Consider the following 57,671-nt stretch of genomic DNA (forward strand, 5'->3'; position numbering starts at 1 on the left):
GGATATTGTCGGTGTAGCGCAGCAACGATGGGTGCTGGGCAGACCACGCCAAAGCCGCGTATTGCACCATAAATTCAATATCGACGATACCTCCGGCGTCCTGCTTGAGGTCGAACACGGCCGCGGCGTCGAAGGCATTGGCGCCGGTACCGGCTGTGGTGGCCTTGGTGCCCAGGTTGTCACGCATCTTGGTGCGCATCTCGCTGACCTCCTGGCGCAGTTTCGCCAGATCCCGCTCACGCCCCAACACTTTAGCCCGTACCTGCTCGAACGCACGGCCCACATCCTGACTGCCAACCAGCACCCGCGCGCGGATCAGGGCCTGATGCTCCCAGGTCCACGCTTCATTTTGTTGATAGCGATCAAATGCACCCAGCGAACTGACCAGCAAACCGGACGCACCGGAAGGTCGCAGGCGCATATCCACTTCGTACAACTGACCGGAGTTGGTCTGGGTGGTCAGCAGGTGAATGATGCGCTGGCCAAGGCGCGTGAAGAACTGCGCGCCGTCAATCGGCTTGGCGCCATCGGTTTCGGCCTGCGGATCGCCATCATGGATAAACACCAGATCCAGGTCCGAACCATGCCCCAGTTCGATCCCGCCGACTTTCCCATAACCGACAATAATGAACCCAGGATCGCACAGGGTGCCGTCCAGCCGCTGCGGCGAGCCGTGGCGCGCCACGGTCTGGCGCCAGGCCAGGGCCAGCACTTGTTCGAGGATGGCTTCGGCGAGCCAGGTCAGGTAGTCGCTGACTTTCATCAACGGCAGGCTGCCGGCGATTTCCGAAGCGGCCACGCGTAGGCGGTGGGCGAGCTTGAAGTGACGCAGCGCTTCCATCTGCTGCTCAAGGTCGTCCTCGGGGATACGCGTGAGGCGCTCGCGCAATTCGGCGGCCAACTCCGGCGCCAGCGGCGGCTTGAACAGGCGGCCTTCGTTGAGCAACTCGTCCAGCAACAGCGGGAAACGGGTGATCTGCTCAGCAATCCACGGGCTGGCGGCGCACAGGGTCAACAGGCGGCGCAGGGCGTCGGGGTTTTCCGTGAGCAGCACCAGGTAAGCGGAGCGACGGGCGACGGCCTCCACCAGCGGCAGCACGCGCTCCAACACCAGGTCCGGGTTGGCGTGTTCGACCGCCTGGGCCAACAGGCGCGGGATAAACGCATCCAGCCGTTCGCGACCGAGGCGTTGCATCGCACGTAACTGCGGGCTGCCGCGCAAACCAGCCAGGGCCTTGAGCGCCCTGGGCGCGTCAGTGAAGCCGCCTTCGGTCAATTGGCGGCAGGCGGCGTCTTCATCCTGGGACTCTTCCCAGAGCGGCAACCACTCACCGCCCACTACCAACTCGCTTTCTTCGCCCTCTTCTTCATCGGGGTCGGCAATCACTTGGCGGAAGTGCCAGTCCACCCGACCACGCCAGTGCATCAGGCGCTCATGGAATGCGGCCCAGTCGGCAAAGCCCAGCATAAAGGCAATGCGCGCCTGATCTTCCGGAGTGCTCGGAAGCATTTGGGTCTGGCGGTCAGCTATTGCCTGGATGGCATGCTCGGTGTAGCGCAGGAACTCGTAGCCATTGCGCAACTCCGCGATCACCGCCGGCGGCAGGTAACCCTGGCCCTCCAGGGTACCGAGCACTTTGAGCAGCGGGCGTTGTTGCAGGCTGAGGTCGCGACCGCCGTGAATCAGCTGGAAGGCCTGAGCGATGAATTCCACCTCGCGGATACCGCCCGAGCCGAGCTTGATATTGTCGGCCATGCCTTTGCGCCGCACTTCCTGCTGGATCAACTGCTTCATGGTGCGCAGCGCTTCGATGGCGGAGAAGTCCAGGTAGCGGCGGTACACAAACGGTCGCAGCATATCGAGCAATTGCGCACCGGCCACCTGGTCGCCTGCCACTACGCGCGCCTTGATCATGGCGTAGCGTTCCCAGTCGCGGCCCTGATCCTGGTAGTACTGCTCCAGCGCATTGAAGCTGAGCACCAGCGCTCCGGCCGAACCGTAGGGACGCAGGCGCATATCAACGCGGAACACAAAACCGTCGACGGTCATGGGGTCGAGGGCCTTGATCAGTTTTTGACCAAGGCGAATGAAGAACTCCTGGTTATCCAGTGAACGCTTCACGCCCACTGTTTCGCCGCCTTCGGGGTAGGCGAAGATCAGGTCGATATCCGACGAGAGGTTCAGCTCCACCGCGCCGAGCTTGCCCATGCCAAGGATGACCATGTGCTGCGGCTCGCCGCTGCGCCGGCCGGTGGGCGTGCCGAACTGCACGCAGTGGCGTTGGTACAGCCATTGGTAGGCTTGGTCGATGCAGGCGTCAGCCATGTCGGACAGATCACGACAGGTCTGCACCAGATCAGCCTGACGGGTCAGGTCGCGCCAAATAATCCGTACTTGCTGGCGCGTGCGCTGGCGACGCAATACGCGGCCCAGTTCGTCTTCGGTTTCAGCCTGTTGCACAGCGCCTGCAATTTGCCCGCACAGCTCGCCCGGCGCAAAGCCGCGGTCCAGCTCACCCCAGGCCACCAGCTCCAGCAACATCAAAGGGTCACGAACACTCTGTTCAATGACGAAATCACTGGCGGCGCACACCCGGGTGAAGTCGGCCCAGCGTTGCGGCGTCCACGTACAAAGTCCATGATCGTCGTCCAGCGCGGCCACTGCGTCACGAAATGACTGCTCGGCCCGCTGGGCAATTGGGAGGAGAATGGCCGGCAATTCGGCCAGCATTGGAAGGCTCATGGTCTATCCTTGATCGGCGCGTAATGGGCTTGTTGCTGCGAACGCAAGAAGCACGCTCGATGAAGGACTGTCGAACAAAGGTTATAAATAGCTGAAAATTTATAGTTTTTGGCAGACAACATTAAACTTCTACCTTTTCTTGTTCGCAAAAGATCAACAATAACGATTATGCTCACCAGCCAGACCGAGCCATACGCTCGGTCTTGTGTAGTTTTACTACTCGTATATACATTCGAAAGGCTGAAATGGCCGACGATTTGTAGTAAAACTACAGGACGCCGAAGCAACCTTCGGCCATCCAAGAATTTATGTCGTCTGCCCACAAGGCCAGTCGCAAACTTCAGGCAACCGATTCTGGTAGCCTTTCCGCCCTGGAGCAAGCCATGCAAGACCTCGATCCCGTCGAAACCCAGGAATGGCTGGACGCCCTGGAATCGGTTCTCGACAAAGAAGGCGAAGACCGTGCTCACTACCTGATGACCCGTATGGGCGAACTCGCGACCCGCAGCGGCTCGCAACTGCCCTACGCCATCACCACGCCATACCGCAACACCATCCCCGTTACCCACGAAGCACGCATGCCTGGCGACCTGTTCATGGAACGCCGCATTCGCTCGCTGGTACGTTGGAACGCCATGGCGATGGTAATGCGCACGAACTTGAAAGATTCGGACCTGGGCGGTCACATCTCCAGCTTCGCTTCCAGCGCAACCCTGTATGACATCGGCTTCAACTACTTCTTCCAGGCCCCGACCGACGAACACGGCGGCGACCTGATCTACTTCCAGGGTCACACCTCGCCAGGCGTTTATGCCCGCGCGTTCATGGAAGGTCGCATCACCGAAGACCAGATGAACAACTTCCGCCAGGAAGTCGACGGTGGCGGCTTGTCGTCCTACCCGCACCCTTGGCTGATGCCTGACTTCTGGCAGTTCCCGACCGTTTCCATGGGTCTGGGTCCAATTCAAGCGATCTACCAGGCACGTTTCATGAAGTACCTGGAAGCCCGTGGCTTCATCCCTGAAGGCAAGCAGAAAGTCTGGTGCTTCCTGGGCGACGGCGAGTGCGACGAGCCGGAATCCCTGGGCGCCATCTCCCTGGCCGGCCGCGAGAAGCTGGACAACCTGATCTTCGTCATCAACTGCAACCTGCAGCGCCTCGACGGCCCGGTTCGCGGCAACGGCAAGATAATCCAGGAACTCGAAGGCGTGTTCCGCGGTGCTCAGTGGAACGTGACCAAAGTCATCTGGGGCCGTTTCTGGGACCCACTGCTGGCCAAGGACGTTGACGGTATCCTGCAACGTCGCATGGACGAAGTCATCGACGGCGAGTACCAGAACTACAAAGCCAAAGACGGCGCGTTCGTACGTGAACACTTCTTCAACACGCCTGAACTCAAGGCAATGGTTGCAGACCTGTCCGACGACGAGATCTGGAAACTCAACCGTGGCGGCCACGACCCGTACAAGGTCTACGCGGCGTACCACGAAGCGGTCAACCACAAAGAACAACCAACCGTCATCCTGGCCAAGACCATCAAGGGTTATGGCACCGGTGCTGGCGAAGCGAAGAACACTGCGCACAACACCAAGAAAGTCGACGTCGACAGCCTGAAGTTGTTCCGCGACCGCTTCGACATCCCGGTCAAGGACGAAGAGCTGGAAAACCTGCCGTTCTTCAAGCCAGAGCCAAACAGCGCCGAAGCCCGCTACCTGAGCGAGCGCCGCACTGCACTGGGCGGTTTCGTACCACAGCGCCGCGCCAACAGTTTCTCCGTACCGACCCCGGACCTGAGCACCCTCAAGGCCATCCTGGACGGTTCGGGCGACCGTGAAATTTCCACCACCATGGCCTTCGTGCGGATCCTCGCGCAGTTGGTCAAGGACAAGGAAATCGGTCCACGCATCGTTCCGATTATCCCGGACGAAGCCCGTACCTTCGGTATGGAAGGCATGTTCCGTCAGTTGGGCATCTACTCCTCCGTCGGCCAGCTCTATGAGCCAGTCGATAAAGACCAGGTGATGTTCTACAAGGAAGACAAGAAGGGCCAGATCCTCGAAGAAGGCATCAACGAAGCGGGCGCCATGAGCTCCTTCATCGCTGCCGGTACTTCGTACTCCAGCCACAACCAGCCGATGCTGCCGTTCTACATCTTCTACTCGATGTTCGGCTTCCAGCGTATCGGCGACCTGGCTTGGGCAGCAGGCGACAGCCGTACCCGTGGCTTCCTGATCGGCGGCACCGCCGGCCGGACCACGCTGAACGGCGAAGGCCTGCAACACGAAGACGGTCACAGCCACATCCTGGCTGCCACCATCCCGAACTGCCGCACCTTTGATCCAACCTACGGCTATGAGCTGGCGGTGATCATCCAGGACGGCATGAAGAAAATGACCGAAGAGCAGCAGGACGTTTTCTACTACATCACCGTGATGAACGAGTCCTACCAGCAGCCAGCCATGCCGGCCGGTGTCGAGGAAGGCATCATCAAGGGCATGTACCTGCTCGAAGAAGACACCAAGGAAGCAGCGCACCACGTACAGCTGATGGGCTCCGGCACCATCCTGCGTGAAGTGCGTGAAGCAGCGAAGATCCTGCGTGACGAATTCAACGTCGGCGCCGACGTGTGGAGCGTTACCAGCTTCAACGAACTGCGTCGCGACGGCCTGGCCGTAGAGCGCAGCAACCGCCTGCATCCTGGTCAGAAACCCGCGAAGAGCTACGTCGAAGAGTGCCTGGCCGGCCGTAAAGGTCCAGTCATTGCCTCTACCGACTACATGAAGCTGTTCGCTGAACAAATTCGCCAGTGGGTCCCGTCCAAGGAATTCAAAGTCCTGGGTACCGACGGTTTCGGCCGCAGTGACAGCCGTAAGAAGCTGCGTCACTTCTTCGAAGTCGACCGTCACTTCGTGGTGTTGGCAGCCCTGGAAGCCTTGGCTGACCGTGGTGAGATCGAACCTAAGGTGGTGGCTGACGCTATCGTCAAGTTCGGGATCAACCCGGAAAAACGCAACCCACTGGACTGCTGAGGAGATTTTTTGTGAGCGAACTCATTCGCGTACCTGACATCGGCAGCGGTGAAGGTGAAGTAATCGAGCTGTTTGTGAAGGTCGGCGACAAAGTCGAAGCCGACCAGAGCATCCTGACCCTGGAGTCGGACAAGGCGAGCATGGAAATCCCTGCTCCCAAGGCCGGCGTGGTCAAGAGCCTGAAAGTGAAGCTGGGCGACCGCCTGAAAGAAGGCGACGAACTGCTGGAGCTGGAAATCGAAGGTGCCGCTGATGCTGCACCTGCGGCGGCTCCTGCTGCCGCTGCTGCACCAGCGCCTGCCGCTGAAAAGCCTGCCGCTGCAGCCGAGGCCCCTGCGGCCCCGGCTGCTGCACCGGCCGCCGCCTCTGTTCAGGACATTCATGTTCCGGACATCGGTTCGTCGGGCAAGGCCAAGATCATCGAGCTGTTGGTCAAGGTTGGCGACACCGTCGAAGCCGACCAATCGCTGATCACCCTGGAATCCGACAAGGCTTCCATGGAAATTCCTTCGCCGGCTGCCGGCGTGGTGGAAAGCATCGCAGTCAAGCTGGAAGACGAAGTCGGCACCGGTGACTTCATCCTCAAGCTGAAAGTACAAGGCGCCGCACCGGCTGCCGCTCCAGCCCCCGCCGCCGCCGCTCCGGCTGCTGCCAAAGCTGAAGCTGCACCGGCCGATGCACCCGCACCTGCTGCAAAAGCCGAGGCCGCACCGGCTCCAGCTGCTGCTGCACCTGCGCCAAGCGGTGCCAAGGTTCACGCTGGCCCGGCGGTACGCCAACTGGCCCGTGAATTCGGCGTCGAGCTGAACGCTGTGTCGGCCACTGGCCCACATGGCCGCGTGCTGAAGGAAGATGTGCAGGTTTACGTCAAAGCCATGATGCAGAAAGCCAAGGAAGCTCCGGCTGCCGGCGCTGCTACCGGCGGCTCAGGCATTCCACCGATCCCGGTCGTGGACTTCAGCCGCTTCGGCGAGACCGAAGAAGTGCCAATGACTCGCCTGATGCAAATCGGCGCGTCGAGCCTGCACCGCAGCTGGCTGAACATTCCGCACGTTACCCAGTTCGACCAGGCCGACATCACCGACCTGGAAGCTTTCCGCGTTGCGCAGAAAGCCGTGGCCGAAAAGGCTGGCGTGAAACTGACCGTGCTGCCACTGCTGCTCAAGGCGTGTGCACACCTGCTCAAGGAGCTGCCGGACTTCAACAGCTCACTGGCGCCAAGCGGCAAAGCGATCATTCGCAAGAAATACGTCAACGTGGGCTTCGCTGTAGACACCCCTGACGGCCTGCTGGTACCGGTCATCAAGAACGTCGACCAGAAGAGCCTGCTGCAACTCGCTGCAGAAGCGGCTGCGTTGGCTGCCAAGGCCCGCGACAAGAAGCTGACCGCAGACGACATGCAAGGCGCCTGCTTCACGATCTCCAGCCTCGGTCACATTGGCGGCACTGGCTTCACGCCAATCGTCAACGCGCCGGAAGTGGCGATCCTGGGTGTTTCCAAGGCAACCATCCAGCCGGTCTGGGACGGTAAAGCGTTCCAGCCGAAGCTGATGCTGCCACTGTCGCTGTCCTACGATCACCGTGTGATCAACGGCGCGGCCGCTGCACGCTTTACCCAGCGTCTGAGCCAGCTGCTGAACGACATCCGCACCATCTTGCTGTAAGCCAGATCAGGTCTCCCCTTCACCGGGGAGACTTGGTTGCACCGATTTCCGAGCGCCACGCTCGTACCTCAACCCCGTCAATTTGGCGGGGCTTTTTTTGCTTTTCGATACAGACAGAACAGGTTTGTACACCTTCTGTCATCTCGATTGAAGAAATCCCTCGCCCGGCCGATAACCCCCTTATAGCACTTAGCCTTCATCCTCTCTTGTCAGTCTGTGCCGCATGATGCAACCTTGCCACAGGCAACAAAAAAAGAGGGCGTGAGCCCTGCGCCGTGCGCGTTTTTTGAAGTGAGTCTCCCCATGAAAAGCCAACCCGATGTCGCCCGTATGGCGGCCGAGGTAGTGACGCAGTTACCGGTGCCTTCGCGCCTCGGTATGCTGCGTTTCGAGCGGCTTAATGAGGCAAGCTGGGCTCTCCTGTACCTTGACCCCAATTGCGAGCGCCAATTCGGCCTGCCTGCGGTCGAGTTGTGTGCCCTGCTCGGCACGCCCTACGCCAGCCTGATGGAACCCCAGGCCCGCTATCAACTGCACGACATCATCCAGCAGCAATTGACCCAGAGCCCTCATTACCTGGTGCGCTACACCCTGCACACCAGTGACGGCCCCCTGAGCCTGCTGGAAATGGGCGAAGCCTACAAACAACACAATCGCCATCTGCTGCGCGGCTACCTGATGGTGGTCGATGGTCTGTTCAGCGAGCTTCCCTTACCCGTCCCGACCGAGGATCTGGAAAGCCAGAACAGCCGCCTGCAAATCGCCCTGGAGCTGAACCAGCGCGCCCAGCAGGAGCAATTGCAGCACCTGGAACGAGTGCGCGCCCAGCAGGAACTGATCCTGTTGCTGGCCCGCCAGCGCTACACCGCCAACAATTCGCTTCAGGAAGCCGCCGAGCTGATCACGCGCAGCGCCTGCGATATCTACCAGATCGACTGCGCCAGCATCTGGAACCTCGAAGACCAGCGCCTGGTGCCAATCTCGGCTTACCACCGCGACAACCAACAGCACCATCTGCCCGAACCCATCGATGCCAGCCGCTTCCCGGATTATCTGGAAGCCTTGCAAAGCAGCCGCGCTATCGACGCCACCAACGCCATGCGCGATCCGCGCACCCGCGAAATGGCCGAGAATCTGCGCAACAGAGACATCCACGCCATGCTCGATGCGAGCATCCGCGTCGACGGCCAAGTGGTCGGCGTATTGTGCCTGGAGCAGTGCGGCAGCCCGCGTGACTGGCAGGCTGACGAGATCGCCTTCGCCGGCGAGCTCGCGGACCAGTTCGCGCAAGTGATCAACAACCACAACCGCCGTACTGCCACCAGCGCCCTGCATTTGTTCCAGCGTGCGGTGGAGCAAAGCGCCAACGCCTTTCTGCTGGTCAATTGCGACGGCGTGGTGGAGTACGTCAACCCAAGCTTCACCGCGATCACCCAGTACAGCGCCGAAGAAGTCCACGGCCACCGCCTGGCGCAATTGCCCGCCCTGGAAAACCTCAGCGAATTGCTGTTCGACGCCCCATCGAGCCTGGCCAAGAGCAACAGCTGGCAGGGCGAGTTCAAGAGCCGGCGCAAGAACCTCGAACCCTACTGGGGCCAGTTGTCGATTTCCAAGGTGTATGGCGACAACCGTGAGCTGACGCACTACATCGGCATCTACGAAGACATCACCCAGACCAAGCTCGCCCAGCAGCGCATCGAGCGTCTGGCGTATACCGACAACCTGACCAACCTGGGCAACCGCCCGGCGTTTATCCGCAACCTCGATGAACGCTTTGCACGCGACAGCGATAGCCCGATCAGCCTGTTGCTGGTAGACATCGACAACTTCAAACGCATCAACGACAGCCTTGGCCACCAGACCGGCGACAAGCTGCTGATCAGCCTGGCCCGCCGCCTGCGCAACAGCCTGAGTGCCAGCGGCAGCCTGGCGCGCTTTGCCAGTAACGAGTTTGCGGTGTTGCTGGACGACACCGACCTGGAAAGCGGCCAGCAGGTCGCCAGCCAATTGCTGGCGACGCTCGACAAACCGATGTTCGTCGACAACCAATTGATCAGCGTCACCGGTTCCGTGGGCCTGGCCTGCGCGCCGCTGCACGGGCGCGACCCGCAGACCCTGATGCGCAACGCCGGCCTGGCCCTGCACAAGGCCAAGGCCAACGGCAAACACCAGGTTCAGGTGTTTACAGAGGCGCTGAACGCCGAGGCCAGCTACAAGCTGTTCGTGGAAAACAACCTGCGGCGCGCCCTGACCCAGAACGAACTGGACGTGTTCTACCAGCCCAAGCTGTGCCTGCGCAGCGGCCGGTTGCTGGGTATGGAAGCGCTGCTGCGCTGGAATCACCCGGAAAAGGGCATGATCCGTCCCGATCAGTTCATCAGCGTGGCCGAAGAGACGGGGCTGATTATCCCAATCGGCAAATGGATCGCCCGCCAGGCCTGCCGCATGAGCAAGCAACTGAGCGCCGCCGGCATGGGCAACCTGCAGGTGGCGATCAACCTGTCACCCAAGCAGTTCTCCGACCCGGACCTGGTGGCCTCGATTGCCACAATCCTCAAGGAAGAAGAGCTGCCGGCCAACCTGCTGGAGCTGGAGCTGACCGAAGGCCTGCTGCTGGAAGCCACTGAAGACACGCGCCTGCAACTGGATCAGTTGAAGAGTTTTGGCCTGACCCTGGCCATGGACGACTTCGGTACTGGTTACTCGTCGCTGAGCTACCTGAAAAAATTCCCCATCGACATCATTAAGATCGATCGCAGCTTTATCCATGAAATTCCGGACAACCAGGACGACATGGAAATCACCTCGGCCGTGATCGCCATGGCTCACAACCTCAAGCTCAAGGTCGTGGCCGAAGGCATCGAGACCGCCGAGCAACTGGCGTTCCTGCGTCGGCATCGCTGCGACGTGGGCCAGGGCTACCTGTTCGACCGGCCAATCCCCGGCGCAGAGCTGCTTGAGAAGCTCAAACGCTACCCGCGCGGGCCAATCGCCTGACAGCGCGGTAACACTCGGGCACACTGGCTGTCTGAATTCTTACCTTACTCAATCTGACTGAGAGGACTGATCATGGTCTTGCGCTCGGAAATTCTGGTGAACAAAAACGTGTTGCCTACTCAAGAACAAGCGTTGCCTGGTCGTGAAACCCCGATGAATCTGCCGGAGACGCACTTCGTCAACGGCAACCCACTGCTCGGCCCGTTCGTCGATGACGTGGGTTTTGCCATCTTCGGCCTGGGCTGCTTTTGGGGTGCGGAGCGCAGGTTCTGGCAGCGCGAGGGCGTGGTCAGCACCGTGGTCGGCTACGCGGGCGGCTACACGCCGAACCCGACTTACGAAGAAGTTTGCTCCGGCCTGACCGGTCACAGTGAAGTGGTGCTGGTGGTTTATGACCAGGCCAAAGTGAAATACGAAGACCTGTTGAAGATGTTCTGGGAATTGCACAACCCAACTCAGGGCATGCGCCAGGGCAACGATATCGGCAGCCAGTACCGTTCGGTGGTCTATGCGACCACGCCTGAGCAATTGGCGGCGGCGAAGGCCAGTGCCGAGACTTATCAGCAAGAGCTGACCAAATCCGGCCTGGGTGCTATCACCACGGAAATCGAAGAAGCCCCAACGGTGTACTTCGCCGAGGCGTATCACCAGCAATACTTGGCGAAGAACCCGCAGGGCTACTGTGGGATCGGCGGGACCGGCGTGACCTGCCCGATCTAAAGCCGACGTAGATCAAAATGTGGGAGGGGGCTTGCCCCCGATAGCTGAATGTCAGTCAGTACATCTGTAGCTGACCCACCGCTATCGGAGGCAAGCCCCCTCCCACACTTGATCAGCGCCGAGGATTATTCGGCGATAAGCCAATCCATCTGCCACCCACCCTGGGTCTGGCCAAGCTTCTTGGACAGCCACGGCAGCAGTTCACGCAATTCCTCTTCCAGACCCCAAGGCGGGTTGGCAATCGCCAGGCCCGAGCCCGTCAAGGTGTTGGGCGTGTCCAGCGGATGCACCAGCAATTCCACACGCAGCAACTTCGGCGCACCGGTGCCGGCCAGGTCCTGGTAGAAGCGACGCAGCATGCGTTGATCCTTCACCGGGTACCAGATCGCCGCGACGGTTTGGCGCATGCGGCTGACGGCTTCCTTGAGGGAGGCGGCGCAGCGTTGCATCTCGTCGAGCTTTTCAAACGGCGGGTCGATCAGCATCAGCGCGCGTTTTTCCGGCACAGGCAGCAAGGCACGCGGCACATGCCAGCCTTCGCCCAAGTGCACTTTGACGCGGCGATCACCCTTCATATTGTCTTTGAGCAGCACGCCGTCCTCCGGGTGCTTTTCATTGAGCAACACGCGGTCCTGTGGGCGCGTGAGACGCCGCGCCAGTTCCGGCGAGCCAGGGTAGTAGCGTAACTGACCGTCAGGATTCATCTCGTGCAGCACGCGCATGTAATCGGCAGTCAGCGGCGGCAGGTCGCTTTCGCCCCATAGGCGCGCGATGCCTTCCAGATACTCACCCGTGCGATTGGCCTGGTCGCCTTGCAGGTCGTACAGACCAATCCCTGCGTGGGTGTCGAGGTAGGCGAACGGCTGCTCCTTGCGCGACATCAGGGCGATGAGGCGGGTCAAGGTCAGGTGTTTGAAGACATCGGCGTGGTTGCCGGCGTGAAAGGCGTGACGATAATTCATGGTTGCTCCTGCGCAGGGGGCGAAGTTTACCTTCTACGGGCGCAAAGGTGCAGGGCTGCATGCCAGGCGGTGCTTATGTCGTAAAAGCAGGACGGGGACTGAAAAAAATCTAAATGCTGGCGCCAAGGCGGATTTATTGTGGCCATCCACCATCCAGGGAGGTCAATAACAATCATGAAAGACGCCACCATCGCACTGCACCACGCCTTCAAGTCGGACCCGACCACCAAGGCCGTGGCCGTGCCGATCTACCAGAACGTCGCTTTCGAATTCGATAACGCCCAGCACGGTGCCGACCTGTTCAACCTCGACGTGCCCGGCAATATCTACACGCGCATCATGAACCCCACCAATGATGTGTTGGAGCAACGCATCGCCGCCCTCGAAGGCGGTATTGCGGCACTGGCCGTGTCGGCCGGCAGCGCGGCCATTCACTATGCGATCCAGACCCTCACTCGCGCCGGCGACAATATCGTCACCACGCCACAGCTCTACGGCGGCACCTACACCCTGTTCGCCCACTTGCTGCCCAGCTTTGGCGTCGACGTACGCTTCGCCCGCGACGACAGCGCCGCGGCCATTGCCGAACTGATCGACGACAACACCAAGCTGGTGTATTGCGAAAGCATCGGCAACCCGGCGGGCAATATCATCGACATCGAAGCCCTGGCAGAGGTCGCCCATGCCCGCGGCGTGCCGCTGATGGTGGATAACACCGTGGCCACACCGATCCTGTGCAAGCCGATCCAGTTCGGCGCCGACATTGTGGTGCACTCGCTGACCAAATACATCGGCGGCCATGGCAACTCCCTGGGCGGTGCGATCGTCGACAGCGGCACCTTCCCCTGGACCCAATACCCGGAAAAATTCCCCGGCCTCAACCAGCCCGAGCCGGCTTACCACGGCGTGGTCTACACCGAAAGGTTCGGCCCCGCCGCCTTCATCGCCCGCGCGCGCACCGTCCCGTTGCGTAACACCGGCGCAGCACTGGCGCCCATGAACGCCTTCCTGCTGCTCCAGGGCCTGGAAACCCTGGCCCTGCGCATGGAGCGCCATACGGAAAATGCCCTCAAGGTCGCGCAATTCCTCCAAGGCCATGCCGATGTGGAATGGGTCAGCTATGCGGGGCTGCCGGATCACCCCCATCACGCATTGGCGCAGAAATACCTGCAAGGCAAACCCTCGGCGATCCTTTCATTCGGCCTGAAGGGCGGGTACGCGGCAGGTGTGCGCTTCTACGACGCCCTGCAAATCTTCAAACGCTTGGTGAATATCGGCGACGCCAAGTCCCTGGCCTGCCACCCCGCGTCCACCACCCATCGACAAATGAACGAACAGGAACAGGCCAAGGCCGGCGTGAAGCCGGAGATGATTCGCCTGTCGGTAGGCATCGAGGCGATTGAAGATTTGATCGAGGACCTGCAACAGGCGCTGGGCTCAACTCAACTCTAAGGCCAGATATTCGGCCAACGCCCCATGGGTGACATCCGGCCGACGAGCGAAATAAGCGACCTTGTGCTGCAAGGTCGCCAACGTGAAGGCGGTGTACAGGTCGGGCCGCTGCTCTTGCAGCCACTGCAAGAGGTTGTCGATCAAGGTTTGCGGTGCTTGCTCTGCCAGGTGTGCCAAGAGCGATGCGGGGACTCGCCACCAAGGGCTGGTGTTGGCCTCGGTCGCAGGCCCCGTCGCGACCGTCAGCGGCTGGCCGTTGATCAAGTAGCGCTGGAACACCGGCAATACTTTTGCCGCCTCATCGCCTAGCCCCTGCAACATCGGCAGACACTGGGTGCCATCCCAGAATCGCAAAAACACTTCCTGGCCATCCGGCAGATAGACCTTGGTCAAACTTTGGAGGTGCGCGATGACGACGTCTAACGGACTGGAAGATACCGCCAGCCACCCCCAATCCATTGTTTCAGTGGTTGCAGCCCATTCAAGAAAGGCGCTGTCAGGTTCGACGATGCCCAAGTAAGGCATGACCTCCTCCCATTCGGCGTAAGCCGTGCCTGTCCAAATTGATTGGGGCAGCGATGCGGCTGAGGTGGCTCGCCAGGCAGCAAGCGGATTGGCGTCGCTGGCAGCGCCCAACACCACGAAGAGCTGCTCATTGGGAAGCAGAGGGAATTGTGTAAGCCAAGCGCTGGGGATCAACCGTTCAGACATGGGGATAACTTCCTTTTAAGGCTGAGCTGAATGAGCGATATCGCACTGCCCTCTCTTGCAGCGCTCACACTCTTCGCAAAAGGGAGCGCTACGCTTGAGGCTAGCCACCTGCACCAGGCTCAGGGGCGCGGGGATAACCGCCAACAGCTTCTCCTTCACTCCAGGCATCAACGGCGCTGCCACAGGAGCAGGACCACTTCCCAACTGAATCGGCACACTGCTGAAAATACCGCCCGCAGACAACGTGATCGACTGCCCTCCCGCCTGGATCGTCACGATGGCCCCCGCATCAATAACAACGCTTTGGCCTGCACCGATCTGAATGGTCAGCCCAGCCTTTACCTGCTGCGAGCCGCCGATCACCAGGTGATCATCCTGCTTGAGTTCGGTGAGCCGATTGCCGTGAGTGATGCGCAGCTCTTCGCCTTGAAGCTCATGGTGCGACTCGCCCGCCACCCTGATACGACGTTGATTGTCGACCTCCACCCGCTGGTCATGCAGCACGTGCTGGGTCCAGTCTCGCTGGGCGCGCAGGTAAATTTCCTCGGAGCCCTTGCGGTCTTCGATGCGCAGTTCGTTGTAGCCACCTCCACCGGGGCTGCTCCGACTGCGCAAGATGCTGCGGGTTTTGTCGGCCGGCAGGTCGAGGGGCAGCGATGTCGCAGCGTTGGGCAGGCAACCCACCACCAGCGGCATGTCCATATCACCATTGACGAACCCCACCAGCACTTCCATACCCACTCGCGGAATAAGCACCGCACCATAGCGGTCATGGGCCCAACCGCTGGCGACACGCAGCCAGCAGCTGGAATGATCGTTGTGCTCCCCGGCTCGATCCCAGGCCAGTTGCACCTTGACCCGCCCGTATTCATCGCAGTGGATTTCACTGTCGGCGGGGCCAGTCACCACTGCGTTTTGATAACCCGCCAATGTCGGCCGCGGTTGCTCGGGCAAAGGCGGTCGGAAAATCACGTCCCACGGCGCAGCAACAAACTCGTTGCGATAACCCTGACGAAAATCGCCACCGGCGACCTCTGTCACCGCCTCCTCCAACACCTGGGGTTGCTTGCCTTCGTGAGTGACGTGAGTCACCAACCACAAGTCATTCCATGGATCACGCGGGTGACCGGTCAACGTAAGGAAATGGCCGCTGACCAATGCCGGCTCATCACCGCTGCCGCGGGCAATTCGATAGTCGCTACGGTGGCGCTCCAACCCCCGTTGCGCGAGGTACTTGCCATGGGACCGGTCGCAAAAGTGGCCGGGATAGCCCTGCGCCTCAAGACGTGGCAGCTGTTCGCTGGCCACGTCACTCTCCAGCACCAGGCTAGGTTTACGGAAATCGTAGTCACGCAGGTTGACCGCCGTGGTGCGGGTTTCCAGTTGCACGGCAAAGCGCTTGATCGCGGGTGTATCCGCCACCATCCCTGAGCCTGGCATGTAGGGCGTTGGCTGATTGGGTTGGGCGAATACTGTTTGATCATCGCCAAATACCAGCAAGTGTCGTTCAGGCGAGTGCTGGAAGTGATAGTGAATGCCCTCCTCGGCACACAGCCGCTGAATGAACGCCAAGTCGCTTTCAGCAAACTGCACGCAATACTCGCGCTCGGGGTAGACACCGCTCAGGTGAAATTCGAATTGATCGGCAGGGACCCCCTGCTCTACCAGCACCTGCGCAACAATCTGCGGCACTGTTTGATGCTGGAAAATACGCTGGTGACTGCTGTGGGCCAGGTAGGCCAATTGCGGCACGAGCTTGATCTGATAACGCGTCAGGCGCCGCCCGGAGTCGCCCTGCGCCACCCGATAGACCAGGCCGTGGACGCCATGGCCGAGCTCATCGAAACGCAGATAAACCTGGCGATGCAGCAAACTTTCCAGGTCGAGGTCAGGCTGCTCACTGACCAGTTCAAGGTCAAAAAAATACGGCTGGCTGATGGCTTCCGCACCGTGAAACTCAAAGACGTTGAGTTCACTGGGCTCCCCGTCGAGGGTCAGGGTAAAAGCACTTTGATTGGCAGGAGCGAACATCCGGTGTTTCTCTGCGAGGAGTAGGCGGTGGATTCTGCACCACTGTTTTGCACGGCAGAGCGCACGCCCGATAAATCAGCAACTCCCTACACACACGCGCAAAAAAAGGCCCGCCATCCGTAGGACGCGGGCCTTTTTTCAATTCGTAGAGCGCTTAACGCCCGGCGAATTACTTGTTGAGGTTGTAGTCTTTTTCCGCCGCATCAAAGCGCTCGACCATACCGGCGGTCGGGGCGCCCATCTTGCTCACGAAGAAGATCGCGAGGCTGGCGAAGATGAAGCCTGGGATGATTTCGTACAGGCCCAGCAGTTCGAAGTGCTTCCACACGATCACGGTGATCGCGCCGACCAGGATGCCGGCCAGTGCGCCGTTGCGGGTCATGTTTTTCCAGATCACCGAGATCAGTACCACAGGACCAAACGCCGCGCCGAAACCGGCCCAGGCGTAGCTGACCAGGCCAAGGACGCGGTTGTTTGGATTGGCAGCCATGGCGATGGCGATCAGCGCCACCAGCAGCACCATCAGACGGCCGACCCAGACCAGTTCAACCTGGGAGGCGGTCTTGCGCAGGAAGGTTTTGTAGAAGTCTTCGGTCAGGGCGCTGGAGCACACCAGCAGTTGGCAGCTCAGGGTACTCATCACGGCCGCGAGGATGGCCGACAGCAGTACGCCCGCGATCCATGGGTTGAACAGCAGCTTGGCCAGTTCGATGAACACACGTTCGTGGTTCTCGTTGACCGGGCCAGCCACTTCCGGGTGCGCCGAGAAGTAAGCGATACCGAAGAAGCCCACGGCCACAGTGCCGCCCAGGCACAGGATCATCCAGGTCATGGAGATACGGCGTGCGTTGGCAATCGACTTCACCGAATCCGCCGCCATGAAACGCGCGAGGATGTGCGGCTGGCCGAAGTAGCCCAGGCCCCAGCCCATCAACGAAATGATGCCGATGAAGGTGGTGTTTTTCAGCATGTTGAAGTTGTCAGGGTTCTTCGCTTCGATCGCCAGGAAGGTCGTATCGACACCACCGGTGGCCAGCAGCACGATGATCGGCGTGAGGATCAGCGCGAAGATCATCAGCGTGGCTTGTACGGTGTCAGTCCAGCTCACTGCCAGGAAACCACCGACGAAGGTGTAGGCAATTGTCGCCGCAGCGCCGGCCCACAGCGCGGTCTCGTAGGACATGCCGAAGGTGCTTTCGAACAGACGGGCACCGGCCACAATGCCGGAGGCGCAGTAGATGGTGAAGAACACCAGGATGACCACGGCGGAGATGATCCGCAGCAGGCCGCTTTTATCTTCGAAACGGCTGGAGAAGTAATCCGGCAGCGTCAGGGCGTCGCCGTTGTGTTCGGTCTGTACCCGCAGGCGACCGGCCACGAACAGCCAGTTGAGGTAGGCACCGACGATCAGGCCAATGGCGATCCAGCTTTCCGACAGACCGGACATGTAGATTGCGCCCGGCAGGCCCATCAACAACCAGCCGCTCATATCGGAAGCACCGGCGGACAACGCTGTCACCACGCTACCGAGGCTGCGACCGCCAAGGATGTAATCGGAAAGGTTGTTGGTGGAGCGATAGGCCATGAAGCCGATCAGCACCATTGCTGCGATGTAGATCACGAATGTGATCAGAGTTGGATTACTTACGCTCATTTGAGTGACGCCCTGGCTTTGTTTTTATGTAGCGGCGGTCTGTCAGACGGCCACCCACTGGTCAGTGGGTAAACGTAGCTGCATGCCGCGCATTTATGACTGACGTTTCCCCAGGAAAGCCGTCAGCCGATGAACCCCGGTTTACGGATGGTTGCACCTTGGCCGCGAATGCTATTCAACAAAGCAAATAAGGTGCAACCAGTTTCTGGGGAATAAGTTGCACCTGAGTACAAAATCCGCAAAACACCCTGTTTTTGCTCCCTTTCGGAGCAAGAACAGCCGATCTAAGAAGTAAAAGCACCAAGACAAAGCGCATTCTGCTGGCGTCAAAATTAATTCGGATGAAGCGTCGAAAATTTCATGGATAAAAAGGGTTGCACCCGGTTGCACCTCTGCATGCGCAAAGCTAATCTTGCCGCCAGCTAATGCCACTCGGTAGTGGCACCCATGAGGATAAGAAAATGGCGACGACCACCCTTGGGGTCAAACTTGACGACCCGACCCGCGAACGCCTGAAGGCAGCCGCGACCTCCATTGATCGCACGCCGCACTGGCTGATCAAGCAGGCGATTTTCAATTACCTGGAGAAACTGGAGGGTGGTGCAACCCTGACCGAACTCAACGGTTTGAGCAGCAAGGATGCCGATGACGCGGGTGAGGTCCAGGCCGACCATGCGCACCAGTGCTTCCTTGAATTCGCCGAGAGCATCCTGCCGCAGTCCGTACTGCGCGCGTCCATCACTGCCGCTTACCGTCGCCCAGAGCCGGAAGTGGTGCCGATGCTGATCGAGCAGGCGCGTCTGCCGGCTCCAATGGCTGAAGCCACCAACAAGCTCGCCGCCTCGATTGCCGAAAAACTGCGCAATCAGAAAAGTGCTGGCGGTCGTGCCGGCATTGTTCAGGGCCTGCTGCAGGAATTTTCCCTGTCATCCCAGGAAGGCGTGGCCCTGATGTGCCTGGCCGAGGCGCTGCTGCGCATCCCGGACAAGGGCACCCGTGACGCGCTGATCCGCGACAAGATCAGCACCGGCAACTGGCATCCGCACCTGGGCAACAGCCCGTCGCTGTTCGTCAACGCTGCCACCTGGGGTCTGCTGCTGACCGGTAAACTGGTCGCCACCCATAATGAGGCCGGCTTGACCTCGTCCCTGAGCCGCATCATCGGCAAAAGCGGCGAGCCGATGATCCGCAAGGGCGTCGACATGGCCATGCGCCTGATGGGCGAGCAGTTCGTCACCGGCGAAACCATCGCCGAAGCCTTGGCCAACGCCAGCAAGTTCGAAGCCAAAGGTTTCCGCTATTCCTACGATATGCTCGGTGAAGCCGCACTCACCGAACACGATGCCCAGAAATACCTGGCGTCGTACGAACAAGCCATTCATTCCATCGGCAAAGCGTCTCACGGCCGTGGGATTTATGAAGGCCCGGGCATTTCCATCAAGCTGTCGGCACTTCACCCGCGTTACAGCCGTGCGCAGTACGAGCGCGTGATGGACGAGCTGTACCCGCGCCTGCTGTCCCTGACCTTGCTGGCCAAGCAATACGACATCGGCCTGAACATCGACGCCGAAGAGGCCGACCGCCTGGAGCTGTCCCTCGACCTGCTGGAGCGCCTGTGCTTCGAGCCGCAACTGACCGGCTGGAACGGCATCGGTTTCGTGATCCAGGCCTACCAGAAGCGTTGCCCCTATGTAATCGACTACGTCATCGACCTGGCGCGCCGCAGCCGCCATCGCCTGATGATCCGCCTGGTAAAAGGCGCGTACTGGGACAGCGAGATCAAACGCGCCCAAGTCGAAGGCCTGGAAGGCTACCCTGTGTATACCCGCAAGGTGTACACCGACGTTTCCTACATTGCCTGTGCACGCAAGCTGCTGTCGGTGCCGGAAGTCATCTACCCGCAGTTCGCCACGCACAACGCCCACACCCTGTCCGCCATTTACCATATCGCCGGTCAGAACTATTACCCCGGCCAGTACGAGTTCCAATGCCTGCACGGCATGGGTGAGCCGCTGTACGAGCAGGTCGTAGGCAAGGTTTCCGACGGCAAACTGAACCGTCCGTGCCGCGTGTACGCACCGGTCGGCACCCACGAAACGTTACTGGCTTACCTGGTGCGTCGCCTGCTGGAAAACGGCGCCAACACCTCGTTCGTTAACCGCATCGCCGACCAGTCCATCTCCATTCAGGAGCTGGTGGCTGATCCAGTGGCCAGCATCGAGCAAATGGCCACGCAGGAAGGCGGCTTCGGCTTGCCGCACCCGCGTATTCCATTGCCGCGCGACCTGTACGGCAGCGACCGCGCCAACTCGGCCGGTATCGACTTGGCCAACGAACACCGCCTGGCGTCGCTGTCCTGCGCCTTGCTGGCAACCGCACACAACAACTGGAAAGCCGCGCCGATGCTGGGTTGCGCCACCAGTGATCAACCGGCTGCGCCAGTACTGAACCCGTCTGACCTGCGTGATGTGGTTGGTCAGGTTCAAGAAGCTACCGTCGAAGACGTCGACAACGCGATTCAATGCGCCATCAACGCTGGCCCGATCTGGCAGGCCACCCCGCCCGCCGAGCGTGCCGCGATTCTGGAGCGTGCCGCCGACCTGATGGAAGGCGAGATCCAACCGCTGATGGGACTGCTGGCTCGCGAAGCCGGCAAAACCTTCGCGAACGCCATCGCCGAAGTGCGTGAAGCCGTGGACTTCCTGCGTTACTACGCCGTACAGGCCCGTAACGACTTCACCAATGATGCACACCGTCCGCTGGGCCCAGTGGTCTGCATCAGCCCTTGGAACTTCCCGCTGGCGATTTTCAGTGGTCAAGTCGCAGCCGCATTGGCCGCCGGCAACCCGGTATTGGCCAAACCTGCCGAGCAAACCCCGCTGGTGGCTGCACAAGCCGTGCGCATCCTGCTGGAAGCCGGTATTCCGGAAGGCGTGCTGCAACTGCTGCCGGGCCAGGGCGAAAGCGTGGGTGCCCGCCTGGTCGGTGATGATCGCGTCAAAGGCGTGATGTTCACCGGTTCCACCGAAGTCGCGCGCCTGCTGCAACGCAATGTCGCCGGCCGCCTGGATGCCCAGGGCCGTCCGATCCCGCTGATCGCCGAAACCGGTGGCCAGAACGCGATGATCGTGGATTCTTCGGCACTGACCGAACAAGTGGTCATCGACGTGGTGTCCTCGGCCTTCGACAGCGCCGGCCAGCGTTGCTCGGCCCTGCGGGTACTGTGCCTGCAGGAAGATTCGGCAGACCGCGTCATCGAAATGCTTAAGGGCGCCATGGCTGAATGCCGCCTTGGCAACCCGGAGCGCCTGTCGGTAGACATCGGCCCGGTGATCGACGCCGAAGCCAAGGCCGGCATCGAGAAACACATCCAGGCCATGCGCGACAAAGGCCGCAATGTGTACCAGGTGGCAATTGCCGACGGTGAAGAAATCAAGCGCGGCACCTTCGTGATGCCAACCCTGATCGAACTGGAAAGCTTTGACGAACTGCAACGCGAGATCTTCGGCCCGGTACTGCACGTGGTGCGCTACAAGCGCAAAGAGATCGACCAGCTCATCGGCCAGATCAACGCCTCCGGCTACGGCCTGACCCTGGGCGTGCACACCCGTATCGACGAGACCATCGCCAAGGTGATCGACAACGTCAATGCCGGTAACGTCTACGTGAACCGTAACATCGTGGGTGCCGTGGTCGGCGTGCAACCGTTCGGCGGCGAAGGCTTGTCGGGCACAGGCCCGAAAGCCGGTGGTCCGCTGTACCTGTACCGCTTGCTGTCGACCCGTCCTACCGATGCGATCGAGCAATCCTTCGTACGTGGCGACACGTTGACTGCACCGGATGTACGTCTGCGCGACGCCATGAGCCAACCGCTGACCGCCCTGAAAACCTGGGCCGACAGCAATTCGTTCAGCGAGCTGAGTGCTCTGTGCAGCCAGTTCGCCGCGCAATCCCAAAGCGGGATCACCCGTCAGTTGGCGGGTCCGACCGGCGAGCGCAACAGCTACGCCATCCTGCCCCGCGAGCACGTACTGTGCCTGGCGGAAGTGGAAGGCGATCTGTTGACTCAACTGGCGGCGGTATTGGCCGTCGGCGGTTCGGCGGTATGGCCGGAAACTGACCTGACCAAGGCCGTGTTCCTACGCTTGCCGAAGGAAATTCAAGCGAAGATCAAGCGCGTGGCGGATTGGACCAAGGACGAGGTGGTGTTTGACGCCGTCCTGCATCACGGTGATTCAGACCAACTGCGTGCGGTGTGCCAGCAAGTGGCGCAGCGCGGTGGGGCGATTGTCGGGGTGCATGGCTTGTCTCAGGGCGAAACATCCATTGCCTTGGAGCGCCTGGTGATCGAACGGGCGTTGAGCGTTAACACCGCTGCAGCGGGCGGTAACGCCAGCCTGATGACCATCGGCTAACTGACGAAACGCGGTAAACATGTGGGAAGGGGCTTGCCCCCGATTGTGGTGGATCAGTCAACTTATCTCTGGCTGACCCACCACTATCGGGGGCAAGCCCCCTCCCACATTTGATCGCACTTCAAATGATCATCTGTGTTTTGCCACTCCATCACTTAGATCAATCTTGCTGTTCACCCTTAATTCGCGCACTTAGACTCAGGCCAATTCCTCCAAAGGTAAGCCGCCATGTCCGAGATGCTGCTCAGTTCCCGCAATCTGGCTTTCGAGCTGTACGAAGTCCTCGATGCCGAGGGCCTGACCCAGCGCGAGCGGTTTGCCGAGCACAATCGCGAAACCTTCGATGCGGCCATCAGCACCGCGCGCTCCATCGCCGAAAAATATTTCGCGCCGCATAACCGCAAAAACGACGAGAACGAACCGCGCTACGAAGACGGCAAGGCGATCCTGATTCCGGAAGTCAAACCGGCCGTGGATGCGTTCCTGGAAGCCGGCTTCCTCAATGCCGCCCGCAGTTTCGAAGCCGGTGGCATGCAGTTGCCGACCTTGCTGTCCCAGGCCTGCTTTGCGCACTTCCAGTCCGCCAACGCGGCATCCACTTCCTACCCGTTCCTAACCATGGGCGCGGCCAACCTGATCGAAAGCTTCGGCACCGAGGAGCAAAAACAGCGCTTCCTGCAACCGATGATCGACGGGCGTTTCTTCGGCACCATGGCCCTGACAGAACCCCACGCGGGCTCATCGCTGTCGGATATTCGTACCCGCGCCGAACCTGCGGCTGACGGCAGCTATCGACTCAAGGGCAACAAGATCTTTATCTCCGGAGGCGACCACCCGCTGTCGGAAAACATCGTGCATATGGTGCTGGCCAAGCTGCCGGATGCACCGGCCGGGGTGAAGGGCATTTCGCTGTTCATCGTGCCCAAATTCCTGGTTAACGATGACGGCAGTCTCGGTGCACGCAACGACGTGCTGTTGGCCGGGCTGTTTCACAAGATGGGCTGGCGCGGCACCACGTCGACCGCGCTTAACTTCGGCGATAACGGCAACTGCGTCGGCTATTTGGTGGGTAAACCACACCAGGGCTTGAGCTGCATGTTTCAGATGATGAACGAGGCACGCATCGGCGTCGGCATGGGCGCGGTCATGCTCGGTTACGCCGGCTACCTGTATTCCCTGGAATACGCCCGCGAACGCCCGCAAGGTCGTCTGCCCGACAGCAAAGACCCAAGCACCGCGCCGGTCTCGATCATCCAGCACGCGGATATCAAGCGCATGCTGCTGACCCAAAAAGCTTACGTAGAAGGCGCGTTCGACCTGGGCCTGTACGCCGCGCGCCTGTTCGATGACACCACGACGCTGGAAACCGAGAGCGAACGCAAACAGGCCCACGAACTGCTGGACCTGCTCACGCCCATCGTTAAATCCTGGCCGTCGGAGTTTTGCCTCAAGGCCAACGAACTGGCGATCCAGATCCTCGGCGGCCACGGCTACACCCGTGAATACCCGGTGGAGCAGTACTACCGCGACAACCGCCTGAACCCGATCCATGAAGGCACCCATGGCATCCAGTCTCTGGATTTGCTGGGCCGCAAGCTGGCACAGAACGGCGGCGCGGGGCTCAAGCAACTGATCCGCCTGATCGCCGAAACCGGTGCCCGCGCCCAGGAATACTCATCACTCACCGCCTTGAGAGAACCTCTGGAACAACTGGTTGCGCGCCTGCAACACGTCACCCTGGGCCTGCTGACGGATCTCGCCCACGGCAAGGTCAACAGCAGCCTGGCGAACTCGGCGCTGTACCTGAAGGTATTCGGGCATACGGTAATTGGCTGGCGCTGGCTGGAACAGGCGATTCGCGCCGAAGAAGGGCTGGCCAAGGGCAATGCGGCGGATGCTGCCTTCTATAAAGGCAAGCTCCAGGCCGCCCGTTACTTCCTGACCTGGGAAGTACCGGGCTGCCATCATGAACTGGCGATTCTGGAGGCGCGGGATGATACGTGCCTGGGGATGCAGGATGCGTGGTTCTAAGGCTGGATCGCCTTGGAAATCACCTCGACCGTGGCGCTGACTTGCTCTTGGTAACGGTCGAGTTCCTGCTGATGAGCCTGCTGCAGTTCAATCTGCTCGGCGCACAGGTTCAGCGCCGCCAGCACCAGTAATTTGTCACCGATCAGGGTCGGGTACTTTTTCTTGGTGGTGGCCAGGGAGGCCTTGAGCATGGTCACGGCGTGCATCAGGGTCTTGTCTTCCCCGGCTGGCGCCTTGATCGAGTAATCCTCTCCGAGAATCGAAACGACCTTTATCCCTTCATTCATGCGCCGACAGGCCCTGCGCTCACACGCTCAACCAACGCCTGGATACGGGCAGCGGTGGCGCCGTGTTTTTCTTCCTGCTCCATCAAGCTCAGTTGCAGGCTGTCGTTCTCATCCTTGGCGTTGGCCAGTTCGGCCTTGAGGGATTCGTTGCTGCTCAGCAGGTCTTGATTCTGCTGTACGAGGTCGTTGACCAGTTGTTCCAATTGGCTGAGGGATGCTTCTAACATTTTGATTTCTCGGGCTTTTTCAAAGGGCGGTGACGATAAAGAAAATTCACCTCGGATGCCAGGGTTATCCCCGGCGCGCAGCCCGATTTTTAGGGGCCGGGCCGCACTTTCGAGCCTTAGTGACTGCATTTACCCGATCTGGTTCCTGAATCGGCCAAACCCCTCGTCAGATGCGACAAAAACGCACACGCCCCTTTAGACTTTAGTCGTACGACCGATAGAGATGCACACCCCGTCTCACCCCTCGCACGGATCGCGCTTCTCCCCAGGATTCCCGCATGTCGCTTCGTAATATGAATATCGCTCCGAGGGCCTTCCTCGGTTTTGCGTTGATTGGTGCACTCATGCTGTTTCTCGGTGTATTCGCCCTCAACCAGATGAGCAAAATCCGTGCTGCCACCGAAGACATCACCTTGTCCAGCGTGCCAAGCATTCGTGCCCTTGATGAATTCACCCAACTGACCTTGCGCCTGCGAGTGCTGTCGTACCGCTTGCTGACCAACCGCGAGCCGGACGTGCAGCAAAAGACCCTGGAAGCCTTCGAACTGCGTAACCAGCAGATCCGCACAGCCCAGGGCATTTACGAAAAACTGATTGAAGGCAGCGAAGAGCGCGCCACCTACAACGAGTACGTGCGCTTGCTTGGCCAGTACCATCAAATTGAAGAACGCATGAAGAGCCTGTCACGGGCCAACCAGGTGGACGAGCTGCGCAGCCTGCTCAACACCGAATTGCTGAGCAACTCCGAGCAGGTCAACGCCGTGCTGACGCGCCTGCTGGACCTCAATAACAAGATGGCCCTGGCCACAAATCAGGAGGCCGAAGACCAATACAACTTGGCGTTCAATCTGGTCGTGGGCCTGCTGGTGATCGCCACGGCGCTGACGATGTTGTTCGCCTGGCTGCTGACCCGCAGCATCACCCTGCCGATTTCCCAAGCGCTCGAAGCGGCGGAAGAAGTCGCCGAAGGCAACCTGACCCGGCCGATCAAGGTCGACGGCAACGACGAAGCCGGACGCTTGCTGGCCGCCATGGCCAAGATGCAAGACAAGCTGCGCGACACCCTGCAACGCATCGCCGGCTCCGCCACCCAACTGGCCTCCGCCGCCGAGGAGCTGAATGCCGTCACCGACGAAAGCGCCCGTGGCCTGACCCAGCAGAACAACGAGATCGAGCAAGCCGCCACCGCCGTCAACGAGATGACCAGCGCCGTCGAAGAAGTCGCGCGCAATGCGGTGAGCACCTCCGAGGCCTCGCGCAACGCCACCACCTCAGCCGGTGACGGCCGTGACCTGGTGCAGGAAACTGTCAGCGCCATCGAGCGCATGAGCGGCGATGTACAAGCCACCGCCACCCTGATTGGCGACCTGGCCAATGAGTCGCGTGATATTGGCAAAGTGCTGGACGTGATTCGCGGCCTGGCTGACCAGACCAATCTGCTGGCCCTGAACGCGGCGATTGAAGCCGCGCGTGCCGGCGAAGCCGGGCGTGGTTTCGCGGTGGTCGCCGATGAAGTACGGGCGTTGGCCCATCGCACCCAGCAGTCCACCAGCGAGATCGAGCGGATGATCGGCAGTATCCAGGCCGGCACCGAGCACGCGGTGGATTCGATGCGCAACAGCACCGAACGCGCTGAGTCGACGCTGAACATCGCCAAAGGCGCAGGGATGTCGCTGGACACCATCAACACGGCGATTGTCGAGATCAACGAGCGCAACCTGGTGATCGCCAGCGCGGCGGAAGAGCAGGCGCAGGTGGCGCGGGAAGTGGACCGTAACCTGGTGAACATTCGTGACCTGTCGGTGCAGTCGGCGACCGGCGCCAGCCAGACCAGTGCGGCCAGCAGTGAGCTGTCGCGCCTGGCGGTGGATTTGAATGGGATGGTCGGCCGCTTTCGCCTCTAACTGCCTGCACTGGCTTGAAATGTGGGAGGGGGCTTGCCCCCCGATAGCGGTGGGTCAGTTACAGATAAGCTGACTGACATACCGCCATCGGGGGCAAGCCCCCTCCCACATTCAGATCTGCGCCCGGCGTTAAAAGCTTTTTGACAGCACAGCAATTCAACAGGTTAGAATCCCTGGCACGCAGACTGCATGGTCAGTTTGCGTCCCGTCTTATTTGCTCATGGAGTACTGCCTTTGAATGCGACGACCATCAACAGCCTGTTCTTGATCGGCGCGTTGCTGGTGAGTGCGAGCATTCTGGTGAGTTCTCTTTCGTCGCGCCTGGGCATCCCGATCCTGGTGATCATCCTGGCCGTGGGCATGGTCGCCGGCGTCGATGGCGGCGGCATCATTTTCGATAACTACCCAACCGCCTACCTGGTGGGCAACCTCGCACTGGCCGTAATCCTGCTTGACGGCGGGTTGCGCACGCGGGTGGCGAGTTTCCGAGTGGCGCTATGGCCAGCACTGTCCCTGGCCACGGTGGGGGTGTTGATTACCACCGGCCTCACCGGCATGGCGGCGGCCTGGCTGTTTGACCTCAATATTATTCAAGGCCTGCTGATCGGTGCGATTGTCGGCTCAACCGACGCCGCAGCCGTATTCTCGCTGCTCGGCGGCAAGGGCCTGAACGAACGGGTCACCGCCACTCTGGAAATCGAATCCGGCAGCAACGACCCAATGGCGGTGTTCCTCACCGTCACCCTGATTGACATGCTCGCCAGCGGTCAGACTGGCCTGCACTGGAGCCTGCTGACTCATCTGGTACGCGAATTTGGCATCGGCGGCATCGTCGGCCTGGGCGGCGGTTGGCTGATGCTGCAGATGGTCAACCGTATCAATTTGGCGACCGGCCTTTATCCGATCCTGGTGATCGCCGGCGGCCTGTTCGTCTTCGCCCTGACCAACGCCTTGCACGGCAGCGGCTTCCTTGCCGTGTACCTGTGCGGCCTGGTAATCGGCAACCGCCCGGTGCGCAGTCGGCATGGCATTTTGCACATGCTCGACGGCATGGCCTGGCTCGCACAAATCGGCATGTTCCTGGTGCTTGGCCTGCTGGTCACGCCCCATGATTTGCTGCCAATCGCTCTGCCGGCCCTGGGCCTGGCGCTGTGGATGATCCTGTTTGCGCGTCCCCTGTCGGTGATCGTCGGCCTGCTGCCGTTCAAAGCGTTCCACGGTCGCGAAAAAGGCTTTATCGCCTGGGTCGGTCTGCGCGGCGCAGTCCCGATCATTCTCGCGGTATTCCCGCTGATGGCCGGACTGCCCCACGCACAGCTGTACTTCAACCTGGCGTTCTTTATCGTGCTGGTCTCGCTGCTGGTGCAGGGCACGAGCCTTCCGTGGGTGGCCAAGTTGCTGAAAGTGACCGTACCGCCGGACCCCGCTCCGATCTCTCGCGCCGCCCTGGAAGTACACGTCACCAGCGAGTGGGAGCTTTTCGTCTACCGCCTGGGCGCCGAAAAATGGTGCATCGGGGCAGCGCTGCGCGAACTGAAAATGCCTGAAGGCACGCGGATTGCTGCGCTGTTCCGGGGCCAGCAACTGCTCCATCCGTCGGGTAGTACGGTGCTGGAAGTCGACGATCTGCTCTGTGTGATCGGCCATGAACACAACCTGCCAGCCCTCGGCAAACTGTTCAGCCAGGCACCACAACGCGGCCTCGATCTGCGCTTCTTCGGCGACTTCGTGCTGGAAGGCGACGCCCAACTGGGCGCGGTTTCGGCCCTTTACGGCCTGAAGCTGGAAGGTATCGACCCGGACATGCCACTGAGCAGCTTCATCAACCAGAAAGTCGGCGGCGCCCCTATCGTCGGCGACCAGGTGGAGTGGAACAACACCATCTGGACCGTCGCGGTCATGGACGGGAACAAGATCGGCAAAGTGGGCGTCAGATTCCCCGAAGGAAGTCGCCCGGGCCCCGGACTCTTCCTCTAAACTGCGGAGCGACAGCACGCTCCCGATTCTTCACCTTGCAAGACCGGTCTCTATGCCAACCCTGCGCACTTTTCTCGCCACTGCCCTGCTGGGCCTGACCCTTTGTGTCGGCAGCGTCTACGCCGTCGAGCCGCCCAGCGCCGACGCCATTCAGCAAACCCTGGACAAGCTGCCTGATCGCAAACTGCCCGACGCCGACATGAAGGCGCTGCAGTCGATCCTGCAACAGACCCTGACCTACCTGGGCAACCAGCAGGATTATGAGCAGCGCCTCACTGACCTCAAGCGCCAGCTGGAAGACGCGCCGCGCCAGACCAGCGAAAACCAGCGCGAGCTGACCCGGCTCAAGGCCACCAAAATCATCCCGGTGGCCCAACGCTATGCCACGCTGCCCGTGCCACAGCTTGAGCAATTGCTGGTGCAACGCACCACCCAGCAAGGCGACCTGCAAAAAGACCTGGCCGAAGCCAACAGCCTGACCATCGCTGCCCAAACACGCCCCGAACGCGCGCAGACCGAAATCAGCAGCAGCCAGACGCGCATCCAGCAGATCAACGCGACCCTCAAGGCCGGTAAAGACAATGGCAAAGCCCTCAGCGGCGACCAGCGCAACCAACTGAATGCCGAACTCGCTGCGCTCAATGCCCTGATCCCCCTGCGCCGCCAGGAACTGGCCGGCAACAGCCAACTGCAAGACCTGGGCAACAGCCAGCACGACCTCGTGGTGGAAAAGACCGCGCGCCTGGAACAAGAAATCCAGGACCTGCAAACCCTGATCAACCAGAAACGCCTGGCCCAGTCCCAACAGACCGTCACCCAGCAGTCCATCGAAGCGCAAAAGGCCGGTGGCAGCAGCCTGTTGGCCACCGAAAGCGCGGCCAACCTGAAGCTGTCCGACTACCTGCTCAAAAGCACCGACCGCCTCAACGACCTGACCCAGAAGAACCTGCAGACCAAGCAGCAACTGGACACCGTGACCCAGAGCGACTCGGCCCTGGACGAGCAGATCAACGTGCTCAAGGGCAGCCTGCTGCTGTCGAAGATTCTGTATAAGCAAAAACAAGCGCTGCCACGCCTGACGGTGGACCGCGACCTGGCGGACGACATCGCCAACATTCGCCTGTACCAGTTTGAGGTCAACCAACAGCGTGAGCTGATCAGTTCCCCCAGCACCTATGTGGACAATCTGCTGGCCAACCAGCCACCGGATGACATCACCCCGCAACTGCGCCGAACCCTGCTGGAGCTTGCGATTACCCGCAGCGACCTGCTGGAGCGCCTGAGTCGTGAGTTGAGCGCGCTGCTCAATGAGTCCATCACCCTGCAACTGAACCAGAAACAACTGCTCAGCACCGCCACCACCCTGCGCGCGACGCTGGATGAACAGATGTTCTGGATCCCCAGTAACAAGCCGCTGGACACCGAGTGGCTGGAAACCGTGCCGGCGCACTTGAGCAAGCAAGTCACCACCCTGCCCTGGGCCTCCAGCGTCAGTGAGTTGTACGACGGCCTGACCCAGCGCCCGCTGCTGTTCCTGCCGTTGCTGCTGTTGATCGGCGCACTGCTGTGGCGACGCAAGGCCCTGTACCAACGCCTGAACAAGGTCCATCTGGACATCGGGCACTTCAAGCGCGACAGCCAGTGGCACACGCCGCAAGCCATCTTGATCAATATCCTGCTGGCCATGCCCGTATCGTTGGGACTGGCGCTGTGCGGCTACGCGCTGCAGATCGACGCCCGTGGGCAAAACGCCAATTTGGGTTCAGCCCTGCTGCAACTGGCCCAGGCGTGGCTGGTGTTCTACACCGCCTACCGCATCCTGGCGCCGGGCGGCGTGGCGGAACTGCACTTCCGCTGGGAAAAACCCCAGGTCGAATTCCTCCAGGGTTGGGTGCGCAAACTCGGGCTGGTGGTATTGGCTCTGGTGGCCGTGGTGGCGATTGCCGAGCATCAACCGGCGGCACTGGCCGACGACGTGCTGGGCATCGCCGTGGTCCTGACCTGCTACGCCCTGATGGCCTGGCTGCTCGGGCGCCTGCTGCTGCACAGCCCGACCCACGAAAAAGCCTCGCTGTTCCGCAAATCCGTGGGCCTGGTATTCACCGCGCTGCCGATCGCCCTGTTTATTGCCGTGTGCTTTGGCTACTACTACACCGCCCTCAAGCTCAGCGACCGACTGATCAACACCTTGTACCTGTTGATGTTTTGGCTGGTCATCGAAGCCACCTTCGTCCGCGGCCTAGGCGTTGCCGCCCGGCGCCTGGCTTATTCCCGCGCCTTGGCCAAACGCCAGGCCGCCAAGGAAGCAGGTGACGGCGAAGCGGTAATCGAAGAGCCGACCCTGGACATCGAGCAGGTCAACGAACAGTCCATGCGCCTGATTCGCCTGGCCCTGCTGGGCGGCTTTATCGCCGCGTTGTACTGGGTGTGGTCGGACCTGATCTCGGTGTTTTCGTACCTGGATAACGTCACGCTGTACGAATACACCAGCGGCACCGGTGCCAATATCAGCATGGTGCCCATCAGCATCGGCGACTTGCTCGGCGCGCTGATCATCATCGGTATCACCTTCGCCCTGGCGCGCAACCTGCCCGGTCTGCTGGAGGTGTTGGTGCTGTCAAAACTGGATCTGGCCCAGGGCAGCGCCTACGCCACCACCACGCTGCTGTCCTATGTGATTGCCGGCGTCGGCTTCGTGTCCACCCTGTCTACCCTCGGCGTGAGCTGGGACAAGCTGCAGTGGCTGGTCGCCGCGCTGTCGGTGGGCTTGGGCTTCGGCATGCAGGAGATCTTCGCCAACTTTATCTCCGGCATCATGATCCTGTTCGAACGCCCGGTGCGTATCGGCGACACCATCACCATCGGCAACCTGTCGGGCACGGTGAGCAAGATTCGCATCCGCGCCACCACCATCACCGACTTCGACCGCAAGGACATCATTGTCCCGAACAAGACGTTCATTACCGGGCAACTGATTAACTGGTCGCTGACCGACACCATCACCCGCGTCACTCTGAAACTGGGCGTGGACTACGGCTCCGATCTGGACCTGGTGAAGGAATTGCTGCTCAAGGCCGCGAGGGAAAATCCACGGGTGCTGAAGGAACCGGAACCTCACGTGTACTTCCTCAACTTCGGCGAAAGCACCCTCGACCACGAGCTGCGTATGCACGTGCGCGACCTGGGTGACCGCAACCCGGTACTCGACGAGGTCAACCGCTACATCAACCGTGAGTTCAAGAAGCAGCACATCAACATCTCGTTCCGGCAGATGGAGGTGTACCTCAAGAACATGCATGGCCAGGAGTACAAACTGGTGCCGGTCGAGGATGATCGCAAGACCATCGCCGGGCCCGCCACCGAACAGGACGCCCCCGAGCCGCCGCCCGGCAAAGTCGACGATGCGCCGGAACCGCCGCCCAGCAAACTCGACTAAAGCGTCTATCCCCAGCAGAATGCTCGGACATTCTGCTGGAGATGGCCGGTGAAAGCCCTCGACGAACTGACCTTCGACAACCGCTTCGCACGCCTGGGCGACGCGTTCTCAACCCACGTTTTGCCCGAACCCCTCGACGAGCCTCGCCTTGTCGTGGCGAGCAACGCCGCCATGGCCCTGCTCGACCTCGACCCGGCGGTGGCCGAAACGCCGGTATTCGCCGAACTGTTCAGCGGCCACAAGCTGTGGGCCGAAGCAGAACCGCGCGCGATGATCTACTCCGGGCACCAGTTCGGCGGCTATACCCCTCAGCTGGGCGACGGCCGTGGGTTGTTGCTGGGCGAGGTGTACAACGAGGCCGGCGAACATTGGGACCTGCACCTCAAGGGTGCCGGGATGACGCCTTACTCGCGGATGGGCGATGGCCGCGCGGTCTTACGCTCCTCGATTCGTGAATTCCTCGCCAGCGAAGCACTTCACGCGCTGGGCATTCCCAGCAGCCGCGCGCTGTGTGTAATCGGCTCCAGCACGCCGGTATGGCGGGAAAAACAGGAGCGGGGTGCCATGGTGTTGCGCCTCGCGCCCAGCCATATCCGCTTTGGGCATTTCGAATACTTCTACTACACCAAGAAGCCCGAGCAGCAAGCCGAACTGGCCGAGCATGTGCTGAACCTGCACTACCCCGAGTGCCGCGAACAGCCCGAACCGTACCTGGCGATGTTCCGTGAAATCGTCGAACGCAACGCCGAGATGATCGCCAAATGGCAGGCCTATGGCTTCTGCCATGGCGTGATGAACACCGACAACATGTCGATCTTGGGCATCACCTTCGACTTCGGGCCGTTCGCGTTTCTTGATGACTTTGACGCGCACTTCATCTGCAACCATTCGGACCATGAAGGGCGCTACTCCTTCAGCAATCAGGTGCCGATTGGACAGTGGAACCTCAGTGCGCTGGCCCAGGCGCTCACGCCGTTTATCAGCGTCGATGCCTTGAAGGAGGCCCTCGGCCTGTACCTGCCGCTGTACCAGGCGCACTACCTGGACCTGATGCGTCGCCGACTCGGGCTCACCACCGCCGAAGACGACGACCAGCAACTGGTGGAGCGCCTGCTGAAACTGATGCAGAACAGCGGTGTGGATTACACGCTGTTCTTCCGTCGCCTTGGGGATGAGTCAGCGGCGCTGGCCGTAGCGCGGTTGCGCGATGATTTTGTCGACATGGCCGGGTTCGATGCCTGGGCCGAGCAGTACAAGGAACGTGTCGCACGGGACGCAGACTCCAGCGAGGAGCAGCGCCGCGAACGGATGCACGCCGTGAATCCGCTGTACATCCTGCGCAACTACCTCGCCCAGAACGCCATCACCGCAGCCGAGTCGGGCGACTACAGCGAAGTTCGGCGATTGCATGAGGTGCTTTCCAGGCCGTTCGAGGAGCAAGCGGGGATGGAGCAGTACGCGCAGCGGCCGCCGGATTGGGGAAAGCATTTGGAGATCAGTTGTTCGTCGTGACCACGAGAGCAATGAGCGCCCTTTCTACAATCATGTGTTTCGCTTGATAACTATCATTGCTGGCTCCAAATAGAGCCTATTGGCCATTTCCAGGAGCCCTCAATGTCCGAACCTCTCGTCATACCCTGCCCTCATTGCAACGGCCTCAACCGCATCCCCGGCGAACGCCTGGCAGATGCGCCCAAATGCGGGCGTTGCAAACAGCCCGTTTTGTTGAATAAGCCTTTTGAGCTGAAACAAGGCGATTACGCCAGCCAGATCAAAGGCGACCTGCCGCTTCTGGTGGACGTTTGGGCCGACTGGTGCGGACCGTGCAAGTCGTTCGCACCAGTGTTTGAACAGGCTGCCGGACAGTTGGAGGGCAAGTGCCGGTTGGCCAAGCTGGACAGCGAGGCCAATCAACAGTTGTCGGCGCAGTTGGGGATTCGGTCGATTCCGAGCCTGATTCTGTTCAAGAATGGTCGCGAAGTGGCGCGTCAGAGTGGAGCGTTTCCGTTGCCGCAGTTGATGAGTTGGTTGCGTAGCCAGGGGGTGTAACCGAACCTCAAGGACAATGCTGGGCAGTGTGGGAGGGGGCTTGCTCCCGATGCGGTGGGTCAGCTCCAGATGAGCTAGCTGGCATACCGCTATCGAGGGCAAGCCCCCTCCCACTGGTCAGGCGTTTTCCAGCAAGTTATGCAATTCCACGAACTGTTGGGTCAGCTTGTGCCGTGGATCGAGGTGGATCAGCGGCTTGTTCTCCTGATGGGACTCGCGCATGCGCACCGAACTGGCCAGGTACACCGGAAGCACCGGCAACCCTTCGTTGATCAACTCCTCCAGCATCTGCTGCGGCAGACTCGCTCGGGCCTGGAACTGGTTGACCACGATACCTTCGACTTCGAGGCCTTCGTTGTGGTCTTCCTTCAATTCTTCGATTTCGGCCAGCAGGCCATACAGGGCCTGCCGCGAGAAGCTGTCGCAATCGAAGGGGATCAACACACGATCAGCAGCAATCAGCGCCGAAACCGCATAAAAGTTCAGGGCTGGCGGTGTATCCAGGTAAATCCGGTCGTAATCTTCGCTCAGCTCATCCAGCAGCTTTCGTAGCTTGTTGATCTTGTGCTTGGCTTCAAGCTTGGGCTGCAAGTCCGCGAGTTCGGCCGTCGCGGTGATGACGTGAAGGTTATCGAAGGGCGTTTCGTAGATATCGACCTTGTTCTTCTTCGAAAACGGCCCGGAAGACAGGGTTTGCTTGAAAAAGTCCGCGATCCCCATGGGAATGTCGTCGCCGGTCAGCCCGGTGAGGTACTGGGTTGAGTTGGCTTGTGCATCGAGGTCCACCAACAGGGTTCGATAGCCTTCGCTGGCACTGACCGCCGCCAGGTTGCAGGCGATGCTGGACTTGCCAACGCCGCCTTTCTGATTGAACACCACACGCCGCATGGAAAAACCTCCGTGTATCAATGAATGTCCGAGTGTAGAGGGCAAAAGCGCCTGTTAGCTACCTCGTTCATCCATCCATTGCCGCACTCTAGACAGGTCGTCGCACCTCACACACAAAAGAATAGGAACGGTCCGACAATCCAACTCAGCCATCGATAAAGGACAATCTGTAAATCCTTACCAACAAATTGTATTCAGCCGTGAACAAATCTTTACCAAAGTTTGCTAGAACCCCGCGGCACCGGGATAATGCGCGCCATTCGGCTATTGCTCCCTGTCCCGGTATTCGGGGCCAAAAGCCGCACATGGAAGCCCGCAGGGGCGGGATAACTTCTCAGTGATCAACTTCAACATTGCCCAATGGCGTGCCTGGGCCCCAGGGCTGGAAAGTGCGGACGAATGGCGCGCATGGTGCCAGGCGCCGGTGCTGCTGCCCGCCAGCGATGCCTCGCCCGACGTATCCTTCTTGCCCGCCATGCAGCGCCGCCGCCTGAGCCGGCTGGCGCGCATGGCCTTCAGCGTGGGCTGGCCCCTTGCAGAAGGCCTGCAAGACCTTCCGCTGGTGTTTATTTCCCGGCACGGCGAAACGCCACGCACTCTAGACATCCTCAGCGACCTGGCCAACGAGCAGCCGCTGTCCCCGACCCAGTTCAGCCTGTCTGTGCATAACGCAGTGATTGGCCTCTGGTCGATTCTGCGAAATGAAACCAGTGAAATGACCGCCCTCGCCGCCGCCGGCGATGGCCTGGAGCACGGCATGCTCGAAGCCGCCGCGCTGCTCAATGAAGGCGCCCCGGCGGTATTGCTGGTGATCACCGAAGAACAGCCGCCCGAGGCCTACGCCAGCTGGATCGTTGACGTGCCCTTCCCCTACGCCCTCGGCCTGTTGCTCACACCAGGCGACGAGTGGCAACTGGAACTCACACCCGGCACTGTCCAAGCCAATCAAACCCAGTGGCCCCACGCCCTGAACCTGCTGCGCACCCTGCTCACCGAACAGGGCGCCTGCCAACATGCCTGGAAGAACCGTGTATGGAACTGGCAACGCAAGCTCTGACTGACAAGCCACGGGACGCCTACTACTGGCGCCTGTTTGCCACCGCCACCAGCTTCTTCCTGTTTGGTGTCGGCGGGCTGTGCCTGCGTTTGCTGGTGTTTCCGGTGCTCAGTTGCCTGCCGGGCAGTGCCGACAAGCACCAGCGCCGTGCCCGTCACACCATCAGCAAGCTGTTCTGGTTCTTTATCCGCATGATGCATCGCGCTGGCGTGCTGACCTACAGCGTCGAAGGCGCCGAGAAACTCGGCCGCCCCGGCCAGATGATCGTTGCCAACCACCCGTCGCTGATCGATGTGGTGTTTCTGATCGGCCTGATGCGCCAGACCAACTGCGTGGTCAAGCAAAGCCTGTGGCAGAACCCGTTCACCCGGGGGCCGATACGCGATGCGGGCTATATCAGCAATGACGGCAGCGCGGAGATGCTCGATGCCGCCGCCGACGCCCTGCGCGAAGGCCAGACGCTGATCATCTTTCCTGAAGGCACTCGTACCACACCCGGCGCGGCGCCCGCCTTTCATCGCGGCGCCGCCGCCATTGCGCTGCGGGGTGCGACAATCATCACCCCCGTGGTGATCAAGGTCAGCCCAACCACCTTGACCAAAGCCGAACCCTGGTATCGCATCCCGAAACGCCGCTTTCACTTCAGTTTGCGGGTGGGTGCCGATATAGAACCACAGGCGTTCGCGGCACTGGGGCCCGCGCCTCAGGCTTCACGCAAGCTCAACGATCACCTGCACCACTATTTCATTAAGGAGCTCGCCGAAGATGAGCGACCAACACCGCCTTGAGCACGACATAAAGACGCTGATCATCGAGGCCCTGGGTCTGGAAGACATCAGCGCCGACGACATCGGTAGCGACCAAACCCTGTTCGGCGAAGGCCTGGGCCTGGATTCGGTAGACGCCCTGGAATTGGGTCTGGCGATTCAAAAAAAATACGGCATCAAAATCGATGCCGACGCCAAGGACACCCGTAATCACTTCACCAACGTGGCGAGCCTTGCGGCGTTCGTTACGGCCAGACAGGCAGCTTGAGACCGGACCATGCAAACTCGTGACGATATTTTCAACACCCTGCGCGATGCCTTGGTGGAACTGTTTGAACTCCCCCCAGAGCGCGTCACCCTCGACGCCAACCTGTATCAGGACCTGGAAATCGACAGCATCGATGCCGTGGATCTGATCGACCATATCAAGCGCCAGACCGGCAAGAAGATTGCCGCCGAAGAGTTCAAGGCCGTGCGCACAGTGAACGACGTGGTAGAGGCGGTGTACCGTCTGGTCCAACCCGCCGCATGAGCCGGCTGATCGGCCTTGGCCTGTTGTTGGCGGGGCTGCTGTACCCCTTTGCGGTGTATTACGGCACTGAGCATTTTGCGCCGTGGCAATTCGGGCTGCTGCTGGGCAGCCTCTGGCTGTTGCGCGCGTTCATCGGCGCACCACGTCCCGGCAGTCGCTGGATGGCGTTGGCGATGATCGTGTTTTGCCTGTTACTGGCTTGGTTCGACAGCCCGCATTTGCTGCGCTGGTACCCGAGCCTGGTCAGTGCCTTCATGCTCGCGCTGTTTGGCCTGAGCCTGAAATACGGCCCGCCGATGGTGGAGCGCCTGGCACGCATGACCGACCCGGAGTTACCGCCCAACGCGATTGTGTATACCCGCCAGGTCACCGTGGTGTGGAGCGTGTTTTTTCTGTGTAATGGCCTGCTCGCTGCCGCCCTAACCTTGTGGGCGCCACTGAGCTGGTGGACGTTGTACAACGGCCTGATCGCCTACGGATTGATGGGGCTGTTGTTTGCCGTGGAATGGCTTGTACGACAAAGGGTTCGAGGCCGCATATGAATGGGTTGAAACTTGAGCACTTGCTGCTTGAGCCGCTGCAACAGCGTTTGGTGACCACCGAACCTGCAATGAATCACGCCCAGCTGTGGGAACAATCACTCGGCCTGGCCGCGGGACTGCAAGCGCGCGGTATTCGGCGTCTGGCGGTGCACCTGGAAGATGCCGGCGTGCTGGCGATCGCCCTGCTGGGCGCCTGGCGCGCAGGGGTCAGCGTACTGCTTCCCGCCGATCTGCAGCCCCAGACCCGCCAACGCTGGGCCGATGCCGTCGACGCCTGGCTGGTCGAACCCGCCGATCTCGACGCGCTGTACCAGGCGCCGTTGCCTGCTGCCGCGCTCGACCTGGACACGTGCAAACTGAGCCTGTGCACCTCCGGCTCCAGCGGCGAGCCCAAGCGTATCGACAAAACCCTGCGCCAATTAGCCAACGAGGTTCAAGCGCTGGAAGCATTGTGGGGTGCGGACCTTAAAGACGCCTGCATCATCGGCAGCGTCGCCACCCAGCACATTTACGGGTTGCTGTTCCGGGTGCTGTGGCCGTTGTGCGCCGGTCGTACCTTTGTGCGCAAGCAACTGGCCTTTCCCGAAGACTTGCAACGCGCCAGCCGCGAACACCCTCAATTTGCCTGGGTGGCCAGCCCGGCACTGCTCAAACGCATGGGCGACAACCTCGACTGGCCCGCGCTGAGCCAGGTGTCGCGAGTGTTCTCTTCCGGCGGCGCCTTGCCCGTCGAAGCCGCCGCCAGTCTTTACGAGCGTTTGCACCAATGGCCGACGGAAATTCTCGGCAGCTCGGAAACCGGCGGCATCGCCTGGCGCCAGGGCGCGCAACCCTGGCAGCCGTTTGCCGATGTGCAACTGAGCCAGGACGCCGACGGCGCTCTGCGCATCGCCTCGCCTTACCTGCCAGCAGGGCATATTGAACAAACCGCTGACGCTGCACATATCCATGCCGATGGTCGCTTCGAGCTGCTGGGTCGCCTGGACCGCATCGTCAAGCTGGAAGAAAAACGCATCTCCCTGCCGATGCTGGAACAAGCGCTGATGGCCCACCCATGGGTCGCGGAAACGCGCCTGGGCGTGGTGCAAGAAAACCGCGCGTCACTCGGTGCCCTAGTGGTATTGAGCGCTGAAGGCCTACACGCCCTGCGCAACCAAGGCCGCCGCAGCCTCACTCAAACCCTGCGCCAGCATCTGAGCCAGCATTGCGAAGCCCTGGCCCTGCCCCGTCGCTGGCGCCTGCTGCGACAGTTGCCGTTGAACGCCCAGGGAAAACTGCCCCAGGCCGATGTGGCCGCGCTGCTGCTGGCGCCACGGCCAAAGGCGCCGGAGGTGTTGGGGCAGATCGAAGCCGATGGCGAATGGACCGTGCAACTGAGTGTGCCGCCGGACCTGGCCTACTTCAGCGGGCACTTCCCGGTCACCCCCGTGCTGCCGGGCGTGGTGCAAGTAGAATGGGCGTTCAACCTGGGCCAACACCTGCTCGACCTGCCCGCGACCTTTGCCGGGATGGAAGTGCTCAAGTTCCAGCAACTGATACGCCCCGGCGATCGTATCGAATTGCACCTGCGCTTCGACCAGGAGCGCGGCAAGCTGTATTTCGCCTACCGCAACGGCGTCGCGGCCTGCTCCAGTGGGCGGATTCTGCTGGAGACTGTCGATGCATAACCCCTGCGCCCTAATCCCGGTCTACAACCACGAAGCCGCCGTGCCCGCCGTGGTCCAAAGCCTGTTGAACAGCGGCCTGCCCTGCCTGTTGGTCGACGACGGCAGCAGCCCGGCGTGCGCGGCGGTGTTGGCGCAATTGGCGACCCTCAATAACGTGACTCTGCTGACCCTGCCACACAACCAAGGCAAGGGCGGCGCGGTCATGGCGGGTTTCCGCGAAGCTGCACGCCTTGGCTATTCCCACGCCCTGCAAGTGGACGCCGACGGTCAGCATGATTTGCGCGAAGTCGAAACGTTTGTCGATACCTCGCGCAGGCACCCCGACGCTATTATCTGCGGCTACCCCGAATACGATGAAAGCGTGCCCAAAGGCCGCTTGTACGCGCGCTACCTGACCCACGTGTGGGTGTGGATCAACACGCTGTCGCTGCAGATCCGCGACTCGATGTGCGGCTTTCGCGTCTACCCGCTGACACCGGTGCTGGCGCTGATGGACTCGGCCTACATTGGCACGCGCATGGACTTCGACTCGGACATCCTGGTGCGCCTGGCATGGCGTAATCAGCCGATGCGCTGGCTGCCGACGAAAGTGCATTACCCCACCGACGGCCTGTCGCACTTTCGCCTGTTCCACGACAACGTGCGTATCAGCGCCATGCATACGCGGCTGTTTTTCGGCATGTTGGTGCGCGCGCCGATGATCCTGTGGCGACGGTGGAAGGCATGAGCGACAACACGCAACACTGGGCCGACCGCGAAGAACGCGGCAGCTACTGGCTGATGAAATTCACCGCCTTCGCGGCCAAAGTCCTCGGCCGACGCCTGCTGAGCCCGGTGCTGTACGGCATCGTGCTGTACTTTTTCCTGTTCGGCCGAAGCGCGCGCCAGAGCGCCTGGCAATACCAGCAGCGCCTGGCCGAATGGAGCGGGCGCGATGAGTTGCGCCCCAGCCACCGCAAAGTATTCGGCCAGTTCATGGCCTTCGCCGATTCCCTGCTCGACAAACTCGACGTGTGGAACGGCAAGCTGCGCCTGGAACAAATCGAAATCAACGACCCGGCGAAACTACGCGGGCAACTGCGCGGCGAGCGCGGCCAGATGCTGGTCGGCGCACATTTGGGCAACCTCGAAGTGTGCCGCGCGCTGGCGGAAATCGGCGAAAAGGTCACCATGAACGTGCTGGTGCACACCAAGCACGCCGAACAATTCAACCGCCTGTTGGGCGAAGCCGGGGCGAGTCATCTGCGCCTGATCCAGGTCAGCGAGCTGGACCCGGCGACGATGTTGCTGCTGAGCCAGCGCCTGGACGAGGGAGAGTGGCTGGCGATTGCGGGCGACCGCGTGCCGCTGCACGGCGGGCGCACGGTGCGCGTGGATTTCCTCGGCCATGACGCCGCATTCCCCCAAGGCCCGTGGCTGCTGGCCGGCCTGCTCAAATGCCCGGTCAACCTGCTGATGTGCCTTAAGCACACTGGGCGTTATCGCCTGACTATCGAACCGTTCACCCCCTTGATCGAATGGAAGCGCAGCACCCGCGAGCAGGTCATCGCTCAGTGGACCTCACGCTACGCCGCACGCCTGGGCCAGTTCTGCCTGGAAGCGCCCCAACAATGGTTCAACTTTTACCCTTTCTGGAAGACCGATGACGACGCATCTTGAGCCGGTAACCTTTGGCGAACGCCCCCTGCGCATCGAAGACGTGCTGGCCCTGGCCAACCGTCAGGCGCCCACCCAGTTGCAGGGCGACGCCGCGTATCGCCAGCGCATCGCCAAAGGCGCGCAGTTCCTCGACTCGCTGCTGGACAAGGAAGGCGTGATCTACGGCGTGACCACCGGCTACGGCGACTCGTGCGTGGTCGCAGTGCCGTTGCAACACGTCGAGGCCCTGCCCCGTCACCTGTACACCTTCCACGGTTGCGGCCTGGGTAAATTGCTCGATGCACAAGCCACCCGTGCCGTGCTGGCCGCGCGGTTGCAGTCGTTGTGCCACGGCGTTTCAGGCGTGCGCGTGGAGTTGCTGGAGCGCCTGCACGCGTTCCTCGAACACGACGTGCTGCCGTTGATCCCGGAAGAAGGTTCGGTGGGTGCCAGCGGTGATCTGACGCCGCTGTCCTACGTGGCCGCGACCCTGTCCGGCGAGCGCGAGGTGATGTTCCGTGGCGAACGTCGCCAGGCCGCCGACGTGCACCGCGAGTTGGGTTGGGACCCGCTGGTTTTACGTCCGAAAGAAGCCCTGGCCCTGATGAACGGCACCGCCGTGATGACCGGCCTCGCCTGCCTCGCCTTCGCCCGCGCCGACTACCTGCTGCAACTCGCCACACGCATCACCGCGCTCAACGTGGTCGCGCTGCAAGGCAACCCGGAACACTTCGACGAGCGCCTGTTCGCCGCCAAGCCGCACCCTGGGCAGATGCAAGTCGCCGCCTGGCTGCGCAAGGACCTGGCGATCGACGCGCCGACCGCACCGCTGCACCGCCTGCAGGATCGCTACTCGCTGCGCTGCGCGCCCCACGTCCTCGGCGTGCTGGCGGACAGCCTGAACTGGCTGCGTTCGTTTATCGAGATCGAGCTGAACAGCGCCAACGACAACCCAATCATCGACGCCGAAGAAGAACGCGTGCTGCACGGTGGGCACTTCTACGGCGGGCATATCGCCTTTGCCATGGACAGCCTCAAGACCCTGGTGGCCAACGTAGCTGACCTGCTCGATCGCCAACTCGCGTTGCTGGTTGACGTGCGTTACAACCACGGCCTGCCGAGCAACCTGTCTGGCGCGCCAGCCGACCGCGCGATGATCAACCATGGCTTCAAGGCCGTGCAGATCGGCACCAGCGCCTGGACCGCCGAAGCGCTGAAAAACACCATGCCGGCCAGCGTGTTCTCGCGCTCCACCGAGTGCCACAACCAGGACAAAGTGAGCATGGGCACCATCGCCGCCCGCGATGCAATTCGCGTGTTGGAGCTGACCGAACAGGTTGCCGCCGCCACCTTGCTCGCCGCCAACCAAGGTGTGTGGCTGCGCGCCCAGGCCGAGGATGCGCGGGCGCTGCCACCGGCGTTGGCCGCCATGCATGAGGAACTGGCCAAGGACTTCCCGCCGGTGATCGAAGACCGCGCCCTGGAAGGCGAACTGCGCCTGTGCCTGCAACGCATCGCCGAGCAACACTGGAGGCTGCATGCGTAGCCCCGGCGTACTGCACTGCGACACCGAAATCCTCGTGCCATTTTTCGACGTCGACACCATGAACGTGGTGTGGCACGGGCACTACGTGAAGTATCTGGAAGTGGCGCGCTGCGCGCTGCTGGACAAGATCGGCCACAACTACACGGCGATGCTCGAAGCCGGCTATGCCTGGCCGGTCATCGACATGCAACTGCGCTACGTGCGCGGGGCAGTGTTCGGCCAGACGATCAACGTGCGCGCCAGCCTGGTGGAATGGGAGAACCGCTTGAAGGTCAATTACCTGATTACGGACCTGGCCAGCGGCGAGCGTTTGACCCGCGCCACTACCGTGCAAGTGGCGGTGGAGATGGCCAGCCGCGAGATGCAGTTGGCCTCACCCAAAGTGTTCACAGATGCGGTCGAGAGGGCCCTGACATGAGAGCGATCATCCTGTTTGTGGGCCTGCTGCTGAGCGTCAGCGCCCACGCCTTCGACCTGCAACAACTCAGCGATCAGTTGGCAAAACCTTCCGTGATCCACGGCAGCTTCACCCAGGAAAAACACCTGCGTGCCCTGCCACAGCCCTTGGTCAGCAAGGGTACTTTCGTCCTCGCCAAAGACCACGGCCTGCTATGGCTGCTCAAAACCCCATTGCAACAGGACTACCGCATCAGCGCCCAAGGCATCGCCCGGCGTGAAGCCAATGGCTGGCAGACACTGCCAAACAAGAGCGCCGGTGCCGAGCAGAATCGGTTGTTCCTCGCCGTACTCCAAGGCGACAGCAGCGGCTTGCAGCGGGATTTCGAGCTGCAACTGCAAGGCGAGGCTACGCAATGGAAGCTGACGCTGATCCCTCGCTCGCTGCTGCTGAAACAAGTGTTCACCCAGATCAATATCGACGGCGGCGCGCTGGTGCAAAAAATCGAGCTGCTGGAAACCCAAGGCGACAGCACCGTACTGCGCATGCAGGACAGCACCGCCGAACAACCGTTGAGCGACGCGGAGCAACACGACTTTGCCCAGTGAGCGCCTGTTGCCGCGCCTGTTCCTTATCCTGCTGGTGGCGGTGCTGGCCCTGGCCGGCTGGCAGTGGCGCCACGGTGCGCCGCTGTCGGCCAACCTGATGGAACTGGTGCCGGGCAGCACGCCGAACGCCTTGGAACTGCAAGCCGAACAGCGCATGCAGGAACCGCTGAACCGCGAGATGCTGGTACTGGTGGGGCATGCCGACCGCCAGCAAGCGGTGGCTGTGGCACAACAGTTGGGCGAGCGCTGGCAGGCCAGCGGTCTGTTTGAAAAGGTGCAGTGGAACCTGCAAGCCGACTTGCCGGCACTGCGCGAGCAATTGCTGCGCGGCCGTTTGGCGATGCTCTCGACCAAGGACCGCGAGCAACTGATTGAACACCCCGACGCCTTTATCCAGCAGCGCGTGCAGGCGCTGTTCGACCCGTTCACCGGCTTCAGCCTGGTGCCGAGCCAGGATGACTGGCTGGGCCTGACCGGACGCATCCAGAACAGCCAGCCGCAACGTGGCTCGGTGCAGTTGGATATCGGCAGCGGCGCGTTGATCGCCGATGCCGACGGCAAAAGTTGGGTGTTGCTGCGCGCGCGCACCACCGGCAATGCCTTTGATATGAAACTGCCGCTGCAAGTAGCGGATTTGCTCCAGGCCAGCCGTGAACAGGCCGGCCAGCAAGGCGCGCAACTGCTGGCGGCCAGTGGTTTGTTATACGCCGCCAATGGTCAGCAGCAGGCCACACGGGAAATCACCTGGGTCGGTGGCGGCGCGACCGTGGGCATCCTGCTGTTGCTGTTGCTGGCGTTCCGCCGATGGCGGGTATTGCTGGCTTTCGTGCCGGTACTGGTGGGCATGCTGTTTGGCGCCGTGGCGTGTGTGGCGCTGTTTGGCCATATGCATGTGATGACATTGGTGCTTGGCTCCAGCTTGATTGGCGTCGCGGTGGATTACCCGCTGCACTACCTGTCAAAAAGCTGGAGCCTCAAGCCCTGGCGCAGTTGGCCAGCGTTGCGCCTGACCTTGCCAGGGCTGAGTCTGAGCCTGGCCACCAGTTGCATCGGTTACCTGGCGCTGGCCTGGACGCCGTTCCCGGCGCTGACCCAGATCGCGGTGTTCTCCGCGGCGGGCCTGGTCGGTGCGTATCTGTCGGCCGTGTGCCTGTTGCCGGCATTGCTCAAGGGCGTCGAACTGCGTCCGGCGCAATGGCCGCTGCGTATCGCCGAATGCCTGTGGCAGATTCGCGCCGCGTTGCTCACGCGCGTGCCGAGCCCGGCGCTACTGGCGCTGGTGTTGCTGTTTTGCGCCGGTGGCCTGTGGCAGCTCAATAGCAAAAACGATATCCGCCAGTGGATCGGCGCGCCGCCGCAGCTGCTGCAAGAAGCCCAGGCCGTGGCGCGCATCACAGGTTTCCAACCCACCAGCCAGTTCTTCCTGGTGCGCGCCGAGAATCAACAGCAATTGCTGGAGCGCCTAGCCGCGTTGGGCCAGCGCCTGGATCAATTGGTGAATATGGACAAGCTCCAGGGTTACCTGGCGCTCAATCAACTGGTCAACCTGCCCGCCGAGCAGCAACAACTGCGCGAAGCACTGAACACACTGCCACAGCATTGGCAGCCGCTGCTGGACCTCGGCGTGCCGGCCAGCGCCCTGCAAGCTGAAGTTGCGCAGTTGCAAGCGCTGCCCACCGAAGACATTGACGCGGCACTGGCAGGCCCGATGGCCGAACCCTGGCGCACACTGTGGCTCGGCCCGGTGGACGGCGGTGTTGCAGCGATGGTCAGCCTGCAAGGTCTGAACAACCCAGCGCTGTTGCGGGTGCAGGCCGTGGACTTGCCGGGCGTGCAGTTGGTGGATCGCCTCGGTGATCTGAACCGCGTCTTCGCCGCCACCCAGATCAGCGCCGCGGAACTGAAATTGATGTCGTGCGTGCTGATCGTGTTGCTGCTGATCCTGCCGTTTGGTTTCGGCGGCGCCCTGCGCATCGTTGCACTGCCATTACTCGCCGCACTGTGCAGCCTGGCCAGCCTCGGTTGGCTGGGCCAGCCGCTGACGTTGTTCAGCCTGTTCGGCTTGCTGCTGGTGACGGCGATCAGCGTCGACTACGCGATCCTGATGCGCGAGCAGATCGGCGGTGCTGCCGTGAGCCTGCTGGGTACACTGCTTGCGGCGCTGACAACGTGGTTGTCGTTCGGCCTGCTGGCGGTGTCCAGCACGCCCGCAGTGAGTAATTTCGGCTTATCGGTCAGCCTGGGCCTGGCATTCAGCTTTATGCTGGCGCCCTGGGCTGGCCATCAGAAACACGCCTTATGAATCGGATTATCGCCATAGCGGCAAGGAGCCCTCGTGCCCACAGTTGAAATGGAACGTCGCCAGGTTGTCGTGATTGGTGCCGGCCCGTCCGGCGCCATCGCCGCCGCGCTGCTCAAGCGCAAAGGGCATGATGTATTGATCATCGAGCGCCAGCATTTTCCACGGTTCTCGATCGGCGAAAGCCTGCTGTCCCACTGCATCGACTTTATCGAAGAAGCTGGCATGCTCGACGCCGTGCAGGCCGCAGGCTTCCAGGTAAAAACCGGGGCAGCGTTCGCCTGGGGCGAGCGTTACAGCGCCTTTGACTTCAGCGACACCTTCAGCAACGGCAAGCCGACCACTTTCCAGGTGCAGCGAGGCGAGTTCGACAAGTTGCTGGCCGACCAGGCGGCATTGCAGGGCGTGGAGATCCGCTACGGTGAAACCATCGTCGGCGTGGATTTCGCGGGCGATAGCCGCTACCTGCATGTGCGCCGCGAAAACGGCAGCGAGTACCACATCAAAGCCAAGTTCGTGCTCGATGCCAGCGGCTATGGCCGCGTGCTGCCGCGCCTGCTGGATCTGGAAGCGCCGTCGAATTTTCCGGTACGCCAGGCGGTGTTCACTCATGTTGAAGACCGCATCGAACACCCAGGTTTCGACCGTACCAAGATCCTGGTAACCACTCACCCGACCAAACGCGATATCTGGTTCTGGACCATTCCGTTCAGCAATGGCCGGTGCTCGGTGGGCGTGGTCGCGGCCAAGGAGCACTTCGACGGCCGCGACGCTGACCTGGACGCCTGCCTGCGCGGCTTTATCGACGAAACTCCAAGCCTGTCCGGCGTGCTGAACAACGCGGTGTGGGACACGCCAGCGCGCACCATCGGCGGCTACTCGGCCAACGTCAAAACCCTGCACGGCCCGGGCTTTGCCCTGCTGGGCAATGCGGCGGAATTCCTCGACCCAGTGTTCTCCTCCGGTGTGACCATCGCCATGCGCTCAGCGAGCATGGCGGCAGCCCTGCTGGACCGTCAGCTCAAAGGCGAAACAGTGGACTGGCAAACCGAATTTGCCGCACCGTTGAAGCGCGGCGTCGACACCTTCCGCTGCTACGTCGAAGGCTGGTACGCGGGGACATTCCAGGATGTGATTTTCCACCCTGAAAGCTCGCCGGAGATTCGTCGCATGATCAGCGCGATCCTCGCAGGCTACGCGTGGGACGAGCGTAATCCGTTTGTCAGCGAGCCCAAGCGGCGGTTGCGGATGTTGTCGGAGATTTGCGCGAGTGAACCGACATGACATCTCAATACCTGAGTAAAAACTACGTCGAAGAAACCAAATTCGGTTTGTGGTTCCTGCGCAGCCACACCTGGCAGCACCATGTGCTGCGCGTGGCGATCAACGACCTGCGCAGCCTGTTCACCGACCCACTGCCCGAAGCGCCGGTATTGCTCGACGCCGGCTGCGGCCAGGGCAAGTCCTTCCAGTATTTGCAGCAGGTGTTCGCCCCCGAGCGCCTGATCGGGCTGGACGCAGACCCTCATAGCCTGGAATTGAGCAAGGCTGAAGCCACGCGCCAGGGCCTGGCCATCGAGCTGATCGGCAGCGACTGCGCCACCCTCGATGTGCCAGACGAGAGCGTCGATATCCTGTTCTGCCACCAGACCTTCCATCATCTGGTCGAACAGCATCGCGCACTCAAAGAGTTTTACCGAGTGCTCAAGCCGGGAGGCTATCTGCTGTTTGCCGAATCCACCGAAGCCTATATCGACACTTGGGTGATCCGCTGGCTGTTCCGCCACCCCATGCATGTGCAGAAAAGCGCCGAAGAATACCTGGAGATGCTCCGCGAGCAGGGCTTTGAATTCGGCCCGCAGAACGTTTCATACCCGTACCTGTGGTGGAGCCGTTCCAGCGACTTCGGCCTGCTGGAGCGCTGGGGCCTGCGCAACCCGCCGCCGGTGGGCCAGCGCGAAGAAACCCTGGTCAACTGTGTGGCGCGCAAGCCTCTGGCGAGTTGCGCACCATGATGCGCAGCCTGTTGATCGGTTGCCTGCTATTGCTGAGCGCCTGCGCCAGCCAGCCGCCGTTGCCGGAAAAAACGCCCGCGCTGGCGTTGCCAATGCAACTGCATGTGCAGCGCCATGCAGATGGCCAGAGCCAGGACTGGTTCCTGGTGGTCCAGCGCGAAGGCAGCGCAATCCGCTGGTCGATGATGGACCCGCTGGGCATCCCGCTGGCCCGGCAAAAACTGATCGATGGCGCCTGGCAGGCCGACGGCTTGCTGCCGCCCAATCCCCAGGCGCGGGAGCTGTTCGCCGCCCTGCTGTTTGCCCTGGCTTCAGCCGATGACGTGCGCGCGCTTTACCCCAGCGCCCAGGCAAGGGGCCTCACACGTACCCTGCCGGGGCATTGGCAAATCGTCTACCAATCCTCAGAAGTCTTCAGTGTGACCATGACCGGCCAACCCTTGAGCTACCGCATTACACCGCTCGGTGCCGCCCAATGACCGCCTACCTCAACGCCCTCGGCGTGATTTGCGCCCTTGGTCGCGGTCAGGAGCACGTCAGCCGCAGCCTGTTTGCCGGTGACTGTTCAGGCATGCGCGCCGAAAGCGGTTGGGTGCCGGAGCGCGTGTTGCCGGTCGGCAGTGTGCACGGCGAGCTTGCAACCATCCCGGTGGAACTCGGCCAGCAGAGCAGCCGCAATAACCAACTGTTGCTGGAAGCGGCGTTGCAGATCGAGAACGAGATTCGTCAGGCGATCCACACCTACGGCGCTTCGCGCGTTGGCGTCGTGTTGGGCACCAGCACCTCGGGCATCGACGAAGCCAGCCGCGGCATCGCCCTGTACCTGCGCGACAAGCACTTCCCCTGCGACTACGACTACCAGCAACAGGAACTCAGCGCCCCGGCGAACTTCCTCGCCGACTGGCTGCAACTGAGCGGCCCTGCCTACGTGATTTCTACCGCGTGCACCTCCAGCGCACGCGCCCTGATGAGCGCCCAGCGCTTGCTTGATCTGGGAGTGTGCGATGCGGTGATTTGCGGCGGCGTGGACAGCTTGTGCAAGCTGACCCTCAATGGTTTCAGCGCGCTGGAAGCCGTCTCGAATGAGCGTTGCAACCCTTTTTCGGCGAACCGCAACGGCATCAATATCGGCGAAGCGGCCGTGCTGTTTTTGATGAGTAAAGCGCCGGCACCGATTGCCTTGCTGGGCAGCGGCGCCAGCTGCGACGCACACCATATCTCCGCGCCCGAACCTACCGGCAAAGGCGCGTTGCAGGCGATGCGCAAGGCCTTGGCCAGTGCAAAACTGGCGCCGGAGCAGATCGGCTACCTGAACCTGCATGGCACCGCCACCCAGCACAACGACGCCATGGAAAGCCTGGCCGTCGCCAGCCTGTTCCCCGAAGGCGTAGCCTGCTCATCCACCAAACCCATGAGCGGCCACACCCTCGGCGCCGCCGGTGCGCTGGAAGCGGCCTTCTGCTGGCTGAGCCTGACTCACGGCCGCGTCCCACCCCACGTATGGGACGGCCAGGCCGACCCCGCGTTGCCCGCCTTGCAATGGGCACGCAGCGACGAAACCTTGGGAAAAACCTGCCTGATGAGCAACTCGTTTGCCTTCGGCGGTAATAACGTCAGCCTGATTATCGGAGAGGCCCCATGACCAACTGGCCACTCGCCGAGCTACTGCCCCACGCGGGCGACATGATCCTCATCGACCAAGTGCTGTCGTTCGACGAAGAGCAGATTCACACCCGTCTCACCGTCAAGCCTGGCGGCCTGTTCAACCGCCCTGACGGCAGCTTGCCGGCCTGGGTCGGCATCGAGTTGATGGCGCAGAGCGTCGCCGCCTACGCCGGTTGCCGCGCACGCCAAAGGGGCGAGGCGGTGGAACTGGGCTTCCTGCTCGGCACACGTAAGTTCGAATGCAACGTGGAACACTTCCCGGTGGGCGCCGAGCTGAACATCCACGGCCTGCGCTCCCTGGAAGACGACAACGGCATGGGTGTGTTCGAATGCCACCTGACCGGCGACGGTATCCAGGCTAGCGCCCGCTTGAACGTATTTCGACCGCCCCAGGCGGCCAATTATTTAGAAGAATCGAAGGACGAAACGCCATGACTGAATCCGTACTGGTCACCGGCTCCAGCCGTGGCATCGGCCGCGCCATTGCCCTGCGCCTGGCCCAGGCCGGCCATGACATCGTGCTGCATTGCCGCAGCGGCCGTGCCGAAGCCGATGCAGTGCAAGTCGAAATCGAAGCCCTTGGCCGCAAGGCACGGGTGCTGCAATTCGATGTGGCGGATCGTGCGACCTGCAAGGAAATCCTTGAGGCCGACGTCGAGCAACATGGCGCCTACTACGGCGTGGTGCTCAATGCCGGGCTGACCCGCGACGGAGCGTTCCCGGCCTTGTCGGAAGACGATTGGGACGTGGTGATGCGCACCAACCTGGATGGTTTCTACAACGTGCTGCACCCGGTGATGATGCCAATGATTCGCCGTCGCGCAGCCGGGCGTATCGTGTGCATTACCTCGGTGTCGGGGCTGATCGGCAATCGCGGCCAGGTCAATTACAGCGCCTCGAAAGCCGGCCTGATCGGCGCGGCAAAAGCCCTGGCCATCGAGCTGGGCAAGCGCAAGATCACTGTCAACTGTGTAGCCCCCGGCTTGATCGACACCGCGATGCTGGATGAAAACGTACCGGTGGAAGAGCTGATGAAAATGATCCCGGCACAGCGCATGGGCACTCCCGAAGAAGTCGCCGGTGCGGTGAATTTCCTGATGTCGGCCGAAGCCGCCTATATCACCCGCCAGGTGTTGGCCGTCAATGGAGGCTTGTGCTGATGAAACGTGTAGTCGTCACCGGCATGGCCGGCATGACCTCCCTGGGCGGAGATTGGGCGACCATCTCCGCCAACTTTCGCGCCAACCGCAGCGGCATTCGGCGCATGGACGAGTGGGACCGTTTTACCGAACTGAACACGCGCCTGGCCGGCCCTATCGACGATTTCGTCGTGCCGGCCCATTGGACCCGCAAGCAGCTGCGCAGCATGGGCCGTGTCTCGCGCCTGGCGGTATGGGCGGCGGAGCAGGCATTGCAGGACGCCGGGTTGCTCGGTGATGAGTCGATCAAGGATGGGCGCATGGGTGTGGCGTGTGGTTCGTCCACCGGCAGCACCGATGAGATCAAGGCGTTCGGCAATATGCTGCTCAATTCGGTGGCCGAGGGGCTGAACGCCAACTCCTATGTACGGATGATGCCGCACACCACGGCGGCGAATATCAGCATCTTTTTTGGCCTGACCGGGCGGCTGATCCCAACGTCCAGCGCCTGCACCAGCGGCAGCCAGGGCATCGGTTATGCCTATGAGGCGATCAAGTTCGGCCGCCTGCCCTTGATGCTCGCCGGCGGCGCCGAGGAGCTGTGCCCCACCGAAGCCATGGTGTTCGACGCGCTCTACGCCACCAGCCTGAAAAACGACGCCCCGCAAACCAGCCCACGCCCCTACGACAGCGGCCGCGACGGCCTGGTGATCGGCGAAGGCGGCGGCATGCTGGTACTTGAGGAGCTGGAACACGCCCTGGCGCGGGGTGCACATATTCACGCGGAACTGGTCGGCTTCGGCAGCAACGCTGACGGCCAGCACACCACCCGCCCGGAACAGAAAACCATGCGCCGCGCCATGGAGCTTGCCCTTGAGGACGCTGGGCTCACACCAGACGCGATTGGCTACGTGAACGGACACGGCACCGCCACCGATCAAGGCGACATCGCCGAGACCCTGGCCACCAGCAGCCTGTTCGGCAAGCGCATGCCCATCAGCTCGCAGAAAAGCTTCCTCGGCCACACCCTCGGGGCGTGCGGGGCGCTGGAGTCGTGGTTCAGCATCGAGATGATGAACCGCAACCAATACGTGCACACCTTCAATCTGGACTCCGTCGACCCGCAGTGCGGGGAGCTGGACTACCTGCAAGGTGAATTCCGCGAGATGCACCACGACTACGTGATGAACAACAATTTTGCCTTTGGCGGCGTGAATACGTCGCTGATCTTCCGCCGCTGGTCCTGACTTTTTAAACGATTGGAGAATACGGAATGTCTTCCTTGCTACGCGTCACCCTGATCACCCTGGCGCTGTTGACCACTGCCGGCTGCACCAGCAAACCGGTCCTCAACACCCAGCACGACCTGCCGGCGAACACCCAGGTCAGCGAAGAAAAAATGAAGACGGTTATCGTCAACGCCCTGCAAAAACGCGAGTGGACCGTGCAACGCCTGAGCCCGCAACTGGTGCAGGCCGAGATCACCGTGCGTAACCAGTACTACGCCGCCATCGACATCCGTTACACCCGCAACAGTTACGCCATCACCTACCGCGACAGCCGCGAGCTGGGCTACAAGGACGGCAAGATTCATCGCAACTACAACCGCTGGGTGAACAACTTGGACAGCGACATCATGGCGGGCTTGCGCAGCAATGGTGTGAGTAGTGAGGCAGGGTCGGCGGCGCAGTTGTTTGAGCAAACCGGGACCACCAAGTAAAACCGAGACTCCGTGGGGAGCGGGCGGTGCGAGGCCGCCCAATAAAGACGCGGGTATTTTTCTGTTAGAACTCAACGTCTGGTTTTGGGGCTGCTGTGCGGCCCAGCGCGGGTCAAGCCCGCTCACCACGAGTCTCTCGTTTTCTCAGGTTATGTTTTAGATACCTATCGGGAGCAGGCCTCCTCCCGCACTTGAACCGAGCACGCCCGGCAACGCTTGGCCGTCAAAGGAACAAGCTCCCTCACCACATTTTCGATGAAGCATTGCAACCTATGCACATCAGTGGGTGGCCTTAAGCGTCAACAACTCCACAAACGCCTTCGCCATCGGCGTCTGCGCGCCCTTGCGCTGTACCAGCCATACCGAGGTCACCGCCTCCGGGTCCAGTAAGGTGCGATACACCACTCCATCAATGCGGATGCGCTGGTAAGACGCTGGCAGCACCGACACGCCCAACCCCGCCGCCACCAGGCCGATGATGGTCATCGCCTCGCCCGCTTCCTGGGCGAAGTGCGGGCTGAAGCCAGCGTCGCGGCACAGGCTGAGCAGTTGGGCATACAGGCCGCTCCCATAGCTGCGTGGGAAAAACACAAACGGCTCGTCAGCTAACTGGGCCAGGTGCAAGCCACGCTCACTGCCTTCCACCAACGGGTGACCGGCACTCAGGACAGCAACCAGGGGTTCGCGCATCAGCTCGATCACATTCAACGAATCCGGCAATGGCAAGGGCCGCATCAACCCCACCTGAATCGACTCATCCACCAGCGACTCGGCCACTTCGGTGCTGCTCATTTCCTGCAGGTTCAAGTGCACCGCCGGGAAGGCCTGGCGAAACGCGAAGATCGCCTGGGGAATGCTCGCGTTGAAGGGCGCTGACGAAGTGAAGCCTATCTTCAACTCCCCCAGCTCACCCAACTGCGCCCGCCGCGCGACGTCCGCCGCCTTGTCCACCTGGGCCAGCACCAACCGCGCTTCGTGCAGGAACAAGCGCCCCGCCTCGCTCAGCTCAACCCGACGATTGGTACGCTCAAATAACCGCGCGCCCACCTCCTGCTCCAGCGCCTGGATCTGCTGGCTCAGGGGCGGTTGCGAGATGCCCAGCACCTGCGCGGCCCGGCCAAAGTGCAGCTCTTCGGCAACAGCGATGAAGTACCGCAGATGACGCAATTCCATGCAAACCCCATTAGGTCGTTAAAGCTATCAAACAGGTCGAACAATATATTGGAAAGAATCATTAGCCAGCTATATTCTTTTTTGCATTGCCAGCCCTGACAGGCTTTTGCTCCCCGAGGTCCCCGTGAAATCTGCTGTCGCTCCACTCGCTCAAGACGTCCCGCCCACCGCCCTCGATGAGGTAGTGGCTCAGCTCAATGACGCGTTCATCGAGAAAGGCACGCCGATGTTCATGCGCACGGTGCTGGCGCTGTTCTCAGGCGGTTTTGCTACGTTTGCCCTGCTGTATTGCGTGCAACCGATGATGCCGGCACTGTCCCACGAGTTTTCCATCAATGCCGCGCAAAGCAGCCTGATTCTCTCGGTGTCCACGGCGATGCTTGCGCTGGGTTTGCTGATCACCGGACCGATTTCCGACACCCTGGGGCGTAAGCCGGTGATGGTCGCCGCGCTGTTCTGCGCGGCGCTGGCCACGATTGCCAGCGGCCTGATGCCGTCCTGGGAAGGGATCCTGCTGATGCGTGCGCTGGTGGGCCTGTCACTCAGCGGCGTGGCCGCCGTCGCAATGACCTACCTGAGCGAAGAGATCCACCCCCAGCACATCGGCCTGGCCATGGGCCTGTACATCGGTGGCAATGCCATTGGCGGCATGAGCGGACGCCTGATCATCGGCGTGTTGATCGACTTCGTCAGCTGGCACACCGCAATGCTGATCATCGGCGCCCTGGCGCTGATCGCGGCCACGGTGTTCTGGAAAATCCTCCCGGAATCGCGCAACTTCCGCGCCAGCAGCCTCAAGCCACGTAGCCTGATGGACGGCTTTGTCATGCACTTCAAGGACGCGGGCCTGCCGTGGCTGTTTCTTGAAGCCTTCCTGCTGATGGGCGCGTTCGTGACGATGTTCAACTACATCGGCTATCGCCTGCTGGCCGACCCGTACGACCTGAGCCAGGCCGTGGTCGGCCTGCTGTCGTTGGTCTACCTCTCGGGCATCTACAGCTCGGCGAAAATCGGCTCCCTCGCCGACCGCCTCGGCCGCCGCCGTGTGCTGTGGGCCACCATCGTACTGATGCTCGCCGGCATGCTGCTGACCCTGTTCTCCCCGTTGTGGCTGGTGGTGCCGGGCATGCTGATCTTCACCTTCGGCTTCTTCGGCGCCCACTCGGTGGCCAGCAGCTGGATCGGTCGCCGAGCAGTCAAGGCCAAGGGGCAGGCGTCGTCGTTGTACCTGTTCTGCTACTACGCTGGCTCAAGCGTCGCCGGCACCACGGGTGGATTCTTCTGGCACCTCGCCGGATGGAACGGCATTGGTGCATTCATCGTGGCGCTGTTGATCGGCGCGTTGCTGGTCGCGTTGAAGTTGGCGAAGTTGCCGCCGCTGGCCTCGGCCTGAAAAGCCGAGGGTGTAACGATGCCCTACAGCTCAAGCCGTGCTTGCAGTCGATCATCGCGCTTCTCCAGCGTGAGCATCGAGAAGCCTCCCGTCTCCCGCTCAAGTGCCGCCAACCAGTTGAGCACGGCCGTGGCCTCGCCACTGAGGGTCAAACGCAGTCGTTCGTTTTCTACGTCGACCTGCTCAACCTTGAACTGCGGGACCACAATGGCTCCCAACACCCCAATGATCACGACCACCACCATGATTTCAATCAGGGTAAAACCACGTTGGCCCTTGGGCATTTTCACCATTCAGTTCACCAGTTGGTTGAGGCTGAGAATCGGCAAGAGAATGGCCATGACGATCAGCAGCACCACACCGCCCATCACCACCAGCATTGCCGGTTCGAACAAACTCACCACCAGCGTGATGCGGGCGGCGAGGCTTTTTTCCTGTTGCTCGGCGGCACGCGCCAACATCCTGTCGAGTTCACCGGCGCGTTCGCCGCTGGCGATCATGTGCAACATCAACGGGGGTATATCTCCACTGGCTTCAAGGCCACGACTCAGCGTGCCGCCCTCGCGAACCGAACGCGCGACGTCATGCATACGGGCGCGGATGGTCACATTGCCGATCACCGCCGCGGCAATTTCCAGGGCGTCCACCAGAGGTACGGCACTTTTCACCGGTGGCGGTGAATGCGCGTGCCTTGACCTTGTCACCCACCAGCAAGGTCGCCGATGGCGTGATACTGCCCACGGCACTCCAACCGCCCGGCAACTCGGGTTCGGCAAGGATATTGACATCGACCACGTTGTAGAACGCCGCGTCGGTGTCACCGACGGTCCAGATGCCCAGGATCACATGCGGACCGTTCTTATCCTGAGGGATCACACAGGCATGCTTGTCGCCGCTGACCGGCAGGACGTTACCACCGTCCACGACACAGAATGGCGTGCCTTCGAACGAGGCGCGCTTAAGCGGCTCATTCGGGTTCCAGCCATTGCGGGTAATGAAATACTCATGTTTGGTGGCTGGGTGTGCCGCAGTGTATGTCCAGTCGAAATTGATGTTTCTGTCCTTGATTTCGGTCTGGTGCCAACGGTTCGCGGATTGGGCGTCCATGGCCGAGAACAGGCCAATACCGCCGCTGGCGATCTTACCGTCGACCGGCCCCTGCAACGGCGCGCCCCCGACACCGGCCGGAAACCCCTTGAAGGTTTCACCGACACTTTGCGGCTCGTATTGTGCACCGCCGCAGTCCTTGTTCAGGCCTTTCTGGCACTGGAAGGCGCGTGAAGGTGGATCATTCAGATAACCATGAGCCTGTGCACTCTGAGCAGGTATCAACAATGCACTTAACAACGCTAGCGAAGAAACACCGCCCCAGCGCGACAGGTCCTTTTTAATCATTAAATTCGAGCCCTACTTAACCAGACAATAAAACCCACATCCGAAAATATGGAATACGTTTTTCAAGGTTTTTGTACTACGAGCGGGGCCGAATTCTACGGATATAGAAATTAATTAATGTAGGAATAGTTGAATAGTACTAATTGAAATTTCCCAAAAAGGAAAAGCACCACATTTAAGTAGGAACACTCCTACATAACAAAAGATTTAAACGCACTATGGCCAAGCGATAAAAAATCCGCCTAGCCATTCACAGTTCATTCAGGTTGTTAGCGACAACATCACCCTCTTAATTGGAAGAAGGTGATGAAGTAAAACAGGGAAACTACACGTGATATTGCGCGGACAACTCATGCACCGCTTGCAGGAAAGCGCCAGCGTGTTCCGGGTTCACTTCCGGCGTAATGCCATGACCCAGGTTAAACACGTGCCCGGTACCCTTGCCATAGCTGGCCAGGATGCGGCCGACTTCGGCGCGGATCGCTTCCGGCTTGGCGTACAGCACGGTCGGGTCCATGTTGCCTTGCAGCGCGACGCGGTTGCCCACGCGCTGGCGGGCTTCACCGAGGTCGCACGTCCAGTCCAGGCCTAATGCATCAGCGCCGGCGTCGGCGATGCTTTCCAGCCACAGGCCACCGCCCTTGGTGAACATGATGACCGGCACTTTGCGGCCCTCGTGCTCACGTATCAGGCCGCTGACGATCTTGCGCATGTAGGCCAGGGAGAACTCCTGGTACGCCGCCGCCGACAGGTTGCCGCCCCAGGTATCGAAAATCTGTACCGCTTGCGCACCGGCCATGATCTGGCCGTTGAGGTAGGACGTGACCGACTGGGCCAGCTTGTCCAGCAGCAGGTGCATGGCTTGAGGGTTGTCGTAGAGCATCGCCTTGGTCTTGCGGAAGTCTTTCGACGAGCCGCCTTCGACCATGTAGGTGGCCAGG

The 57,671-nt window shown here is 61.2% G+C and carries 42 protein-coding genes and 5 pseudogenes (2 of these 47 cut by a window edge); 34 read left to right on the top strand and 13 right to left on the bottom strand.

What is annotated here, in order from left to right:
* On the bottom strand, window positions 1-2,743 hold the 5' portion of the coding sequence (gene glnE / locus ACVWXD_RS22340) for a bifunctional [glutamate--ammonia ligase]-adenylyl-L-tyrosine phosphorylase/[glutamate--ammonia-ligase] adenylyltransferase (RefSeq protein ID WP_181640236.1). The gene continues 197 nt to the left of window position 1, outside the view; 2,743 of the gene's 2,940 nt are visible here — the first part of the coding sequence; it begins with the start codon at window positions 2,741-2,743; the stop codon falls past the left edge of the window.
* Between the two features lie 383 nt (window positions 2,744-3,126).
* Between glnE and aceE the strand changes: the two genes are divergently transcribed.
* The 4 genes from aceE to msrA all read left to right on the top strand — a co-directional run bounded on the left by aceE (window position 3,127) and on the right by msrA (window position 11,153).
* Window positions 3,127-5,772, top strand: coding sequence for a pyruvate dehydrogenase (acetyl-transferring), homodimeric type (gene aceE, locus ACVWXD_RS22345; RefSeq protein ID WP_032890366.1), 2,646 nt, complete (start codon window positions 3,127-3,129; stop codon window positions 5,770-5,772).
* A gap of 11 nt (window positions 5,773-5,783) precedes the next feature.
* The gene (gene aceF / locus ACVWXD_RS22350) at window positions 5,784-7,436 is read left to right on the top strand and encodes a dihydrolipoyllysine-residue acetyltransferase (RefSeq protein ID WP_457371332.1); all 1,653 of its coding nucleotides are present in this window, start codon (window positions 5,784-5,786) and stop codon (window positions 7,434-7,436) included.
* Window positions 7,437-7,739: 303 nt separating this feature from the next.
* Window positions 7,740-10,433, top strand: a complete 2,694-nt coding sequence (locus ACVWXD_RS22355) for a putative bifunctional diguanylate cyclase/phosphodiesterase (RefSeq protein ID WP_032890362.1) — start codon at window positions 7,740-7,742, stop codon at window positions 10,431-10,433.
* Between the two features lie 72 nt (window positions 10,434-10,505).
* A complete protein-coding gene (msrA, locus tag ACVWXD_RS22360) occupies window positions 10,506-11,153 on the top strand; it encodes a peptide-methionine (S)-S-oxide reductase MsrA (protein WP_032890360.1) in 648 nt (215 codons plus the stop codon).
* Between the two features lie 125 nt (window positions 11,154-11,278).
* Here msrA and ACVWXD_RS22365 read toward each other — a convergent pair whose 3' ends face one another.
* Window positions 11,279-12,115 (bottom strand): 23S rRNA (adenine(2030)-N(6))-methyltransferase RlmJ, encoded by an 837-nt coding sequence (locus ACVWXD_RS22365; protein ID WP_016975658.1) that lies wholly within the window; start codon window positions 12,113-12,115, stop codon window positions 11,279-11,281.
* 174 nt (window positions 12,116-12,289) lie between these two features.
* On the opposite strand from ACVWXD_RS22365, the gene ACVWXD_RS22370 reads away from it, so the two are divergent.
* Window positions 12,290-13,567: an O-acetylhomoserine aminocarboxypropyltransferase/cysteine synthase family protein gene (locus ACVWXD_RS22370; RefSeq protein ID WP_181643766.1), complete on the top strand. Its 1,278-nt coding sequence runs from the start codon at window positions 12,290-12,292 to the stop codon at window positions 13,565-13,567.
* On the opposite strand, the gene ACVWXD_RS22375 is transcribed toward ACVWXD_RS22370, so the two are convergent.
* The 3 genes from ACVWXD_RS22375 to putP all read right to left on the bottom strand — a co-directional run bounded on the left by ACVWXD_RS22375 (window position 13,553) and on the right by putP (window position 17,963).
* Entirely contained in the window at window positions 13,553-14,278 is a 726-nt protein-coding gene (locus tag ACVWXD_RS22375; RefSeq protein ID WP_095186102.1) for a DUF4123 domain-containing protein, read from the bottom strand. The two genes, ACVWXD_RS22370 and ACVWXD_RS22375, sit on opposite strands and share 15 nt — an antisense overlap.
* Before the next feature lie 15 nt (window positions 14,279-14,293).
* Window positions 14,294-16,309 (bottom strand): type VI secretion system Vgr family protein, encoded by a 2,016-nt coding sequence (locus ACVWXD_RS22380; RefSeq protein ID WP_457371333.1) that lies wholly within the window; start codon window positions 16,307-16,309, stop codon window positions 14,294-14,296.
* Between the two features lie 169 nt (window positions 16,310-16,478).
* Complete coding sequence (putP, locus tag ACVWXD_RS22385; protein ID WP_032890351.1) at window positions 16,479-17,963, bottom strand: sodium/proline symporter PutP; 1,485 nt, start codon at window positions 17,961-17,963, stop codon at window positions 16,479-16,481.
* A 461-nt stretch (window positions 17,964-18,424) separates the two neighbouring features.
* Between putP and putA the strand changes: the two genes are divergently transcribed.
* Both putA and ACVWXD_RS22395 read left to right on the top strand, forming a co-directional pair.
* Window positions 18,425-22,378 (top strand): trifunctional transcriptional regulator/proline dehydrogenase/L-glutamate gamma-semialdehyde dehydrogenase, encoded by a 3,954-nt coding sequence (gene putA / locus ACVWXD_RS22390; protein ID WP_032890349.1) that lies wholly within the window; start codon window positions 18,425-18,427, stop codon window positions 22,376-22,378.
* A gap of 228 nt (window positions 22,379-22,606) precedes the next feature.
* A complete protein-coding gene (locus ACVWXD_RS22395) occupies window positions 22,607-24,409 on the top strand; it encodes an acyl-CoA dehydrogenase (RefSeq protein WP_181643769.1) in 1,803 nt (600 codons plus the stop codon).
* On the opposite strand, the gene ACVWXD_RS22400 is transcribed toward ACVWXD_RS22395, so the two are convergent.
* The gene (locus tag ACVWXD_RS22400) at window positions 24,406-24,696 is read right to left on the bottom strand and encodes a cell division protein ZapA (RefSeq protein ID WP_032890345.1); all 291 of its coding nucleotides are present in this window, start codon (window positions 24,694-24,696) and stop codon (window positions 24,406-24,408) included. The genes ACVWXD_RS22395 and ACVWXD_RS22400 overlap by 4 nt on opposite strands.
* Window positions 24,693-24,923 carry a hypothetical protein gene (locus ACVWXD_RS22405; RefSeq protein ID WP_032890343.1) on the bottom strand — a complete coding sequence of 77 codons (231 nt, stop codon included), beginning with the start codon at window positions 24,921-24,923 and terminating at the stop codon, window positions 24,693-24,695. Before ACVWXD_RS22405 ends, ACVWXD_RS22400 begins: the two co-directional genes overlap by 4 nt.
* A gap of 344 nt (window positions 24,924-25,267) precedes the next feature.
* Here ACVWXD_RS22405 and ACVWXD_RS22410 point away from each other — a divergent pair.
* From ACVWXD_RS22410 to trxC, 6 genes and pseudogenes are all read left to right on the top strand, one after another.
* Window positions 25,268-25,924: pseudogene (locus ACVWXD_RS22410) on the top strand (MCP four helix bundle domain-containing protein); the annotation flags it as partial.
* Window positions 25,925-26,227: 303 nt separating this feature from the next.
* Window positions 26,228-26,827: pseudogene (locus ACVWXD_RS22415) on the top strand (methyl-accepting chemotaxis protein); the annotation flags it as partial.
* A 234-nt stretch (window positions 26,828-27,061) separates the two neighbouring features.
* Window positions 27,062-28,804 carry a potassium/proton antiporter gene (locus ACVWXD_RS22420; RefSeq protein ID WP_032890339.1) on the top strand — a complete coding sequence of 581 codons (1,743 nt, stop codon included), beginning with the start codon at window positions 27,062-27,064 and terminating at the stop codon, window positions 28,802-28,804.
* Window positions 28,805-28,856: 52 nt separating this feature from the next.
* On the top strand, window positions 28,857-32,240 hold the full coding sequence (mscK, locus tag ACVWXD_RS22425) for a mechanosensitive channel MscK (protein WP_260367431.1): 3,384 nt from the start codon (window positions 28,857-28,859) through the stop codon (window positions 32,238-32,240).
* A gap of 48 nt (window positions 32,241-32,288) precedes the next feature.
* Window positions 32,289-33,752 (top strand): protein adenylyltransferase SelO, encoded by a 1,464-nt coding sequence (selO, locus tag ACVWXD_RS22430; RefSeq protein WP_122753840.1) that lies wholly within the window; start codon window positions 32,289-32,291, stop codon window positions 33,750-33,752.
* Between the two features lie 102 nt (window positions 33,753-33,854).
* Complete coding sequence (trxC, locus tag ACVWXD_RS22435) at window positions 33,855-34,289, top strand: thioredoxin TrxC (protein WP_032890334.1); 435 nt, start codon at window positions 33,855-33,857, stop codon at window positions 34,287-34,289.
* 117 nt (window positions 34,290-34,406) lie between these two features.
* Here trxC and ACVWXD_RS22440 read toward each other — a convergent pair whose 3' ends face one another.
* Entirely contained in the window at window positions 34,407-35,177 is a 771-nt protein-coding gene (locus ACVWXD_RS22440) for a ParA family protein (protein WP_032890333.1), read from the bottom strand.
* 337 nt (window positions 35,178-35,514) lie between these two features.
* Between ACVWXD_RS22440 and ACVWXD_RS22445 the strand changes: the two genes are divergently transcribed.
* The 20 genes from ACVWXD_RS22445 to ACVWXD_RS22540 are packed head-to-tail and all read left to right on the top strand — an operon-like array spanning window position 35,515 to window position 52,769.
* Window positions 35,515-36,234, top strand: coding sequence for a beta-ketoacyl synthase chain length factor (locus ACVWXD_RS22445; RefSeq protein ID WP_032890331.1), 720 nt, complete (start codon window positions 35,515-35,517; stop codon window positions 36,232-36,234).
* Window positions 36,210-37,022, top strand: a complete 813-nt coding sequence (locus tag ACVWXD_RS22450) for a lysophospholipid acyltransferase family protein (protein ID WP_181643771.1) — start codon at window positions 36,210-36,212, stop codon at window positions 37,020-37,022. The genes ACVWXD_RS22445 and ACVWXD_RS22450 overlap by 25 nt, the downstream gene beginning before the upstream one ends.
* On the top strand, window positions 37,000-37,269 hold the full coding sequence (locus tag ACVWXD_RS22455; RefSeq protein WP_010563239.1) for a phosphopantetheine-binding protein: 270 nt from the start codon (window positions 37,000-37,002) through the stop codon (window positions 37,267-37,269). The genes ACVWXD_RS22450 and ACVWXD_RS22455 overlap by 23 nt, the downstream gene beginning before the upstream one ends.
* A 9-nt stretch (window positions 37,270-37,278) precedes the next feature.
* Entirely contained in the window at window positions 37,279-37,533 is a 255-nt protein-coding gene (locus tag ACVWXD_RS22460) for an acyl carrier protein (protein WP_003187949.1), read from the top strand.
* Window positions 37,530-38,075: a COG4648 family protein gene (locus tag ACVWXD_RS22465; protein ID WP_032890326.1), complete on the top strand. Its 546-nt coding sequence runs from the start codon at window positions 37,530-37,532 to the stop codon at window positions 38,073-38,075. Before ACVWXD_RS22460 ends, ACVWXD_RS22465 begins: the two co-directional genes overlap by 4 nt.
* Complete coding sequence (locus ACVWXD_RS22470; protein ID WP_457371334.1) at window positions 38,072-39,742, top strand: ApeI family dehydratase; 1,671 nt, start codon at window positions 38,072-38,074, stop codon at window positions 39,740-39,742. Before ACVWXD_RS22465 ends, ACVWXD_RS22470 begins: the two co-directional genes overlap by 4 nt.
* Entirely contained in the window at window positions 39,735-40,469 is a 735-nt protein-coding gene (locus ACVWXD_RS22475; protein WP_095186112.1) for a glycosyltransferase family 2 protein, read from the top strand. The genes ACVWXD_RS22470 and ACVWXD_RS22475 overlap by 8 nt, the downstream gene beginning before the upstream one ends.
* Window positions 40,466-41,401, top strand: a complete 936-nt coding sequence (locus tag ACVWXD_RS22480; RefSeq protein WP_032890320.1) for an LpxL/LpxP family acyltransferase — start codon at window positions 40,466-40,468, stop codon at window positions 41,399-41,401. The genes ACVWXD_RS22475 and ACVWXD_RS22480 overlap by 4 nt, the downstream gene beginning before the upstream one ends.
* Complete coding sequence (locus ACVWXD_RS22485; protein WP_032890318.1) at window positions 41,385-42,926, top strand: HAL/PAL/TAL family ammonia-lyase; 1,542 nt, start codon at window positions 41,385-41,387, stop codon at window positions 42,924-42,926. Before ACVWXD_RS22480 ends, ACVWXD_RS22485 begins: the two co-directional genes overlap by 17 nt.
* The gene (locus tag ACVWXD_RS22490) at window positions 42,919-43,344 is read left to right on the top strand and encodes an acyl-CoA thioesterase (RefSeq protein ID WP_181643773.1); all 426 of its coding nucleotides are present in this window, start codon (window positions 42,919-42,921) and stop codon (window positions 43,342-43,344) included. The genes ACVWXD_RS22485 and ACVWXD_RS22490 overlap by 8 nt, the downstream gene beginning before the upstream one ends.
* Window positions 43,341-43,931: an outer membrane lipoprotein carrier protein LolA gene (locus ACVWXD_RS22495; RefSeq protein ID WP_095186114.1), complete on the top strand. Its 591-nt coding sequence runs from the start codon at window positions 43,341-43,343 to the stop codon at window positions 43,929-43,931. The genes ACVWXD_RS22490 and ACVWXD_RS22495 overlap by 4 nt, the downstream gene beginning before the upstream one ends.
* Window positions 43,921-46,233 (top strand): MMPL family transporter, encoded by a 2,313-nt coding sequence (locus ACVWXD_RS22500; protein WP_122756631.1) that lies wholly within the window; start codon window positions 43,921-43,923, stop codon window positions 46,231-46,233. Before ACVWXD_RS22495 ends, ACVWXD_RS22500 begins: the two co-directional genes overlap by 11 nt.
* A gap of 33 nt (window positions 46,234-46,266) precedes the next feature.
* Window positions 46,267-47,514 carry an NAD(P)/FAD-dependent oxidoreductase gene (locus tag ACVWXD_RS22505; RefSeq protein WP_081797837.1) on the top strand — a complete coding sequence of 416 codons (1,248 nt, stop codon included), beginning with the start codon at window positions 46,267-46,269 and terminating at the stop codon, window positions 47,512-47,514.
* Complete coding sequence (locus tag ACVWXD_RS22510; protein WP_032890309.1) at window positions 47,511-48,245, top strand: class I SAM-dependent methyltransferase; 735 nt, start codon at window positions 47,511-47,513, stop codon at window positions 48,243-48,245. Before ACVWXD_RS22505 ends, ACVWXD_RS22510 begins: the two co-directional genes overlap by 4 nt.
* A complete protein-coding gene (locus ACVWXD_RS22515) occupies window positions 48,242-48,724 on the top strand; it encodes a hypothetical protein (protein WP_032890308.1) in 483 nt (160 codons plus the stop codon). Before ACVWXD_RS22510 ends, ACVWXD_RS22515 begins: the two co-directional genes overlap by 4 nt.
* The gene (locus ACVWXD_RS22520; RefSeq protein WP_122682117.1) at window positions 48,721-49,887 is read left to right on the top strand and encodes a beta-ketoacyl-[acyl-carrier-protein] synthase family protein; all 1,167 of its coding nucleotides are present in this window, start codon (window positions 48,721-48,723) and stop codon (window positions 49,885-49,887) included. The genes ACVWXD_RS22515 and ACVWXD_RS22520 overlap by 4 nt, the downstream gene beginning before the upstream one ends.
* Complete coding sequence (locus tag ACVWXD_RS22525) at window positions 49,884-50,345, top strand: ApeP family dehydratase (RefSeq protein ID WP_457371335.1); 462 nt, start codon at window positions 49,884-49,886, stop codon at window positions 50,343-50,345. The genes ACVWXD_RS22520 and ACVWXD_RS22525 overlap by 4 nt, the downstream gene beginning before the upstream one ends.
* Entirely contained in the window at window positions 50,342-51,070 is a 729-nt protein-coding gene (gene fabG, locus ACVWXD_RS22530; RefSeq protein ID WP_032890302.1) for a 3-oxoacyl-ACP reductase FabG, read from the top strand. Before ACVWXD_RS22525 ends, fabG begins: the two co-directional genes overlap by 4 nt.
* Window positions 51,070-52,296: a beta-ketoacyl-ACP synthase gene (locus ACVWXD_RS22535; protein WP_095186120.1), complete on the top strand. Its 1,227-nt coding sequence runs from the start codon at window positions 51,070-51,072 to the stop codon at window positions 52,294-52,296. The genes fabG and ACVWXD_RS22535 overlap by 1 nt, the downstream gene beginning before the upstream one ends.
* A gap of 26 nt (window positions 52,297-52,322) precedes the next feature.
* Window positions 52,323-52,769: a hypothetical protein gene (locus tag ACVWXD_RS22540; RefSeq protein WP_181643775.1), complete on the top strand. Its 447-nt coding sequence runs from the start codon at window positions 52,323-52,325 to the stop codon at window positions 52,767-52,769.
* A 279-nt stretch (window positions 52,770-53,048) separates the two neighbouring features.
* On the opposite strand, the gene ACVWXD_RS22545 is transcribed toward ACVWXD_RS22540, so the two are convergent.
* Complete coding sequence (locus ACVWXD_RS22545) at window positions 53,049-53,942, bottom strand: LysR family transcriptional regulator (protein WP_122764232.1); 894 nt, start codon at window positions 53,940-53,942, stop codon at window positions 53,049-53,051.
* Between the two features lie 184 nt (window positions 53,943-54,126).
* On the opposite strand from ACVWXD_RS22545, the gene ACVWXD_RS22550 reads away from it, so the two are divergent.
* Window positions 54,127-55,335, top strand: a complete 1,209-nt coding sequence (locus tag ACVWXD_RS22550; RefSeq protein ID WP_032890295.1) for an MFS transporter — start codon at window positions 54,127-54,129, stop codon at window positions 55,333-55,335.
* 194 nt (window positions 55,336-55,529) lie between these two features.
* Here ACVWXD_RS22550 and ACVWXD_RS22555 read toward each other — a convergent pair.
* The 4 genes and pseudogenes from ACVWXD_RS22555 to hemE all read right to left on the bottom strand — a co-directional run.
* Window positions 55,530-55,628: pseudogene (locus ACVWXD_RS22555) on the bottom strand (prepilin-type N-terminal cleavage/methylation domain-containing protein); the annotation flags it as partial.
* Window positions 55,629-56,000, bottom strand: a pseudogene (locus ACVWXD_RS22560) (type II secretion system F family protein); the annotation flags it as partial.
* A pseudogene (locus ACVWXD_RS22565) lies at window positions 55,984-56,730 on the bottom strand (lytic polysaccharide monooxygenase); the annotation flags it as partial. The pseudogenes ACVWXD_RS22560 and ACVWXD_RS22565, both read right to left, overlap by 17 nt.
* 325 nt (window positions 56,731-57,055) lie before the next feature.
* Window positions 57,056-57,671, bottom strand: partial view of a uroporphyrinogen decarboxylase gene (hemE, locus tag ACVWXD_RS22570; RefSeq protein WP_032890274.1) — the 3' portion only. The gene runs 452 nt beyond the window's last position; 616 of the gene's 1,068 nt are visible here — the last part of the coding sequence; its start codon lies off the right edge, out of view; the stop codon is at window positions 57,056-57,058.

This window comes from Pseudomonas sp. TE3911, from assembly GCF_054062775.1.

Excerpts from the sequence above, each read along its gene's own strand:
- ACVWXD_RS22545 (WP_122764232.1), bottom strand. The coding sequence starts at position 53,942 with ATGGAATTGCGTCATCTGCGGTACTTCATCGCTGTTGCCGAAGAGCTG.
- fabG (WP_032890302.1), top strand. The coding sequence starts at position 50,342 with ATGACTGAATCCGTACTGGTCACCGGCTCCAGCCGTGGCATCGGCCGC.
- ACVWXD_RS22515 (WP_032890308.1), top strand. The coding sequence starts at position 48,242 with ATGATGCGCAGCCTGTTGATCGGTTGCCTGCTATTGCTGAGCGCCTGC.
- ACVWXD_RS22395 (WP_181643769.1), top strand. The coding sequence starts at position 22,607 with ATGTCCGAGATGCTGCTCAGTTCCCGCAATCTGGCTTTCGAGCTGTAC.
- ACVWXD_RS22365 (WP_016975658.1), bottom strand. The coding sequence starts at position 12,115 with ATGAATTATCGTCACGCCTTTCACGCCGGCAACCACGCCGATGTCTTC.
- ACVWXD_RS22490 (WP_181643773.1), top strand. The coding sequence starts at position 42,919 with ATGCGTAGCCCCGGCGTACTGCACTGCGACACCGAAATCCTCGTGCCA.
- ACVWXD_RS22400 (WP_032890345.1), bottom strand. The coding sequence starts at position 24,696 with ATGAATGAAGGGATAAAGGTCGTTTCGATTCTCGGAGAGGATTACTCG.
- ACVWXD_RS22455 (WP_010563239.1), top strand. The coding sequence starts at position 37,000 with ATGAGCGACCAACACCGCCTTGAGCACGACATAAAGACGCTGATCATC.
- putA (WP_032890349.1), top strand. The coding sequence starts at position 18,425 with ATGGCGACGACCACCCTTGGGGTCAAACTTGACGACCCGACCCGCGAA.
- ACVWXD_RS22380 (WP_457371333.1), bottom strand. The coding sequence starts at position 16,309 with ATGTTCGCTCCTGCCAATCAAAGTGCTTTTACCCTGACCCTCGACGGG.
- ACVWXD_RS22480 (WP_032890320.1), top strand. The coding sequence starts at position 40,466 with ATGAGCGACAACACGCAACACTGGGCCGACCGCGAAGAACGCGGCAGC.
- ACVWXD_RS22510 (WP_032890309.1), top strand. The coding sequence starts at position 47,511 with ATGACATCTCAATACCTGAGTAAAAACTACGTCGAAGAAACCAAATTC.
- ACVWXD_RS22525 (WP_457371335.1), top strand. The coding sequence starts at position 49,884 with ATGACCAACTGGCCACTCGCCGAGCTACTGCCCCACGCGGGCGACATG.
- putP (WP_032890351.1), bottom strand. The coding sequence starts at position 17,963 with ATGAGCGTAAGTAATCCAACTCTGATCACATTCGTGATCTACATCGCA.
- ACVWXD_RS22440 (WP_032890333.1), bottom strand. The coding sequence starts at position 35,177 with ATGCGGCGTGTGGTGTTCAATCAGAAAGGCGGCGTTGGCAAGTCCAGC.
- ACVWXD_RS22535 (WP_095186120.1), top strand. The coding sequence starts at position 51,070 with ATGAAACGTGTAGTCGTCACCGGCATGGCCGGCATGACCTCCCTGGGC.
- ACVWXD_RS22375 (WP_095186102.1), bottom strand. The coding sequence starts at position 14,278 with ATGTCTGAACGGTTGATCCCCAGCGCTTGGCTTACACAATTCCCTCTG.
- ACVWXD_RS22405 (WP_032890343.1), bottom strand. The coding sequence starts at position 24,923 with ATGTTAGAAGCATCCCTCAGCCAATTGGAACAACTGGTCAACGACCTC.
- msrA (WP_032890360.1), top strand. The coding sequence starts at position 10,506 with ATGGTCTTGCGCTCGGAAATTCTGGTGAACAAAAACGTGTTGCCTACT.
- ACVWXD_RS22450 (WP_181643771.1), top strand. The coding sequence starts at position 36,210 with ATGGAACTGGCAACGCAAGCTCTGACTGACAAGCCACGGGACGCCTAC.
- ACVWXD_RS22475 (WP_095186112.1), top strand. The coding sequence starts at position 39,735 with ATGCATAACCCCTGCGCCCTAATCCCGGTCTACAACCACGAAGCCGCC.
- ACVWXD_RS22370 (WP_181643766.1), top strand. The coding sequence starts at position 12,290 with ATGAAAGACGCCACCATCGCACTGCACCACGCCTTCAAGTCGGACCCG.
- ACVWXD_RS22465 (WP_032890326.1), top strand. The coding sequence starts at position 37,530 with ATGAGCCGGCTGATCGGCCTTGGCCTGTTGTTGGCGGGGCTGCTGTAC.
- ACVWXD_RS22540 (WP_181643775.1), top strand. The coding sequence starts at position 52,323 with ATGTCTTCCTTGCTACGCGTCACCCTGATCACCCTGGCGCTGTTGACC.
- ACVWXD_RS22485 (WP_032890318.1), top strand. The coding sequence starts at position 41,385 with ATGACGACGCATCTTGAGCCGGTAACCTTTGGCGAACGCCCCCTGCGC.
- ACVWXD_RS22460 (WP_003187949.1), top strand. The coding sequence starts at position 37,279 with ATGCAAACTCGTGACGATATTTTCAACACCCTGCGCGATGCCTTGGTG.
- ACVWXD_RS22520 (WP_122682117.1), top strand. The coding sequence starts at position 48,721 with ATGACCGCCTACCTCAACGCCCTCGGCGTGATTTGCGCCCTTGGTCGC.
- trxC (WP_032890334.1), top strand. The coding sequence starts at position 33,855 with ATGTCCGAACCTCTCGTCATACCCTGCCCTCATTGCAACGGCCTCAAC.
- mscK (WP_260367431.1), top strand. The coding sequence starts at position 28,857 with ATGCCAACCCTGCGCACTTTTCTCGCCACTGCCCTGCTGGGCCTGACC.
- ACVWXD_RS22495 (WP_095186114.1), top strand. The coding sequence starts at position 43,341 with ATGAGAGCGATCATCCTGTTTGTGGGCCTGCTGCTGAGCGTCAGCGCC.
- ACVWXD_RS22355 (WP_032890362.1), top strand. The coding sequence starts at position 7,740 with ATGAAAAGCCAACCCGATGTCGCCCGTATGGCGGCCGAGGTAGTGACG.
- aceE (WP_032890366.1), top strand. The coding sequence starts at position 3,127 with ATGCAAGACCTCGATCCCGTCGAAACCCAGGAATGGCTGGACGCCCTG.
- ACVWXD_RS22470 (WP_457371334.1), top strand. The coding sequence starts at position 38,072 with ATGAATGGGTTGAAACTTGAGCACTTGCTGCTTGAGCCGCTGCAACAG.